General features: G+C 69.6%; 50 protein-coding genes and 3 tRNA genes. 29 read left to right on the plus strand and 24 right to left on the minus strand.

The features are described 5' to 3' along the window. The 10 genes from dnaA (at position 1) to ACXKZB_RS00050 (ending at position 11,485) form a co-directional block, all read left to right on the plus strand. Positions 1 to 1,455, plus strand: a complete 1,455-nt coding sequence (gene dnaA / locus ACXKZB_RS00005) for a chromosomal replication initiator protein DnaA (protein ID WP_123311288.1) — start codon at positions 1 to 3, stop codon at positions 1,453 to 1,455. A 407-nt stretch (positions 1,456 to 1,862) separates the two neighbouring features. Beyond that, positions 1,863 to 3,008, plus strand: coding sequence for a DNA polymerase III subunit beta (dnaN, locus tag ACXKZB_RS00010; RefSeq protein WP_111083683.1), 1,146 nt, complete (start codon positions 1,863 to 1,865; stop codon positions 3,006 to 3,008). A gap of 70 nt (positions 3,009 to 3,078) precedes the next feature. Then, a complete protein-coding gene (gnd, locus tag ACXKZB_RS00015) occupies positions 3,079 to 3,966 on the plus strand; it encodes a phosphogluconate dehydrogenase (NAD(+)-dependent, decarboxylating) (protein WP_111083684.1) in 888 nt (295 codons plus the stop codon). A 31-nt stretch (positions 3,967 to 3,997) separates the two neighbouring features. After that, on the plus strand, positions 3,998 to 5,377 hold the full coding sequence (gene recF / locus ACXKZB_RS00020) for a DNA replication/repair protein RecF (protein ID WP_488824204.1): 1,380 nt from the start codon (positions 3,998 to 4,000) through the stop codon (positions 5,375 to 5,377). Then, positions 5,377 to 5,877, plus strand: a complete 501-nt coding sequence (locus ACXKZB_RS00025; RefSeq protein WP_123311284.1) for a DciA family protein — start codon at positions 5,377 to 5,379, stop codon at positions 5,875 to 5,877. The genes recF and ACXKZB_RS00025 overlap by 1 nt, the downstream gene beginning before the upstream one ends. Positions 5,878 to 6,010: 133 nt before the next feature. Beyond that, positions 6,011 to 8,014 (plus strand): DNA topoisomerase (ATP-hydrolyzing) subunit B, encoded by a 2,004-nt coding sequence (gyrB, locus tag ACXKZB_RS00030; RefSeq protein ID WP_488824205.1) that lies wholly within the window; start codon positions 6,011 to 6,013, stop codon positions 8,012 to 8,014. Positions 8,015 to 8,147: 133 nt separating this feature from the next. Then, positions 8,148 to 10,805 (plus strand): DNA gyrase subunit A, encoded by a 2,658-nt coding sequence (gene gyrA, locus ACXKZB_RS00035; RefSeq protein ID WP_123311280.1) that lies wholly within the window; start codon positions 8,148 to 8,150, stop codon positions 10,803 to 10,805. After that, a complete protein-coding gene (locus ACXKZB_RS00040; protein WP_027466922.1) occupies positions 10,798 to 11,205 on the plus strand; it encodes a DUF3566 domain-containing protein in 408 nt (135 codons plus the stop codon). The genes gyrA and ACXKZB_RS00040 overlap by 8 nt, the downstream gene beginning before the upstream one ends. Positions 11,206 to 11,280: 75 nt before the next feature. After that, positions 11,281 to 11,357, plus strand: a tRNA-Ile gene (locus tag ACXKZB_RS00045). A 55-nt stretch (positions 11,358 to 11,412) separates the two neighbouring features. After that, a tRNA-Ala gene (locus ACXKZB_RS00050) sits at positions 11,413 to 11,485 on the plus strand. Positions 11,486 to 11,776: 291 nt separating this feature from the next. On the opposite strand, the gene ACXKZB_RS00055 is transcribed toward ACXKZB_RS00050, so the two are convergent. Then, positions 11,777 to 12,352 carry a hypothetical protein gene (locus tag ACXKZB_RS00055; protein ID WP_123311278.1) on the minus strand — a complete coding sequence of 192 codons (576 nt, stop codon included), beginning with the start codon at positions 12,350 to 12,352 and terminating at the stop codon, positions 11,777 to 11,779. 116 nt (positions 12,353 to 12,468) lie between these two features. On the opposite strand from ACXKZB_RS00055, the gene ACXKZB_RS00060 reads away from it, so the two are divergent. After that, a complete protein-coding gene (locus tag ACXKZB_RS00060; protein WP_027466924.1) occupies positions 12,469 to 13,008 on the plus strand; it encodes a peptidylprolyl isomerase in 540 nt (179 codons plus the stop codon). A gap of 7 nt (positions 13,009 to 13,015) precedes the next feature. Then, positions 13,016 to 13,870, plus strand: a complete 855-nt coding sequence (locus ACXKZB_RS00065) for a rhomboid family intramembrane serine protease (protein ID WP_488824206.1) — start codon at positions 13,016 to 13,018, stop codon at positions 13,868 to 13,870. Between the two features lie 422 nt (positions 13,871 to 14,292). Here ACXKZB_RS00065 and ACXKZB_RS00070 read toward each other — a convergent pair whose 3' ends face one another. Then, the gene (locus ACXKZB_RS00070; protein ID WP_123311274.1) at positions 14,293 to 14,547 is read right to left on the minus strand and encodes a cell division protein CrgA; all 255 of its coding nucleotides are present in this window, start codon (positions 14,545 to 14,547) and stop codon (positions 14,293 to 14,295) included. An 81-nt stretch (positions 14,548 to 14,628) separates the two neighbouring features. Here ACXKZB_RS00070 and ACXKZB_RS00075 point away from each other — a divergent pair, with 81 nt between their 5' ends. Beyond that, positions 14,629 to 15,273: an anthranilate synthase component II gene (locus ACXKZB_RS00075; protein ID WP_123311272.1), complete on the plus strand. Its 645-nt coding sequence runs from the start codon at positions 14,629 to 14,631 to the stop codon at positions 15,271 to 15,273. A gap of 214 nt (positions 15,274 to 15,487) precedes the next feature. Here ACXKZB_RS00075 and pknB read toward each other — a convergent pair whose 3' ends face one another. The 7 genes from pknB to ACXKZB_RS00110 form a co-directional block, all read right to left on the minus strand. Next, positions 15,488 to 17,320, minus strand: a complete 1,833-nt coding sequence (pknB, locus tag ACXKZB_RS00080; protein WP_488824207.1) for a Stk1 family PASTA domain-containing Ser/Thr kinase — start codon at positions 17,318 to 17,320, stop codon at positions 15,488 to 15,490. 121 nt (positions 17,321 to 17,441) lie between these two features. Continuing rightward, complete coding sequence (locus ACXKZB_RS00085) at positions 17,442 to 19,223, minus strand: protein kinase domain-containing protein (RefSeq protein ID WP_488824208.1); 1,782 nt, start codon at positions 19,221 to 19,223, stop codon at positions 17,442 to 17,444. Further along, positions 19,220 to 20,674: a peptidoglycan D,D-transpeptidase FtsI family protein gene (locus ACXKZB_RS00090; protein WP_123311266.1), complete on the minus strand. Its 1,455-nt coding sequence runs from the start codon at positions 20,672 to 20,674 to the stop codon at positions 19,220 to 19,222. The genes ACXKZB_RS00085 and ACXKZB_RS00090 overlap by 4 nt, the downstream gene beginning before the upstream one ends. Next, the gene (locus ACXKZB_RS00095; protein WP_488824209.1) at positions 20,671 to 22,113 is read right to left on the minus strand and encodes an FtsW/RodA/SpoVE family cell cycle protein; all 1,443 of its coding nucleotides are present in this window, start codon (positions 22,111 to 22,113) and stop codon (positions 20,671 to 20,673) included. The genes ACXKZB_RS00090 and ACXKZB_RS00095 overlap by 4 nt, the downstream gene beginning before the upstream one ends. After that, positions 22,110 to 23,468, minus strand: coding sequence for a Stp1/IreP family PP2C-type Ser/Thr phosphatase (locus ACXKZB_RS00100; protein ID WP_123311262.1), 1,359 nt, complete (start codon positions 23,466 to 23,468; stop codon positions 22,110 to 22,112). The genes ACXKZB_RS00095 and ACXKZB_RS00100 overlap by 4 nt, the downstream gene beginning before the upstream one ends. Positions 23,469 to 23,474: 6 nt before the next feature. Further along, positions 23,475 to 24,026 carry an FHA domain-containing protein FhaB/FipA gene (locus ACXKZB_RS00105; protein ID WP_123311260.1) on the minus strand — a complete coding sequence of 184 codons (552 nt, stop codon included), beginning with the start codon at positions 24,024 to 24,026 and terminating at the stop codon, positions 23,475 to 23,477. Next, positions 24,023 to 24,703 (minus strand): FHA domain-containing protein, encoded by a 681-nt coding sequence (locus ACXKZB_RS00110; RefSeq protein WP_123292929.1) that lies wholly within the window; start codon positions 24,701 to 24,703, stop codon positions 24,023 to 24,025. Before ACXKZB_RS00110 ends, ACXKZB_RS00105 begins: the two co-directional genes overlap by 4 nt. Positions 24,704 to 24,789: 86 nt before the next feature. Between ACXKZB_RS00110 and ACXKZB_RS00115 the strand changes: the two genes are divergently transcribed. Further along, positions 24,790 to 24,876, plus strand: a tRNA-Leu gene (locus ACXKZB_RS00115). A gap of 86 nt (positions 24,877 to 24,962) precedes the next feature. On the opposite strand, the gene ACXKZB_RS00120 is transcribed toward ACXKZB_RS00115, so the two are convergent. Beyond that, positions 24,963 to 25,442, minus strand: coding sequence for a hypothetical protein (locus ACXKZB_RS00120; RefSeq protein ID WP_488824210.1), 480 nt, complete (start codon positions 25,440 to 25,442; stop codon positions 24,963 to 24,965). A 58-nt stretch (positions 25,443 to 25,500) separates the two neighbouring features. Between ACXKZB_RS00120 and ACXKZB_RS00125 the strand changes: the two genes are divergently transcribed. Beyond that, positions 25,501 to 26,187, plus strand: coding sequence for an NUDIX domain-containing protein (locus tag ACXKZB_RS00125; RefSeq protein ID WP_488824211.1), 687 nt, complete (start codon positions 25,501 to 25,503; stop codon positions 26,185 to 26,187). Here ACXKZB_RS00125 and ACXKZB_RS00130 read toward each other — a convergent pair. Beyond that, a complete protein-coding gene (locus ACXKZB_RS00130; RefSeq protein ID WP_488824212.1) occupies positions 26,170 to 26,787 on the minus strand; it encodes a TetR/AcrR family transcriptional regulator in 618 nt (205 codons plus the stop codon). The two genes, ACXKZB_RS00125 and ACXKZB_RS00130, sit on opposite strands and share 18 nt — an antisense overlap. Positions 26,788 to 26,809: 22 nt before the next feature. Beyond that, positions 26,810 to 28,345, minus strand: coding sequence for a PucR family transcriptional regulator (locus ACXKZB_RS00135; protein WP_222658983.1), 1,536 nt, complete (start codon positions 28,343 to 28,345; stop codon positions 26,810 to 26,812). 92 nt (positions 28,346 to 28,437) lie between these two features. Between ACXKZB_RS00135 and gabT the strand changes: the two genes are divergently transcribed. From gabT to ACXKZB_RS00155, 4 genes are read left to right on the plus strand one after another with little or no spacing between them, the layout of a single operon-like run. Next, on the plus strand, positions 28,438 to 29,799 hold the full coding sequence (gene gabT / locus ACXKZB_RS00140) for a 4-aminobutyrate--2-oxoglutarate transaminase (protein WP_488824213.1): 1,362 nt from the start codon (positions 28,438 to 28,440) through the stop codon (positions 29,797 to 29,799). Continuing rightward, on the plus strand, positions 29,796 to 31,328 hold the full coding sequence (locus ACXKZB_RS00145; protein ID WP_488824214.1) for an NAD-dependent succinate-semialdehyde dehydrogenase: 1,533 nt from the start codon (positions 29,796 to 29,798) through the stop codon (positions 31,326 to 31,328). The genes gabT and ACXKZB_RS00145 overlap by 4 nt, the downstream gene beginning before the upstream one ends. Further along, complete coding sequence (locus tag ACXKZB_RS00150; protein ID WP_488824215.1) at positions 31,325 to 32,713, plus strand: flavin monoamine oxidase family protein; 1,389 nt, start codon at positions 31,325 to 31,327, stop codon at positions 32,711 to 32,713. The genes ACXKZB_RS00145 and ACXKZB_RS00150 overlap by 4 nt, the downstream gene beginning before the upstream one ends. Positions 32,714 to 32,749: 36 nt before the next feature. After that, positions 32,750 to 32,911, plus strand: a complete 162-nt coding sequence (locus tag ACXKZB_RS00155; RefSeq protein ID WP_185094120.1) for a hypothetical protein — start codon at positions 32,750 to 32,752, stop codon at positions 32,909 to 32,911. A 66-nt stretch (positions 32,912 to 32,977) separates the two neighbouring features. Here the strand turns inward: ACXKZB_RS00155 and ACXKZB_RS00160 are convergent, their stop codons facing one another. Beyond that, positions 32,978 to 33,559 carry a TetR/AcrR family transcriptional regulator gene (locus tag ACXKZB_RS00160; RefSeq protein WP_488824216.1) on the minus strand — a complete coding sequence of 194 codons (582 nt, stop codon included), beginning with the start codon at positions 33,557 to 33,559 and terminating at the stop codon, positions 32,978 to 32,980. 77 nt (positions 33,560 to 33,636) lie between these two features. On the opposite strand from ACXKZB_RS00160, the gene ACXKZB_RS00165 reads away from it, so the two are divergent. Continuing rightward, positions 33,637 to 34,371: an SDR family NAD(P)-dependent oxidoreductase gene (locus ACXKZB_RS00165; RefSeq protein ID WP_488824217.1), complete on the plus strand. Its 735-nt coding sequence runs from the start codon at positions 33,637 to 33,639 to the stop codon at positions 34,369 to 34,371. Positions 34,372 to 34,456: 85 nt separating this feature from the next. Here ACXKZB_RS00165 and ACXKZB_RS00170 read toward each other — a convergent pair whose 3' ends face one another. The 5 genes from ACXKZB_RS00170 to ACXKZB_RS00190 form a co-directional block, all read right to left on the minus strand. Continuing rightward, positions 34,457 to 35,815 (minus strand): NAD-dependent succinate-semialdehyde dehydrogenase, encoded by a 1,359-nt coding sequence (locus ACXKZB_RS00170; protein WP_488824218.1) that lies wholly within the window; start codon positions 35,813 to 35,815, stop codon positions 34,457 to 34,459. 19 nt (positions 35,816 to 35,834) lie between these two features. Beyond that, complete coding sequence (locus tag ACXKZB_RS00175) at positions 35,835 to 37,256, minus strand: APC family permease (protein ID WP_123311242.1); 1,422 nt, start codon at positions 37,254 to 37,256, stop codon at positions 35,835 to 35,837. Between the two features lie 133 nt (positions 37,257 to 37,389). Further along, positions 37,390 to 38,457, minus strand: a complete 1,068-nt coding sequence (locus ACXKZB_RS00180) for an agmatine deiminase family protein (protein WP_488824219.1) — start codon at positions 38,455 to 38,457, stop codon at positions 37,390 to 37,392. Then, entirely contained in the window at positions 38,454 to 39,488 is a 1,035-nt protein-coding gene (locus tag ACXKZB_RS00185; RefSeq protein ID WP_488824220.1) for a nitrilase-related carbon-nitrogen hydrolase, read from the minus strand. The genes ACXKZB_RS00180 and ACXKZB_RS00185 overlap by 4 nt, the downstream gene beginning before the upstream one ends. Positions 39,489 to 39,532: 44 nt before the next feature. Continuing rightward, positions 39,533 to 40,141 carry a hypothetical protein gene (locus ACXKZB_RS00190; protein ID WP_488824221.1) on the minus strand — a complete coding sequence of 203 codons (609 nt, stop codon included), beginning with the start codon at positions 40,139 to 40,141 and terminating at the stop codon, positions 39,533 to 39,535. Positions 40,142 to 40,342: 201 nt separating this feature from the next. Between ACXKZB_RS00190 and ACXKZB_RS00195 the strand changes: the two genes are divergently transcribed. Both ACXKZB_RS00195 and ACXKZB_RS00200 read left to right on the plus strand, forming a co-directional pair. Further along, on the plus strand, positions 40,343 to 40,783 hold the full coding sequence (locus ACXKZB_RS00195) for a VOC family protein (RefSeq protein WP_488824222.1): 441 nt from the start codon (positions 40,343 to 40,345) through the stop codon (positions 40,781 to 40,783). Positions 40,784 to 40,889: 106 nt separating this feature from the next. Continuing rightward, positions 40,890 to 41,708 (plus strand): SDR family oxidoreductase, encoded by an 819-nt coding sequence (locus tag ACXKZB_RS00200; protein WP_488824223.1) that lies wholly within the window; start codon positions 40,890 to 40,892, stop codon positions 41,706 to 41,708. Positions 41,709 to 41,720: 12 nt separating this feature from the next. Here the strand turns inward: ACXKZB_RS00200 and ACXKZB_RS00205 are convergent, their stop codons facing one another. Next, complete coding sequence (locus tag ACXKZB_RS00205; RefSeq protein ID WP_488824224.1) at positions 41,721 to 42,563, minus strand: helix-turn-helix transcriptional regulator; 843 nt, start codon at positions 42,561 to 42,563, stop codon at positions 41,721 to 41,723. A gap of 127 nt (positions 42,564 to 42,690) precedes the next feature. On the opposite strand from ACXKZB_RS00205, the gene ACXKZB_RS00210 reads away from it, so the two are divergent. Continuing rightward, positions 42,691 to 43,623 carry an SDR family oxidoreductase gene (locus ACXKZB_RS00210; protein WP_488824225.1) on the plus strand — a complete coding sequence of 311 codons (933 nt, stop codon included), beginning with the start codon at positions 42,691 to 42,693 and terminating at the stop codon, positions 43,621 to 43,623. Here the strand turns inward: ACXKZB_RS00210 and ACXKZB_RS00215 are convergent. After that, positions 43,616 to 44,269, minus strand: coding sequence for a hypothetical protein (locus ACXKZB_RS00215; protein WP_488824226.1), 654 nt, complete (start codon positions 44,267 to 44,269; stop codon positions 43,616 to 43,618). The genes ACXKZB_RS00210 and ACXKZB_RS00215 overlap by 8 nt on opposite strands. 621 nt (positions 44,270 to 44,890) lie before the next feature. Between ACXKZB_RS00215 and ACXKZB_RS00220 the strand changes: the two genes are divergently transcribed. Beyond that, positions 44,891 to 45,334 carry a hypothetical protein gene (locus tag ACXKZB_RS00220; protein WP_488824227.1) on the plus strand — a complete coding sequence of 148 codons (444 nt, stop codon included), beginning with the start codon at positions 44,891 to 44,893 and terminating at the stop codon, positions 45,332 to 45,334. Positions 45,335 to 45,337: 3 nt separating this feature from the next. Here the strand turns inward: ACXKZB_RS00220 and ACXKZB_RS00225 are convergent, their stop codons facing one another. From ACXKZB_RS00225 to ACXKZB_RS00240, 4 genes are all read right to left on the minus strand, one after another. After that, positions 45,338 to 46,666, minus strand: coding sequence for a flavin monoamine oxidase family protein (locus ACXKZB_RS00225; RefSeq protein WP_488824228.1), 1,329 nt, complete (start codon positions 46,664 to 46,666; stop codon positions 45,338 to 45,340). Then, on the minus strand, positions 46,666 to 48,030 hold the full coding sequence (locus ACXKZB_RS00230) for an NAD(P)/FAD-dependent oxidoreductase (protein ID WP_488824229.1): 1,365 nt from the start codon (positions 48,028 to 48,030) through the stop codon (positions 46,666 to 46,668). The genes ACXKZB_RS00225 and ACXKZB_RS00230 overlap by 1 nt, the downstream gene beginning before the upstream one ends. A 2-nt stretch (positions 48,031 to 48,032) precedes the next feature. Then, positions 48,033 to 49,364: an aspartate aminotransferase family protein gene (locus ACXKZB_RS00235; protein WP_488825935.1), complete on the minus strand. Its 1,332-nt coding sequence runs from the start codon at positions 49,362 to 49,364 to the stop codon at positions 48,033 to 48,035. A gap of 119 nt (positions 49,365 to 49,483) precedes the next feature. Then, positions 49,484 to 49,966 carry an Lrp/AsnC family transcriptional regulator gene (locus ACXKZB_RS00240; protein WP_035809531.1) on the minus strand — a complete coding sequence of 161 codons (483 nt, stop codon included), beginning with the start codon at positions 49,964 to 49,966 and terminating at the stop codon, positions 49,484 to 49,486. Between the two features lie 133 nt (positions 49,967 to 50,099). On the opposite strand from ACXKZB_RS00240, the gene ACXKZB_RS00245 reads away from it, so the two are divergent. Genes ACXKZB_RS00245 through ACXKZB_RS00265 form a run of 5 tightly spaced genes read left to right on the plus strand, consistent with a single transcriptional unit; the run spans position 50,100 to position 55,778 of the window. Then, complete coding sequence (locus ACXKZB_RS00245; protein WP_488824230.1) at positions 50,100 to 51,545, plus strand: gamma-aminobutyraldehyde dehydrogenase; 1,446 nt, start codon at positions 50,100 to 50,102, stop codon at positions 51,543 to 51,545. A 30-nt stretch (positions 51,546 to 51,575) separates the two neighbouring features. Next, positions 51,576 to 52,763 (plus strand): ABC transporter ATP-binding protein, encoded by a 1,188-nt coding sequence (locus ACXKZB_RS00250; RefSeq protein ID WP_222658996.1) that lies wholly within the window; start codon positions 51,576 to 51,578, stop codon positions 52,761 to 52,763. Further along, on the plus strand, positions 52,760 to 53,980 hold the full coding sequence (locus tag ACXKZB_RS00255) for an ABC transporter substrate-binding protein (protein WP_488824231.1): 1,221 nt from the start codon (positions 52,760 to 52,762) through the stop codon (positions 53,978 to 53,980). Before ACXKZB_RS00250 ends, ACXKZB_RS00255 begins: the two co-directional genes overlap by 4 nt. Next, complete coding sequence (locus ACXKZB_RS00260; protein WP_488824232.1) at positions 53,977 to 54,912, plus strand: ABC transporter permease; 936 nt, start codon at positions 53,977 to 53,979, stop codon at positions 54,910 to 54,912. The genes ACXKZB_RS00255 and ACXKZB_RS00260 overlap by 4 nt, the downstream gene beginning before the upstream one ends. Then, positions 54,909 to 55,778: an ABC transporter permease gene (locus ACXKZB_RS00265; RefSeq protein WP_111083719.1), complete on the plus strand. Its 870-nt coding sequence runs from the start codon at positions 54,909 to 54,911 to the stop codon at positions 55,776 to 55,778. The genes ACXKZB_RS00260 and ACXKZB_RS00265 overlap by 4 nt, the downstream gene beginning before the upstream one ends. Positions 55,779 to 55,793: the final 15 nt, after the last annotated feature.

Raw genomic sequence — 55,793 nt, forward strand, 5'->3', positions numbered from 1 at the left:
ATGACGATGCCGGCCGACCCCGTCGAGGACCTCTGGTCATCCGTACTCGGAATCCTCGCCGAGGACCCCCGCATCACGCCGCAGCTCCACGGGTTCCTCAACCTGGTCGAACCGAAGGGCGTCCTCGCCGGCACCCTGTACCTCGAGGTCCCCAACGACCTGACCCGCGGCATGCTCGAGCAGCGGATCCGCATCCCGATCACCGAGGCCGTCGCACGCATCGGGGACGACACGGTCGCGAACTTCGCCATCACCGTGAACCCGGACATGGCGTCCGAGCCGCGCGTCGACCCGAACGTGCCGGAGTACGCCGAGCCCGTGCAGGAAGCGGTGGAGCAGAGCGCCGCACCCCGCCAGTACATCGAGGCACCCTTCGTCCCGAGCCAGATCGACTCCCCGGGCACGAGCGGACGGCCCGAGTCGCGGCTGAACCCGAAGTACAACTTCGACAACTTCGTCATCGGCTCGTCGAACCGCTTCGCGCACGCCGCAGCGGTCGCGGTCGCCGAGGCACCGGCGAAGGCCTACAACCCCCTCTTCATCTACGGCGACTCCGGGCTGGGCAAGACCCACCTGCTCCACGCCATCGGGCACTACGCCGAGAGCCTCTACCCGGGGATCCGCGTCCGGTACGTGTCGAGCGAGGAGTTCACCAACGACTTCATCAACTCGATCGCGAACAACCGCTCGAACCAGTTCCAGCAGCGCTACCGCGACATCGACATCCTGCTCATCGACGACATCCAGTTCCTGCAGGGGAAGGACTCCACGCAGGAGGCCTTCTTCCACACGTTCAACACGCTGCACGACCACAACAAGCAGGTCGTCATCACGTCCGACGTGGCACCGAAGCACCTGACCGGGTTCGAGGACCGCATGCGCTCCCGCTTCGAGTGGGGCCTGATCACCGACGTGCAGGCGCCCGAGCTCGAGACGCGCATCGCGATCCTCCGCAAGAAGGCGCAGTCCGACCACCTGCAGGTGCCCGACGACATCCTCGAGTTCATGGCGTCGAAGGTGTCGAGCAACATCCGCGAGCTCGAGGGGACGCTCATCCGCGTCACGGCGTTCGCGAGCCTGAACCGGACGGCCGTCGACATGGCCCTGGTGCAGACCGTCCTCAAGGACCTGATCACCCTCGACGAGGACAACGTCGTCGCGCCGACGGACATCATCAACCACACCGCGGAGTACTTCAAGCTCTCCGTCGACGACCTGTACGGCTCGTCCCGGTCCCAGGCGATCGCCACCGCTCGGCAGATCGCGATGTACCTGTGCCGCGAGCTCACGAGCCTGTCCCTGCCGAAGATCGGGCAGCTGTTCGGCAACCGCGACCACACCACGGTCATGTACGCGAACAAGAAGATCACGGAGCTCATGAAGGAGCGCCGGTCGATCTACAACCAGGTCACCGAGCTCACGAGCCGCATCAAGCAGGACCGCCGCTACCGCTGAGATCGGCCCGTCTCCGGGCGCATCCACCATCTGAGACGGTTCCATGGGCCGGAGTTCTCACAGTGTGGATAGCCTGTGGATAACTGTGGAGGACACGCCGCCCGGTTGTTCACAGCGAGGGGGCCTCCTGTGGAAACTGGGGATGGAAGTGGATAGATGAGATTCATTCATCCCGACGTCGCCCACAGACCGCCCACAAGTCACAACCGTGTAGTTCCCTACGGCCGAGCGGCATGCACAGGGTTATCCACAGTGTGCACAGGCGTTAACACCATTACTCCTGGTTAACGATCCATCTCCGCGGGACAACCTTGTGGACGGCGGGATGACAAGAAATCCGGCCCACGTCCGCCTGTGCCAGAATGGGGCGGCCGGACAGTCCAAGCCGATCGACAGGGGTTCCAGCTGTGAAGTTCGAGGTCAACCGGGACGTCTTCTCCGAAGCCGTCTCCTTCGCGGTGAAACTCCTCCCACAGCGCACGACCCTCCCGATCCTGTCGGGCGTCCTGATCCACGCCGACGGGGATCGTCTGACGCTCTCGTCGTTCGACTACGAGGTCTCGGCGCAGACGTCCATCTCGGCGCAGATCGACGACCCGGGCACGGTCCTGGTCTCCGGCCGGCTCCTGAACGACATCGCGAGCCGACTGCCGAACGCCCCGGTCACCTTCACGACCGAGGACTCGAAGATCTCGGTCTCCTGCGGATCGGCACACTTCACGCTGCTGTCCATGCCGGTCGAGGAGTACCCGACGCTGCCCGAGATCGGTCCGCAGACCGGCGTCATCCCCGGCGACGCGTTCTCCGAAGCCGTGTCGCAGGTCGCGGTCGCCGCGAGCCGCGACGACGTCACCCCCGTCATCACCGGTGTCCAGCTCGAGGTCGGCGACAACGACCTGTCGCTCATCGCCACGGACCGCTACCGCGTGGCCGTCCGCACCATCGCATGGGACTCCGGCCGCGTCGGATCGGACCCGCTGCACGCCCTCGTCCCGGCCCGCACCCTGCAGGAGGTCGGCCGGACCTTCGGGTCGGCGTCCACCGTCTCGGTGTCGATCAGCGGCAACTCGGACCGTGAGCTCATCGCGTTCCACGCCGACGACAAGACCGTCACGTCCCTGCTCATCAAGGGCAACTACCCGCCGGTCCGCCGGCTCTTCCCCGAGAACGTCAACGACCACGCGGTCATCAACACCGCCGAGCTGGTCGAAGCCGTCCGACGGGTCTCACTCGTCCTGGAGCGCGAAGCAGCGCTCCGGTTCTCCTTCACGGTCGACGGGCTCACGCTCGAGGCGATCGGATCCGAACAAGCGCAGGCGTCAGAGTCGATCAGTGCGTTGCTGACCGGAGAGGAAACGGTGGTCTCGCTGAAGCCCGCCTTCCTCCTGGACGGACTGAACGCGGTGCACTCCGAGTTCGTCCGCATCTCCTTCACCAAGACGGAGAACCCCAACAAGCCGGGCCCGGTGCTGATCACCGGCCAGACTTCGCAAGAGGCTGCCGCGACCGATGGATACCGGTACCTGCTGCAGCCCAACCTGCTGCTGCGATAGGCGCAACAGGAACACTGCGCTGACCCACCACCTTCGGCCTCAGCGCGACGACGAAACAGAAGAGGAAATCATGCACATCGGTCTTGTCGGCCTTGGTCGCATGGGCAACAACATGCGTGCCCGTCTCCGCAACGCAGGGATCGAGGTCACCGGTTACGACGCCAACCCCGCCGTCTCCGACGTCGCGAGCCTCGCAGACCTGGCGGGCGCCCTGCCCGAGGGTCAGCGACTCGTCTGGGTGATGGTGCCGCACGGCAAGATCACCGACGACGTCATCACCGAACTCGCCGGCGTCCTGAACGAGGGCGACCTCGTCATCGACGGCGGCAACTCGAAGTGGCTCGACGACACCACGCACGCCGAGCAGCTCGGTGCGCGCGGCATCCGGTACATGGACGTCGGTGTCTCCGGCGGCGTGTGGGGCAAGGACAACGGCTACGGCCTCATGGTCGGCGGTGACGTCAAGGACGTCGAGTTCGCGATGCCGGTCTTCGACGCACTGCGCCCCGAGGGCCCGCGCGAAGAGGGCTTCTCGCACGCCGGCCCGATCGGCGCCGGTCACTACGCCAAGATGGTCCACAACGGCATCGAGTACGCGATCATGCAGGCGTACGGCGAGGGCTACGAGCTCCTCGAGGCCAAGGACCTGATCACGGACGTCCCCGCGGTGTTCGCCGGGTGGCAGCGCGGAACGGTCGTCCGTTCCTGGCTGCTCGACCTCATGGTCCTGGCCCTCAACGAAGACCCGAAGCTCGACGAGCTCGAGGGCTACGTCGAGGACTCGGGCGAGGGTCGCTGGACCCTGGAAGAGGGCATCGAGCTCGCCGTGCCGATGCCGGCGCTGTCGGCGTCGATCTTCGCGCGCTTCGTCTCGCGTCAGGGCAGCGCGTCCCCGACGATGAAGGCCGTCGCGGCGCTCCGCAACCAGTTCGGCGGTCACGCCGTCAAGAAGTCCTAGGACCACCCGGGGAAACCCGGACTCGGCCCGCGTGCACGTCGACCATCTCCAACTCACCGACTTCCGGAACTACCGGGAGGCGGACGTCGACCTCGCACGCGGGCCGAACCTGTTCGTCGGACGGAACGGGCAGGGCAAGACCAACCTGGTCGAGGCGATCGGCTACCTGTCCACGCTCGGGTCCCACCGCGTCCCGACCGATGCCGCACTCGTGCGGCAGGGCTGTGACGCCGCGATCGTCCGGGCCCGCCTGGCGCACGAGGACCGCAGCATCCTCGCCGAGGTGCAGATCAACCGCACGAGTGCGAACCGTGCGCAGGTGAACCGGTCGGCGATCAAGCCCCGTGAACTCCCGCGCTACTGCACCTCCGTGCTCTTCGCCCCCGAGGACCTCGCCCTCGTCCGCGGCGAGCCGGCCGGCCGCCGGCGCATGCTCGACGAGCTGCTCGGCCAGATCGCACCGCGGATGCAAGGGGTCCTGGCCGACTACGACCGGACGCTCCGACAGCGGAACACCCTGCTCAAGTCGGCCCGGGCGACGGGAGCGAAGGCGAACGCCCTGTCGACGCTGGACGTCTGGGACGACCGGCTCGTCGGTCTCGGTGCCGAGATCGTCGCCGCGCGCGACCACCTGACCCGGCGGCTCGCACCGTTCGTCGCCGAGGCCTACGCGACGGTCGCCGGCGAGCACCACGACGCCTCGATCGCCGGCGTCCTCTCCATCCGCGGCGGTGACCCGGAGGCCGCGGCGGCGACGGACCCCGTGCTCGGGACACCGGACGAGCCGGTGACGGTCGCGGCGGCGGCCGAGGCGTTCGCCGCGGCACTCGAGCGACGCCGCCGGGACGAACTCGACCGCGGACTCACCCTCGTCGGCCCGCACCGTGACGACGTGTTGTTCCAGCTGAACGGGTTACCTGCCCGCGGATACGCCAGTCATGGTGAGTCCTGGTCGTTCGCGCTCGCGATCCAGCTGGCGAGCGCGTCGATCCTGCGGGCTGAGTCGAACCTCGGTGACCCGATCATCATCCTCGACGACGTGTTCGCCGAACTCGACGAATCCCGACGCGAACGGCTGGGCAACGCGGTGGCGGACTACGAGCAGGTCCTCATCACGGCGGCGGTGTTCGGCGACGTCCCCGCGCAGCTGGCGGCGCACACGGTGCGGATCGAGGCGGGCACGATCGTGACCGCCGAGGCGGACGCGAGCCGCGCCTCCAGTCCGGAAACGGATGCGACCGACACGACGGATGCGACCGACACGACGGATGCGACCGACACGACGGATGCGACCGACACGACGGATGCGACCGACACGACGGATGCGACCGACACGACGGATGCGACCAACACGGCCGACACGACGGACGCGACCGGCGTGACGACGACGCCGCCGGAAGCCGGCTCCTGATGCCCCGCCCCTGGAAGCCGACGGAACCGTCCCGCGTCTACCGCCACCTCCGCGCCGTCTTCGGCGACCCGTCGAAGCGCGGGGTGGACGCGCGCCGCCGCCGCTCCCGCGAGTTCGACGCCGACACCGTCCCCTACGGCCGTGGCCGTGAACCCCGAGGACTCGGCGACGTCGTCGGATCCCTGGCGAACGAACTCGGGTGGACCGAACCCCTGGCCCGCTCGGAGCTCTTCGTCGACTGGCCCAGCGTGGTCGGCGAGGAACTCGCGAAGCACTCCACCCCGGTGACCATCGACGACGGTGCGCTGGTCATCCGGTGCGACTCGACGGCCTGGGCGACGCAGCTCCGGCTCATGCGTGCGAGCGTCACGACGACGATCGCCGAGCGGCACCCGGAAGCCGGGGTCGAGTCGATCCGGGTTTCGGGGCCGGACGTCCCCACCTGGAAACGCGGCCCCAGGACGGTCCAGGGGCGCGGTCCTCGCGACACCTACGGTTGAGCCGACGAAATCATCCTGCGGTGCCAAAAAAGCCCGTCTGTGGGCCGGATGAGCCCTCGAAAGAGGGGCCTCTGCGGTAGACTGGGAGGTGCAGTGCGCGGGCGTTCCGCGCGCAGGCAGGAGCACGCTCGACATGGCATCAGAATCTGAAGACGACCCGCAGAACCCGCTCGACGCGGAGACCCCGCAGAGCGAACCGTCCTACGGAGCAGACCAGATTCAGGTGCTCGAGGGGCTCGAGGCGGTCCGCAAGCGTCCCGGTATGTACATCGGTTCGACGGGGCCCCGCGGTCTGCACCACCTGGTCCAGGAGATCGTCGACAACTCCGTCGACGAGGCCCTCGCCGGGTACTGCGACACCATCGACGTCACCATCCGTGAAGACGGTGGTGTCCGCGTGGTCGACAACGGCCGTGGCATCCCGGTCGGCATCCACGCGGCCGAGGGCGTCTCGACCGTCCAGGTCGTCCTGACCGTCCTGCACGCCGGCGGCAAGTTCGGCGGCGGCGCGTACGCGGTCTCCGGTGGTCTGCACGGCGTCGGTTCGTCCGTCGTGAACGCGCTGAGCTCCGAGCTCGACGTCGAGGTCCGTCAGCAGGGCCACGTCTGGCGCCAGAGCTACACCGACGGCGTCCCGGTCGCACCGCTGACCAAGGACGAGCCGTCGGACGAGCACGGCACGACGATCACCTTCTGGCCGAACGCCGAGATCTTCGAGACCGTCGTCTTCGACTACGAGACCCTGCGCACGCGCTTCCAGCAGATGGCCTTCCTCAACAAGGGCCTGCGGATCAACCTGCGCGACGAGCGCACCCCGGAAGGAGGGGAAGAGGCGCGCAACGACTCCTTCATGTACGAGCGCGGTCTCGCCGACTACGTCGAGTACATCAACGCGCAGAAGAAGGCCGACCTCGTCCACCCGGACGTCATCGGCTTCGAGTCCGAGGACACCGAGCGCAAGATCGCGCTCGAGGTCGCGATGCAGTGGAACACCTCGTACCAGGAGAGCGTCCACACCTTCGCGAACACGATCAACACGCACGAGGGCGGCACGCACGAAGAAGGTTTCCGTGCTGCGCTCACGACGCTCGTCAACCGCTACGCGCGCGAGACGAAGATCATCAAGGAGAAGGACGACAACCTCACGGGTGACGACATCCGTGAGGGACTGACGGCCGTCATCTCCGTGAAGCTCGGCGAGCCGCAGTTCGAGGGCCAGACGAAGACGAAGCTCGGCAACACCGAGGCGAAGTCGTTCGTCCAGCGCGTCGTCGGCACCGAACTCACGCACTGGTTCGAGAGCAACCCGACGCAGGCCCGCGACGTCGTCCGCAAGGCGATCCAGGCGTCCCAGGCACGGCTCGCGGCCCGCAAGGCCCGTGAGACCACGCGTCGCAAGGGCCTGCTCGAGTCGGGCGGCATGCCCGGCAAGCTGAAGGACTGCCAGTCGAAGGACCCGACCCTGTCGGAGATCTTCATGGTCGAGGGTGACTCCGCCGGCGGTTCCGCCGTGCAGGGCCGCAACCCGATGACCCAGGCGATCCTGCCCCTGCGCGGCAAGATCCTGAACGTCGAGAAGGCGCGACTCGACCGCGCGCTCGCGAACCAGGAGATCCAGTCGATGATCACGGCGTTCGGCGCCGGCATCGGTGAGGACTTCGACCCGGACAAGGCCCGGTACCACAAGATCGTGCTGATGGCCGATGCCGACGTCGACGGCCAGCACATCACCACGCTGCTGCTCACCCTGCTGTTCCGCTACATGCGTCCGCTCATCGAGCGCGGCTACGTGTACCTCGCGCAGCCGCCGCTGTACCGCCTGAAGTGGTCGAACGCGGCGCACGAGTACGTGTTCAGCGACCGGGAGCGCGACGCCCTGATGCAGTCGGGCATCGCCGCCGGCAAGCGGATCCCGAAGGACAACGGCATCCAGCGCTACAAGGGCCTCGGCGAGATGGACTACAAGGAGCTCTGGGACACCACGATGAACCCGGACACCCGCACGCTCCTGCAGGTCACGCTCGAGGACGCCGCCGCGGTGGACAGCACGTTCTCGACGCTGATGGGTGAAGACGTCGACGCACGTCGCCAGTTCATCCAGCAGAACGCCAAGGACGTCCGGTTCTTGGACATCTGAACAGTCTCGACATCTCGACCCGGCCTGGAGGCGCGGTGCCAGCCGCGTGCTCTGGTCCGGACCACCTGTGGTCGCGTCCACCGCGACGAACGTCACCACGGCCTCCCGGCCGTCAGAAAGGTAACGCAAGCCAATGGCTGACGACAACGAGAACGCCCCCGACGAGCAGCCCGAGATCGTCCACGGCGACAGCGGGGACATCGTCGTCTCCGGTGACCGCATCTCACAGGTCGACCTGCAGCTCGAGATGCAGCGTTCCTACCTCGACTACGCCATGTCCGTCATCGTCGGACGTGCACTGCCCGAGGTCCGCGACGGCCTGAAGCCGGTGCACCGCCGCGTGATCTACGCGATGTTCGACGGCGGGTACCGCCCGGACCGCGCGTTCTCGAAGTGCTCCCGCGTCGTCGGTGACGTCATGGGCCAGTTCCACCCGCACGGCGACTCGGCGATCTACGACGCGCTCGTCCGCCTGGTGCAGCCGTGGTCGCTGCGGTACCCGCTCGCGCTCGGCCAGGGCAACTTCGGCTCGCCGGGCAACGACGGCGCCGCTGCTCCGCGGTACACCGAGACCAAGATGGCACCGCTCGCCATGGAGATGGTCCGGGACATCGACGAGGACACCGTCGACTTCCAGGACAACTACGACGGTCGGACACAGGAGCCCGCGATCCTGCCGGCTCGGTTCCCGAACCTGCTGGTCAACGGCTCCGTCGGCATCGCGGTCGGCATGGCGACGAACATCCCCCCGCACAACCTGCGCGAGGTCGCCGAGGGCGCGAAGTGGGCGCTCGACAACCCCGAGGCCACGCGTGAGGAACTCCTCGCCGCGCTCATGCAGCGGATCAAGGGGCCGGACTTCCCGACCGGTGCGCAGGTGCTCGGCACCAAGGGCATCCAGGACGCCTACCGCACCGGCCGCGGTTCGATCACGATGCGCGCCGTCGTCAACGTCGAGGAGATCCAGGGCCGCACCTGCCTCGTCGTCACCGAGCTGCCGTACCAGGTCAACCCGGACAACCTCGCGATCAAGATCGCCGACCTCGTCAAGGACGGCAAGCTCGCCGGCGTCGCGGACATCCGCGACGAGACCTCGGGTCGTACCGGTCAGCGCCTCGTCATCGTGCTCAAGCGCGACGCCGTGGCGAAGGTCGTGCTGAACAACCTGTACAAGCACACGCAGCTGCAGGAGAACTTCGGCGCGAACATGCTCGCGATCGTCGACGGGGTGCCCCGCACCCTGCCGCTCGACGGGTTCATCTCGGCGTGGGTCGCGCACCAGGTCGACGTCATCGTCCGCCGTACCCAGTTCCGCCTCCGCGAAGCCGAGAAGCGTGCGCACATCCTGCGTGGCTACCTCGCAGCACTCGACGCCCTCGACGAGGTCATCGCGCTCATCCGCCGGTCGCCCGACGTCGAAGAGGCCCGCACCGGCCTGATGGACCTGCTGTCCGTCGACGAGATCCAGGCGCGCGCGATCCTCGAACTCCAGCTCCGTCGCCTGGCCGCCCTCGAGCGCCAGAAGATCCACGACGAGGCCGAGGAACTCGAGCGCAAGATCGCCGACTTCCAGGACATCCTGGCGTCGGAGACCCGGCAGCGCACGATCATCCGCGACGAGCTCGAGGAGATCGTCGACCGCTTCGGCGACGACCGCCGCACCGAGATCATGCTCGGCTACGACGGCGACATGTCGATGGAAGACCTCATCCCCGAAGAGGAGATGGTCGTCACCATCACCCGCGGCGGGTACGTCAAGCGAACGCGCAGCGACCAGTACCGCTCGCAGCACCGGGGTGGCCGTGGTGTGCGGGGCGCCCAGCTCCGCGCCGACGACATCGTCGAGCACTTCTTCGTCACGACGACGCACCACTGGTTGCTGTTCCTGACCGACCAGGGCCGGGTCTACCGCGCCAAGGCGTACGAGCTGCAGGAAGCCGGCCGCGACGCCAAGGGCCAGCACGTCGCGAACCTGCTCGCCATGCAGCCGGACGAGCAGATCCAGCAGGTGCTCGACATCCGCGACTACGAGGTCGCCCAGTACCTCGTGCTCGCGACCGAGCACGGTCTGGTGAAGAAGACCGCGCTCACCGAGTACGACACGAACCGCACCGGCGGCATCATCGCGATCAACCTGCGTGACGGCGACAAGCTCCGGCAGGCGCTGCTCGTCGACGAGCACGACGACCTGCTGCTCGTCTCACGACAGGGCATGTCGCTCCGGTTCACGGCGACGAACGACACCCTGCGGCCGATGGGTCGATCAACCTCCGGCGTGAAGGGCATGTCCTTCCGCGAGGGCGACTCGCTGCTCGCAGCACGGGTGGTCTCGGACGACGGCTTCGTCTGGGTGATGACCGAGGGCGGGTACGCCAAGCGCACCTCCGTCGACCAGTACCGCATCCAGGGTCGTGGCGGACTCGGGATCAAGGTGGCCAAGTTGGCGATGGACCGGGGCGACCTTGTGGGTGCTCTCATCGTCGGTGAGGACGACGAGGTGCTCGTCGTGCTGCAATCGGGCAAGGTGGTAAGGTCTGCCGTGGCCGAGGTGCCCGCCAAGGGCCGTGACACGATGGGTGTCGTCTTCGCGAGGTTCGCGGAGAACGACAAGATCATCGCCGTGGCCCGGAACACAGAGCGGAACCTGGACGACCAGGACGACGCCGAGATCGAGCCCGCGGGCCCGGTGGAGACGGTCAGCCCTGCCGAAGCGGCCCCGGACTCCACTGATCCCATCGACACCGCGCCCGTCGAAGACGAGGCCGGAGAGGACCAGTCAAGCAATGAGTAGTGTCGCCGAGAAGCTCCAGAAGAAGGCGAAGCGACCCGTCGGCACCCGCCAGGTGCGGTTGCGGCTGGTCTACGTCGACTTCTGGTCGATGGTGAAGCTCAGCTTCCTCATCGCCCTGGCCGGCAGCATCGTGATCGTGGTCGCCACGGCACTGGTGTGGGTCATCCTCAACCAGACGGGCGTGTTCACGCAGGTGGACGCCCTGTTGAAGGACGTCACCGGGCAGAACAGTTACTCGATCATGGACCAGTTCTCACTGGGTCAGGTGCTCGGGTTCTCCATCGTCGTGGGCATCCTCAACGTGGTCGTCGGCACCGTGCTCGGCGCCATCGTGAGTGTCCTCTACAACCTCAGTGTCCGCATCACCGGCGGCCTGCTCGTCGGCTTCACGAACAACTGACACACCCGGGCCGGGTGGGCCGACCGCTCGATTTCGTTCTGCGAGATCCGTACGGTAGGCTTTCATCCGGTCTGAGGGGCTATAGCTCAGGCGGTTAGAGCGCTTCGCTGATAACGAAGAGGTCCAAGGTTCAAGTCCTTGTAGCCCCACCAGTTCTCCGGAACACACGACAATTCCATCCCGTCGCCGAGCACCTCGGTGGCACCCGGGGCCTTAGCTCAGTTGGTAGAGCGCCTGCTTTGCAAGCAGGATGTCGGGAGTTCGATTCTCCCAGGCTCCACTCCACTCCGGGATGACCCTGCTGCGGTTGTTCCTCCCTCCGCCCGGTCGCTCCGCCGTGGTGGTCTCGTGCCTTCGTGCGTGCTCGGGTCCGGCGTGTGCCGCTGCGTCGAGGTTCCGAGATCTCGGCATCTCGAGCGCGCCGCGGGCGGCCGGTGGAACCTCGGCGGGCAGCGGACGGCATGTCGTGGAACCGCGGCGCCGACGGACGGGCGTGTCCTCGCAGCACCGCGTCCGGGAACGACGAAGGGCCCCGGCGGAGTGCCGGGGCCCTTCGTACGAACCGTGGAGGTCAGGCGGCGGGCTTCTCCGCCGTGTCAGCGTCGTCGGCGACCCAGAGGTCGTCGTCGGCACGGAGCGTCTGGTACGCGGCGTACGCAGCACCAGCAACGGCGACGACGCCGACAATGATGAGTGCGACACCGCCGAAGCCGATGCCCTTCTTCTGCTGCGACGGAACGTACTTCACAGCAGCCTTCTTGGCCTTCTTGCCCTTCTTCTGGGCGTTCTTCACGATCTTCTTGACCCGGGGGTCCTTCGCGAGGTCGGTGACGCTCAGCACGGAGCCAGCGGTCGACACCAGTCCGGGGATGACCTCGGACTGGAACTTGTGCGAAGCACTCTGTGCTGCGGACGTCGCAGCGTGTACCCCGGTCGCGACCGCGGGACGGATCCCGTTGTCGATCGCGTTCTGCACACGAGGGGCGATGTCCTTGCGGGCTGCGTCGGCTGCGTTCGACCGGGCTTCCGCCAGGATCGCGTTCGCGTGCTCGAGGACCTTGCGCTGCTCTCCGAGGAGCGAGGCGGTCTGGCCCTTGAGCTTCTTGATCTGCTTCCGACGCTTGCGCGGGATCTCGATCGTCGTCATCTGGTACCTCCATCGGATCGGCGTGACCCCATCCTGCCACCAGAGTCCCTGACAGGTCACGGAGCCTCACCTGTGGGTCCGGTCCGTACGCAGCCGGTACATGCGAGAATCGGAACATGTCTCTGCACACCGCTGTCGCAACGATCCACACCAACAAGGGCGACATCCGCGTCAACCTGTTCGGCAACCACGCTCCGAAGACCGTCAAGAACTTCGTCGACCTCGCAACGGGCCAGCAGGAGTGGACCCACCCGGGCACGGGCAAGGTCTCCACCGACAAGCTCTACGACGGCGTCATCTTCCACCGCATCATCAAGGACTTCATGATCCAGGGCGGCGACCCGCTCGGCCAGGGCATCGGTGGCCCCGGGTACCGCTTCGACGACGAGATCTCCCCCGAGCTCACGTTCCAGAACCCCTACATCTTCGCCATGGCGAACGCCGGCATCCAGGGTGGCCGCGGCACCAACGGCTCGCAGTTCTTCATCACCACGGTGGCGACGCCGTGGCTGCAGGGCAAGCACACCATCTTCGGTGAGGTCGCCGACGACGAGTCCCGTGCCGTGGTCGACGCCATCGAGGGTGTCCCGACCGACGGTCGCGACAAGCCCGTCGAGGACGTGGTCATCCAGAGCATCGACGTCGAAGGCGTCTGATCCTCACGTGACCGACCAGGCGTACAACCCGAACAACACCTGCTACCGGCATCCGGACCGGCAGAGCTTCGTCCTCTGCCAGCGCTGTGGGCGGACGATCTGCCCGGAGTGCCAGACGCCGGCGGCAGTCGGGGTGCACTGCCCGGAGTGCGTGCGGGAACAGCGCGCACAGTTCGCAGCGAACCGTCGCGCGTCCGGAGCCCCGAGCGGGTTCACGGTCGCGCGACGGCGCTTCGCGATGCTCGACCAGAAGGCGACGGTCGTCATCGTGGCGGTCACCGTCGCGATCTGGCTGCTCGACCAGGTGAGCGGCCGGTTCTTCACCAGCCTGCTGGCCTACAACTCGTTCCTCTTGCCCACGCAGCCGTGGCGAGTCGTCACTGCCCTGTTCGTGCACTCGGGCATCTTCCACATCCTGTTCAACATGTGGGCGCTGTGGATCTTCGGCCGGATGCTCGAGAACATGCTCGGTACGTGGCGCTTCGTCGCGTTGTACTTCATCACCGGGATCTTCGGGTCGATGCTCGTGACGTTCCTCGCTCCTGGCACGACCGTCCTGGGGGCGTCCGGTGCGATCTTCGGTCTCTTCGCGGCGTTCTTCGTGCTGCAGCGGAGCCTCGGGCAGAACGCAGTGCAGCTCCTCGTGATCATGGGGCTCAACCTGGTCGTCGGGTTCCTCCCGGGGATCAACATCTCGTGGCAGGCGCACGTCGGTGGGATCATCGGCGGGTTCCTGGTGGGCTTCGTGTTCGCCAAGACCCGGAACGTCCGGCAGCGGCCGCTGCAGATAGGCCTGCTCGCGGCCACCGCGGTGGTCGGCATCGCGCTCACCGCAGTCGGGTACGCGGTCACCATCGGTTGACCCGATCCGGACACACGTCCGACCGAACGCCCCGTCGCTTCCGCGGCGGGGCGTTCGTCGTTCCCTGCCTGGACGGCGCTGCCAGCCGGACATTGGTCGCTTCCGCGACCGAACGGCGGACAGGAGGCGCGGTGCCAGGCCGCCACGGGCCTCCAGTCCGCCGTCCACAAGACGCCCGCAGAGTTATCCACAGGTGTGGAGAAACCGGTGAGTTACACGCGTGTGATTATCCCCACTGTGGACTCAGCTGTGGATAACTCCGGGGTCGGGGTGTGGATGACGATGTGGAGAGTGTGGAGAAGTGTGGACAACCGCCCAGATCCTCGACGATCCGGGCGCTGAAGCCCGGAACTCCTGTGGAGAACGACGACGCCCGCCGCACCTGGTGGTGCGACGGGCGTCGGGAGGTCTCGCGGCTGGTGTCAGCGCCAGCGGGTGGTCATGAGGAAGCCGATGAACATGATGCCGAAGCCGATCAGGATGTTCCACGAGCCGAGGCTCGGGACCGGCAGGGTCGCGTTCGAGATGTAGAAGACGATCACCCAGACCAGGCCGATGATCATGAAGCCGAACATGACCGGCTTGAACCACACCGGATTGGGGCTGTCCCCCGCGGTGTCGACCGAGTCGGCTCGGGTCCTCCGGGCGGGCTTGGTGCGGTCCTTGTCACTGGCCATGGCCGGTATCCTACCGTGACCACGTGTGTGGATCGGCCCGCAGACCGCTGCACACATCCCCCACGAGTACGGTGAACCGCCATGACCAGGATCCTCGTCGTCGACAACTACGACAGCTTCGTCTACACGCTGAACGGGTACGTCCAACAGCTCGGGGCCGAGACGGACGTGGTCCGCAACGACGCCTTCCCCGAGTCGGAGATCGCCGACCGCATCGCCGAGTACGACGGTGTCCTGCTGTCGCCCGGCCCGGGCACCCCGGCCGACGCCGGCGTCTCGATCCCGACGGTGCACGCAGCGATGGCCTCCGGAACCCCACTGCTCGGGGTCTGCCTCGGCCACCAGGCGATCGCGGAGGCCCTCGGGGCCACGGTCACGCACGCAGACGAACTCATGCACGGCAAGACGTCGCAGGTCGACCACGACGACAGTGCGCTCTTCGCCGGGGTCCCGCACCCGTTCACGGCGACGCGGTACCACTCCCTCGCCATCGTCGACGGGACGGTCCCCGACGAACTGACCGTCACGGCCCGGACCGGCGGCGGCGTCATCATGGGCGTCCAGCACCGTGACCACCCGCTCTACGGCGTGCAGTTCCACCCCGAGTCGGTCCTGACCGAAGGCGGCTACCGCATGGTCGGCAACTGGCTCGAGACCACCGGCCTGTCCGGTGCCGCCGAGCGTGCCGACGGCCTCGGCCCGCTCATCGCGACGCACCGCGCCTGAGCTGCCAGCGCACGCACGACGGCGTCGTGTCCTGACGGTGGCGGCCGCAGCAGTGGACGCGACGACCTGACGAGCTGCGGCCGCGTGGCGGGGTGCGCCGGGCCTCCTGGCCGTCAGCGCGCCGACGGGAGGCCCGTCACCGTCCCGTCACGCTGCACGCGCATGCGTGTGGTCGGCTCGAGAGCCGCGGAGACGCCGTCAGTGATCGGTACGGTCAGCGACCGTCGCCGTTGTCCCCACCGTTGTCGCCGTTGTCCCCGCCGTTGTCTCCACCGTTGTCGCCCTTGTCGTCCCCGTTGTCGGTCGACGGGGCGCGGGTCGGCTGGCTCGCGGCGCAGTACGTCAGCGTGACGGCACTGCCCTGGGCGATGTCTCCCTGGGGGGTGTCCTGCTGCGTGACGAGGCCGCCCGTGCACGAGTACGACGGTGACGGCGTCACGGTGAGGCCCAGCTGCTCGAGCGACGCCTTGGCCTCGGAGAACTGCTGGTTCGTGACGTTCGGCAGCTGGACCTTGCCGTTGGAGACCGTGAGGTTGATCACGATGCCCTTGGTGTGGAGCGAGCCGGACTCGGGGTCGGAACTCATCACGGTGCCCTCCGGCACGTCGGACGAGTAGTCGGAACTGATCGCGCCGACACGGAACCCGGCATCGTCCAGCGCCTGCTGCGCCGCTGCCTGGGACTGCCCGTTCAGTTCGGGTACCGGGACCCGCTCGGGGCCGAGGGACACGACGACGTTGACACTGGACTTGCGGCCCACGTTGATGCCAGAACCGGGGTCGGTGCGGATGACCATGCCCTTGTCGACCGAGTCGGAGTTCTCCTCGACCTTGACGGCCGTGAGGTCCTTCTTCTCGAGGGCGGTGGACGCGGCACTGAAGGTCGACCCGGTGACGTTCGGGACGCTCACGGACGACGACACCGGCGGCTTGCCCGGCTGCAGGTTCGCGACGAAGAACACCACACCGACGATGACCGCGACCGTCAGCAGGATCCCGACCCAGATCCAAGCCACCGGCGGACGGTTCTGCGTGCGCTGCGGGCGGTGCTCAGCCGTGTCGTCGTCGAGCTCGCGGAACGCCGCGGCCGGGTTCGACGTGGTGCGCGGGTCGACCCCGAACAGCACCGTCGAGGCGTCGTTCGCCGCGTTCTGCTGGATCTTCTTGGTGGACGCCGGAACCCGGCCCGCAGCGGCCTGCTGCAGGTCCGAGCGGAACTCTGCTGCGTTCTGGAAGCGGCGCGTGCGGTCCTTCACCAGGGCGTGCAGGGTCACGGCGTCGAGCGCCGGCGAGACCTCTGGCGTGATCGAGGACGGTGCGACGGGCTGCTCGCTGACGTGCTGGTAGGCCACCGCCACCGGGGTGTCCCCGAGGAAGGGCGCACGGCCGGTGAGGAGCTCGAACAGCACGACACCGGTGGAGTAGATGTCCGTGCGGGCGTCGACGGTCTCGCCGCGGGCCTGCTCCGGCGAGAAGTACGACGCGGTGCCGAGGATCGACGTGGTCTGCGCGACGGTGGCCGAGGTGTCGGTGATGGCGCGGGCGATGCCGAAGTCCATGACCTTGACCTGGCCGTTGTGCGTGACCATGACGTTGGCGGGCTTGATGTCCCGGTGCACGACGCCGGCGCGGTGGGAGTACTCGAGCGCGGTGAGGATGCCCTCGGTGATGCGGACGGCCTCGGCCGGAGCGACGGCGCCCTCGGCGATGATGTCGGAGAGCGGGCGGCCCTCGACGTACTCCATCACGATGAAGGGGACCTGCACCTCGGCGCCCGAGGTCTCGGTCACGGTCTCCTCGCCCGCGTCGTACACGCGGACGACCGTCGGGTGCGCCATGCGTGCGGCGGCCTGGGCTTCCTGCCGGAACCGGGTGCGGAACGCCGGGTCGTTGGCCAGGCTCGGCTTCAGGAGCTTCACCGCGACCTTGCGACCGAGACGGGTGTCGTTGCCGAGGTGCACGGTTGCCATGCCGCCTCGACCGATGACGTCACCGATCTCGTAACGGTTGGCGAGGAGGGTGATCCCCGCGGTCACACCTTCTGGCACGTACTCCTCCGTCTGTCCGTCCGGGCTAGTGTACGGCAGCCGAACCTGGTGAGACGCTGGTCCGGGAGGGGTCGACCGAACCGTTACCGAACGGTGTCGACAGTCCCCGTCCGGGGGTCGTTCAGTTGCCGTCCATCGGGGCGTCGGTGGGGTCGATGCCGTCGTTCGGGTCCGTCGTGGGCTCCTCGGTGGGCTCGGTCCAGGTGACCTGCGCCCCGGGCGACGAGTCGGAGACGACCGCCGTGCCGGACTGCGGCGACTTGCACGTCACCTTGTAGGACAGGGTCACCGTGCCGGACTGCGCGGCCGCGACGGTGACCGCCGTGCCGGAGGTCGAGCCCGAGCTGCTGCCGTTCGACGGGACCGTGCCGTTGTCGATCGTGTACGTGTAGCTCACGTCGGAGTACCCGGCGGGGCACTTGTCGTACGACGGCCAGCTGAACGTGACGCGGCCGGAGTCGCTCACGGAGCCACCGGTCGCACGCTCGGGGGCCTCGGCGGTCAGCACGTCGCCGAACGCCTTGATCGTCACTGTCGTGCCCTGCTCGAGGCTGCCCTCGGGGCTGAGCGACTCGACGGTGCCGACCTGGTCGGAGGACGTCGCGTTCGAGCCGGCGACGACCTCGGCCACGAGGCCCTGACCACGGAGCTGGTTCGCGACCTGCTCGGCGTTCTGGCCCGTGTAGTCGGCCGCCGACACGGTCACGCGGGTGTCGACCGGCGTCTGCGACGGCGTCTCGGACGGCGTCGTCGACGGACGCGGGGTCCTCGTCGCGGACTTCGACGGGGTCGGGTCCGGCTCGGCCGCACCGTTCAGGGCGAAGGCTCCGACGACACCGGCGATCGCGAGCACGACGACGATGCCGATGACCCACCAGATCCAGGCGCGCTTCTTCTTCGGTTCCTCTGGCTCGTCCGTTGCCGGGGACCGCGGTCCGACGGGTCCACCGGCGCCGCCGGCGGCCGCGCCGGACTGGGTACCGAGCAGTGCCGTGGCGGCGTCGTTGCCCTGCCCCTGCGGCGGGTTGAACGCCACGGTGCCGCCCTGCGCGATGGCGGGGACGGCCACGGTGGCCGCCGCGACGTCACCACGACGGAGCGCCTGTGCGGCACGCGCCAGGTTGGCGGCGGTCGCGGGACGATCGGCGGGCTTCTTCGCGATGCACGAGATCACGAGCGCGGCGACGGGCTCGGGGATGTCCCCGGGCAGTGCCGGCGGCTGCTCGTTGATGTGCGCCATCGCGATGGCGACCTGCGACTCACCCGTGAAGGGACGGCGACCCGCCAGGCACTCGTACGCGACGATGCCGAGCGAGTAGATGTCGGTCGACGGCGACGCCGGGTGTCCGCTCGCCTGTTCCGGCGAGAGGTACTGCACGGTGCCCATGACCTGGCCGGTCGCGGTGAGCGGGACCTGGTCCGCGATGCGTGCGATGCCGAAGTCGGTGATCTTGACGCGGCCGTCGGGCGTGATGAGCAGGTTGCCGGGCTTGATGTCGCGGTGCACGAGACCGACCGCGTGGGCGGCCTGCAGGGCGTTCGCGGTCTGCGCGACGATGTCCAGGACCTTGTCGACCGGCAGCGTGTGCTCGCGCTCGATCATGGTCGAGAGCGCTTCGCCGGGGACGAGCTCCATCACGAGGTAGGCGCTGCCGTCCTCTTCGCCGTAGTCGAAGACGTTGGCGATGCCCTCGTGGTTGACGAGCGCAGCGTGGCGGGCCTCGGCGCGGAAGCGCTCGAGGAACCCGGGGTCGCCGAGGTACTCGTCCTTGAGGATCTTGAGTGCGACGGTTCGGCCGATGACGAGGTCGGTGGCCTGCCACACCTCTCCCATGCCGCCGATGGCGACCCGGGACGAGAGCTGGTACCGCCCACCGAAGGTGAGTCCGCTGGTGGGTCTCATTTGTTCAGCACCGCCTCCATGACTTTCTTCGCGACCGGGGCCGCGACTGTGTTGCCGACTCCCGACTGACCGAGCCCGCCGCCGTCTCCGACGACGACCGCCACGGCGACCTCCGGGTCCTTCGCGGGCGCGAACCCGGTGAACCAGAGGGTGTAGGGATCGCCTGTTCCGCCCTCGGCCGTGCCCGTCTTCCCTGCGACGTCGACACCGTCGATCTTGGCATTCGTTCCGGTCCCGGCGTTCACGACGCTCTGCATGGCCTCGGTGAGGTCAGCGGACTCGGAGGAGGACAGCGGATCACTGTACTGCCTCGGGGAGAAGGACTCGACCGTCTTCAGGTCGCTCGTGGTGATCGAGTCGACGAGTGAGGGCTGCATGACCTTGCCGCCGTTCGCGATGCCGGCCGACACCATGGCCATCTGCAGCGGGGACACCCGGACGCTCGCCTGGCCGAACGCGCTCAGCATGAGCTGCGCCGTGGAGTCGACCTCGGGGTACTGGCTGGCGGTCGCGGACATCGGGACCTCGATGGCGTCACCGAAGCCGTACTTGTCGGCCATGCTCTTGATCGCGTCGTACCCGAGCTTCTGTCCGAGCTCGGCGAACGGGATGTTGCACGAGTACTGGATGGCCGTGCGGAGCTTGACCTTGTCGCCGCCGCCGCACGTGCCGCCCTCGGCGTTGTTGATGTACGAGCTCGTGCCGGGGAGCTGCAGGCGCGACGGGTTCGGGAACGTCGAGTCGAGGTTGTACTTCCCGCCCTCGAGGGCAGCCGACGCGACGACGAGCTTGAACACCGATCCCGGCGTGTACAGGTCGCCGCCGATCGCACGGTTCTGCAGCGGGGACGACGAGGCGCCGAGCAGGGCGTCGTACTGCTCCTTGACCTTCGCGGTGTCGTGTGAGGTCAGCGTGTTCGGGTCGTAGCTCGGCTTCGACACCATGGCGAGGATCTTGCCGGTCTTCGGCTGGATCGCGACCACGGCGCCGCTGTTCGAGCCGAGGGCGTCGTACGCGGCCTGCTGCACGGCGGGGTCGATCGTCAGGTTGACGTTGTCGCCCTGGACGTCCTGGCCGGTGAGGATCGAGTTGAGGTTCTGGAAGAACGACGCGTCCGAGTTGCCGGACAGCACGGTGTTCTCCGCGCTCTCGATGCCGGTGTTGCCCTGACCGATGGTGAAGTACCCGGTGACGGCCGAGTACAGGTCGCCGTTCGTGTACTTGCGCTGGTACTCGTACTGGTCGTCCACGGGGGTCGACTCGGCGATCGGGCTGCCGTCGACGAGGATCGCACCGCGCTTGGTCGAGTAACTGTCCAAGATGGTTCGTGAGTTGCGGGAGTCGGCGCGGAGCGTGTCCGCCGAGAAGAACTGGATCGAGGTCGTCGACACGAAGAGTGCGACGAACATGAGCACGATGACGGTCGAGACACCGCGGAGCTGTCGGTTCATCGACGACGCTCCTTCCTGGTCGCGCGCGCAGACCGCCCGCTCGCGGCGGGGATCGCACCCTGCTGGACGCGTTGTTCGGCTGGGATGGAATCGGTGAGTCGCAGCAGCATCGCGGCGATGATCCAGTTCGCGATGAGCGAGGAACCACCCGCTGCCATGAAGGGCGTGGTCAGGCCCGTCACCGGGATGATCCGGGTGATGCCGCCGACGACGACGAAGACCTGCAGCGCGATGATGAAGCCGAAGCCCACACCGAGCAGCTTGCCGAAGTCGTCCTGGGCCATGAACGCCACGCGCAGGCCCCGCGACGCCAGGACGATGAAGAGCGCGAGGATCGCGAAGACACCGATCAGCCCGAGCTCCTCGCCGAGCGAGGCGATGATGTAGTCGGCGTTGGCCACCGGCGTGATGTACGGGCGACCCTGCCCGAGGCCGGTGCCCGTGATCCCGCCGTTCGCGAAGCCGAACAGGCCCTGCACGAGCTGGTAGCTGCCCTGCGTCTGCCGGTCGAAGATCTCCTGGTTGAAGGGGTCGAGCCACTGCTCGAACCGGCCGTGCACGTACTCGAGCACGGACTGGGCGACGAGCGCGCCTCCAACGAAGAGGGTCAGACCGATGAGGACCCAGCTCAGTCGTGCCGTCGCGACGTAGATCATCACGAGGAACAGGCCGAAGTACAGCAGCGCCGTGCCGAGGTCGCGCTGGAAGACGAGGACGGCCATCGCGGCGCCCCACATCACCAGGATCGGGCCGAGGTCGCGGGCCCGCGGGAACGTCATGCCGAGGAACTTCTTGCCGACGATCGACAGCGAGTCGCGTGCGGTGACGAGGTAGCCGGCGAAGAACAACGCCATGGTGATCTTCGCGAGCTCGCCCGGTTGGAACGAGAACGGCCCGATCTGGATCCAGACCCGCGCGCCACCGATGTTCGTGCCGATGCCGGGCAGCATCGGCAGGAGCAGCAGGACGATCGTCAGCGCCATGAAGATGTACCGGTACCGCTGCAGGAACCGGTGGTTGCGGACGGCGACGAGCGTGATGATCGCCAGGACCATCGCGAGCATCGTCCAGACGATCTGCTTCACGCCGATGGCGTCCCACCCGGACAGGCCGTTGTGGACGTCGATGCGGTAGATCTCGGCGATGCCGATGCCGTTCAGGACGAGTGCGATCGGCAGGATGAACGGGTCGGCGTTCTTCGCGACGACCCGCAGCACCACGTGCATCACGAGCGCGAGGCCGAGGATGCCCCCGCCGATCCACAGCACCGAGGTGTCGAAGAGCTGCCCCTTCGTACCGAGCTGCACGAGGACCATCGCGCCGGCGCAGATGCCGCAGGCGATGACGAGGAGCACGAGCTCGAGGTTGCGAGCGCGTGCGGGTTCACGGAGCTTGATCGTGATCGCCTGGGTGAACGACTGGGCGGTGGCGTTGCTCATCGCGAGCCCCGGGTCGGGGACGGCGAGGGCGTCGACGACCGGGTCGGGGACGGCGAGGGCGAGGAGGTGGATCCGCCGTCGCCGCCGGTGCCGGCTTGGTCCTGCCCGGTCTCGGCGGCCTTGCGGAGTCGGTCGACGATGTCGCGCGCGTCGCCGAGCGACTGCGCGTTGATCGTCGAGCGGACGTTCTCGCGGGTGTAGTCCGGCAGCATCGACACCGTGATGTCGGTGTCCTCGTAGACGTCCGACAGTGCCAGTGGGCCGATCGACTGCTGGACGCCCTTGTAGATCGCGACCGTGCCGCGGTCGGTGCCGACGTAGTAGTGGTCCTGCGTGATCCGCCAGCCGACGAACACCGCGCCGACGAGCACGGCGACGGCGACCACGAGCGCGACGGTCCACGACACGCGGCGTCGGATGCGGCGTCGGCGGTCCTCGGCGATGAGCTCCGCGAAGAACTGGTCGGACTCGGGCTCGAAGTGCGAGTCCTCGGGTGCGGTGGTGACCTTGAGCGGGTGCAGCAGGATCGTGGGGAGGCGGATCGGCTTGCGGCCGGTCGACGCCTCGAAGGTCAGGGGAGCAGCCGCGGAGCCGACGGTGGTGGCCGCGTCGTCGTCGTCGTCGACCTCGTCCGCGGTGACGTCCATGACGACGACGGTGACGTTGTCGGGGGCACCGTGGTCGAGCGTCTCCTTGACGAGGCGCTGGGTGACCTGGTTGGCGTCCATGTTCGACGCCAGGGCGTGTCGGATGCGTTCCTCGGCCAGGTACGACGACAGCCCGTCGGAGCACAGCAGCCAGCGGTCGCCCGGCTGGATGTCCATGATCGCGGTGTCGACCTCCGGGGCGGCGTCGACGTCGCCGAGCACGCGCATGAGCACCGAACGGCGGGGGTGGACCGCTGCTTCTTCCGGGGTGATCCGGCCGCTGTCGACCAGGCGCTGCACGAAGGTGTGGTCCGACGTGATCTGCTGCAGCTCGCCGTCGCGGTGACGGTAGATGCGCGAGTCGCCGATGTGCGCGATCGCGATCTGCTCGCCGACCCGGATCATCGCGGACACCGTGGTGCCCATGCCGGTGAGCTCCTGGTGCTCGAACACCGTCTCGGTGATGAGCTGGTTCGCCGCGATCAACGCTGACTGCAACGCGAACTCGGCGTCGTGCGCCGACGGGAACTCGCGGTCGACCTCGCGGATGCGCCGGATCGCGATCGCCGAGGCGACGTCGCCGCCGGCGTGCCCGCCCATGCCGTCAGCGACCGCGAACAGGTGCGCCCCGGCGTAGCCGGAGTCCTGGTTGTTCGCGCGGATGCGGCCCACGTGGGACACAGCGGCGCTCAGCGTGCGAGCGGTCATGCCGGGTTACCGCCGCAGCTCGAACGTCGTCGTCCCGATCGTGATCGGCGTGCGCTCCGCGACGATCAGGGGAGCGCTCACCTTCTGACCGTTGACGAAGGTGCCGTTCGTGGACTCGAGGTCGGTGAGGAGCCAGCCGTCGGCGCGCAGGTCGAGCCGGGCGTGGTTGGTCGAGGTGTAGTCGTCGCGGATCACGACGTTGGACTCGCTGGAGCGACCGATCGTGATCGGTCCGCCGCCGAGGGGCATCTCCATGCCCTCGCGCGCGCCCTCGGTGATCACGAGGCGCACCGCGGCCGGCGAGGCGGACTGTGTCGCGGCGGTCGGTTGCCCGATCAGGTCGGTGAACGCGCCGCCCGAGGCCGCTGCCGGCGCCGCCGCTGCGGGGATCGTCGGGGTCGTCGGGCCGGAGGGTGCCGACTTGGAATCCGTGGGGATCGTGCGCACGCGCTGGCCGAAGAGATCACTGCGCAGGGCGAAGACGATCACGAAGACGAACAGCCAGAGCACCGCGAGGAACGCGAAGCGCAGGACGAGCAGGGTCAGGCCTGTGGTCATCGAGCACCTCCGTCGTTCTCCGGGATCACCCGGAACACCATACGGGTACGACCGATCTCGATGGTGGAGTCCGGCTCCACGATCGCCTGTTGGAAGTGCTGGCCGTTCAGCTTCGAGCCGTTCGTCGAGCCCAGATCGGTGGCCTGGGCGTGCTTGCCGTCCCACAGGACCTCGACGTGCTTCCGGCTCGTCCCGGTGTCCGCGATCGTGATGTCCGCGTCGCTGCCGCGGCCGATCACGGTGCGTCCGCGCTGCAGGCGGTGGCGCTGTGAACCGATGTCGAGCACGGCGATCCAGGCGACGTCGCGCTGCACCGTGGTGGAGTCGATCTGCAGGATGCCCGTGGACAACGTGCCGTCCTGTTGCAGTCGGATGGTGACCGGTCCGGAGAACGAGTAGTTCTGTGCGACGGCGTGCTGGTGGGCCATCTGCGTGAGTTCGTCGATCAGTGGACGACCGACGTCGTTCATGCGCGTGAAGTCCGGTGGCGCCAGACGCACGGTGAACTCGTTCGGCACCAGGATCCGCTCGCGGGACACCACGGCGGCCTTCGTGTCGAGCTCGCGGCGCAGGGCACTCGAGATCTCGACCGGCTGCACACCGGAGCGGAAGGTCTTCGCGAACGCGCCGTTCACGGCGCGCTCCAGCCCTCGCTCGAAGTTGTCCAGCAGGCCCATGTGTCTCCAGAGTCGTCGGTCGCCAACCACTGCATGGTAGTGGTTGGCGCAGGGGGCAGTCTGTGCGTGGTAGTGTTTTGGGGCTGGCGCGAGTGGCGGAATTGGTAGACGCGCACGGTTCAGGTCCGTGTGCTGGAAACGGCGTGGGGGTTCAAGTCCCCCCTCGCGCACCAGGCGAAACGAGGAAGGCCCCGGAGGAATCCGGGGCCTTTCCTCGTTCTCGGGGCTGTGCCGCCCGGATCGGTCGGCGGGGCGCGGATCAGGTCCGGTCGCTGTCCGTCGCATGGTCGGGATCCGGCCTGGAGGCACGGCTCGGCCCCGACACGCCGGGTCCGGAGAACCCGTGGTCGGTTCTTCCCGCATCGCTGCGGGCGAAGAACGGGCGCGCGCTGGGCAGGAAGAAGAGGACCGCGGCGACGACCGACAGCGCGATCGTCAGGAGTCCGAGTTCGCCGCTCGTGAGGCTGAGGGCAGCGCGGGCCGCTGCGACGACGACCAGCACGATGCGTGCCACCCGCGACCCGCCGGCCATGCGGACGACGGCCCAGCCGACGAGCCCCCAGACGACGACCGCGACGAGCACCGTCAGGACCGTGCCGATGCCGGTCGTCGCCGTCCCCGCGACGAACTGCAGGACGGTGGCCACCAGGCAGACGGCGACCCAGACGAGCCAGAGCACGAACGACACGGTGACCACCTGCGGTCGGTCCGGGCGGCGGGTGAACAGGGTGCTGGTCATGGCTGCACGGTACCGGGCGTCCAGGTCGTGTGGACGGCCCCGCCGTTAGCGTGACCGGGTGACCGATGATCGTGCAGCAGCCCCCCGCCCCGGTGTCGACGTCCCCGATGCCCGGGGGCGGACCGGACTCGACGCCGTCGGCCGTGACCTCGACCGCAACCCCGACGTCGTCGTGCGGGACGTCGAGGTCGTGTCGGACGGTTGGCACGTGCTCCGTCGCACGACGCTCGACGTCCGGCGCCGGGACGGCCGGTGGGACCGGCAGCAGCGTGAGACCTACGACCGCGGGAACGGTGCCACGGTGCTGCCGTACGACGCCGAGCGCCGTACGGTCCTGCTCACCCGGCAGTTCCGGTGGCCGGCGTACGTGAACGGTCACCCGGACGGGATGTTGATCGAGGCAGCGGCGGGGCTGCTCGACGAGGACGGCCCCGAGACCGCCGTCCGACGTGAGGCCGCCGAGGAGCTCGGCATCCGGCTCGGCGCGCTCGAGCACCTGGGGGACGTGTTCATGAGCCCCGGTTCGGTGACCGAGCGCGTCCACTTCTACGTCGGTGCCTACACGCCGGCGGACCGGGTCGAGGCCGGCGGTGGGGTCGAGGACGAGGGTGAGGACATCGAGGTGCTCGAGTTGCCGCTCGACGAGGCGCTCGCGATGGTCGAGGACGGCCGGATCGCCGACGGCAAGACGATCATGCTGCTGCAGTGGGTGGCACTGCGGCGGGTGTCACCCGGCCAGCGCTGACGCGTCCAGGCCGACGGCGCGGGCGATCGTCGTGCGGACCAGGCCCTCGCGGGTCGGGCGGTCGAGGTAGTCGACGAGCGCGTACCCGTTGGTGGCGTCGACGAGCGCGAAGAGCAGGCGTCCGACGCCGTCGGGGTCGTCGGTGCGCATCGCGCCGGCGTGCACCCCGTCGGCGACGACCGTGGTCGCGAGGAGCTGCCAGTCGTCCATGACGTCCCGTGCCGCGGTCGCCAGTGCCGCGTTCGTTCGGCCGATGCTCCAGGCGTCGGCCCAGAGGGTGGCGACGTCGTCGCGTGCGGGGTCGGCGATGCAGGCGAGCAGGGTGCGGAGGCCGGAGACGGGGTCGGGCGCGTCGGTGACGATCGCGCGGACCTCGGCGACTTCGGCGTCCGCGACGGTGCGGAAGGTCTCGCCGACCAGGTCCTCCATGCTCGGGCGGTAGTGGGCGACGAGCGAGGGCGCGACCCCGATCACCGCGGCGACCCCGCGGAGGGTGACCGCCGCGAGGCCCTCGGCGCGCGCCAGGTCGACCGCGGCGGCCGTGATCTGGGCCTCGCGTTCGGCCGGGCTGAGGCGCCGGCGGGCCGGTGTCGACGGCATCGCGTCCCACCGTATCCGGGCGTCACGCGCCCTCGACGACGAACGCCGCCCACAGGTCGGCCCGGGTCGCGAAGACGGAGAGGTCGCGGTCCAGGAGTCGGCCGGCGTGCTCGACCCGGGAACGTGCTGTGTGGCGGTGGATGCCGAGCACCTGGGCGGCCCGGTCGTACTCGCAGTTCTGCTCGAGCCAGGCGCGGACGGTGCGGGTGAGCTCGGTGCCCGCCGACCGGTCGTGTTCGAGCAGGGGAGCGAGGAACGCGCGGGCGACGGCTCCCGCGTCCACGTCGACGTGGGCCAGGTGTGCGAGGACGCCCTCCCTGGCGAGGTCGCCGAACTCGGTCGTGCCCGGGCGTCCTTCGCGGCGGCGGTCGAGGGCCTGCACGGCCTCGGTGCGGGCGCGGCCGAACGAGCGGTACGCGGCACCGTCCGACAGGCCGGCGCGCAGGTCGAAGCGCCCGACGAGCTCCTCGACGATCGCGGTGTCGTCGGCGCTCACGCACAGGAAGAGCGCGTCGTCGACGGCGAAGAAGAGCTGTCCGGGCCGGTCCTGCACCCACAGTTCGAGCAGGTCGACGACGGTGTCGAGGTCCTGGTCCGCGACGTCGACGGCCGCGATCCGGACCGGTTCGGCCGGCAGCGGCCCCCACACCTCGCGCGACGTCGACTGGACCACCTCCGGATCGCCGACCGAGAGCATGGTGAGGAGCCCGGTGCGCAGGAGCCCGCGTGCCCTGGCCAGCTCGCGGTTCTGCTGCAGTGCGAGGCCGGCGAGGGCGATGACGGAGGTCACCACCTCGCGTCCGGCGCGGTCGAGTGCTCCTCCGTTGGCGATCGCGAGCACGCCGCTCAGGTGGCCACCGCTGCCGAGGGTCTGCAGCGTGAACCCGGTGTGGTGCTCGGTCGTCACCGGCAGGCTCGCCCGCTGTCCCGCACGCAGCAGGCGCAGTGCCTCGGTCCGGAGCAGCTCGAGGTCCTGGTCGGGAACGCCGTCCGCCGGGTGCCCACGGTCCAGGCGCCCCGACACGTCGAAGAGTCCGACCCAGCCGTCGAGCTGCCCGGAGAGCTCGGCGATCGTGGCGCCGAGTCCGTCCGGGCGCATCGCCGCGAGCGAGATCGCCCGCTGCGCGGCGAGGGCCCAGGCGTTCCGGGCGTTCGCGTCACGGGCGACGGCTTCGGCGTTCGCCTGCGCCACCGCGATGAAGGAGGTCTCGTAGGGCACCTCGAACAAGGGGAGTCCGTCCTGTTCGCAGGCTGCGACGAGGGCGTCCGGGGTGCCGGCGCGGACGACCTCGGTGCCGAAGCCGAGCGCGACGACGCCACGCTCGACGAGCCGGCGGACGTAGGGGCCTGCGACGTCCTCCGGGACCTCGGCCTCGGTGCCGAACTGGGTGCCGGTCGTCAGCAGTCCCTGCCCGTCGGCCAGGAACCGCGTCGGGTCCTCGAGGTCGGAACTGTGCAGCCACGACAGCGGGGCGTCGAGTGCGCCCGAGTCGGCATCGGTGAGCAGGCGGAGGCGGAGGTCGGCTCGGTGCAACAGGGAACGCAGCGTCGCGGGCATGCGAGCACCTTATCCACCAGGGCGATCGAAGCGGGTGCCGGTGTACACGATGGACAGCCGCTCGGACCGCCGCAGGCTCCTACGATCGCCGCATGTCCTCCACCGCAGCACCCTCGATCAGTGCGCCCACCGGCGGCCCCTCGCTGCCCCAGGAGCGACGGCTCGTCACGGCCGTCCCCGGCCCGCGGTCACGCGAGCTCATGGCGCGGAAGGCCGGTGCCGTCGCGGCCGGGGTCGGCGTCGCCGTGCCCATCGCCGTCGTCGCTGCCGGTGGTGGGGTCGTGGTGGACGCCGACGACAACTCGTTCGTCGACCTGGGCTCGGGCATCGCCGTGACGAGCGTCGGCAACGCGCACCCCGGTGTCGTCGCCGCGGTCACCGAGCAGGTCGCTGCCTTCACCCACACGTGCTTCACGATCGCCGCCTACGACGGCTACGTCGCCGTCGCCGAGGCCCTCAACCGCCTGACCCCCGGTGACCACGAGAAGCGGACGGCCCTGTTCAACTCCGGCGCCGAAGCCGTCGAGAACGCCGTCAAGATCGCGCGCAAGCACACCGGTCGACAGGCCGTCGTGGTGTTCGACCACGCGTACCACGGTCGGACGAACCTGACGATGGCGCTCACCGCGAAGAACCAGCCGTACAAGGACGGCTTCGGACCGTTCGCGCCCGAGGTCTACCGGGTGCCGATGTCCTACCCCTTCCACGACGGACTCTCCGGGCCCGAGGCGGCGAAGCGCGCGATCAGCCAGATCGAGAAGCAGGTCGGCGCGGCGAACACCGCTGCGGTGCTCATCGAGCCGATCCAGGGTGAGGGCGGATTCGTCGTCCCCGCACCGGGCTTCCTCACCGCCCTGTCGGAGTGGACGACGGCCAACGGCGTCGTCCTCATCGCCGACGAGGTGCAGACCGGCTTCGCGCGTACCGGGGCGATGTTCGCCAGCGAGCACGAGGGGATCGTGCCGGACGTCGTCACGACCGCGAAGGGCATGGCCGGCGGTCTGCCCCTGTCCGCCGTGACCGGTCGTGCCGAGATCATGGACTCCGCCCACGTCGGCGGGCTCGGCGGCACCTACGGCGGCAACCCGATCGCGTGCGCCGCCGCGCTCGCCGCGATCGACGCGTTCGAGCACGACGGGCTGATCGACCGTGCCCGCGAGATCGGGGACGTGCTGCTCGGACGGCTCCGGACGGCGCAGACGACCGACCCGCGGATCGGTGACGTCCGCGGACGCGGCGCGATGGTCGCGATGGAACTCGTGGACCCCGCGACCGGCGAACCGGACGCCGCACTGACCGGGAAGGTGGTGCGGCACGCGTTCGAGCACGGTGTCATCGCGCTGACCGCCGGCACGTACGGCAACGTCGTCCGGTTCCTGCCCCCACTGTCGATCGACGACGCCCTGCTCCACGAGGGACTCGACGTCGTCCTGGAAGGACTCGCAACAGCATGACCACCGTCACCACCACCGCCCCCGCGGCCGACCGCACCGACGCCGAACGCGAGCTGCTCGCGCGCGTCCCCACGGGCCTCCTGGTCGACGGCGTCTGGCAGCCGGCGGCCGACGGCCGGACCTTCGCCGTCGTCGACCCCGCCACCGGCGAGACGCTGCTCGACATCGCCGACGCAACCCCCGAAGACGGTGTCCGGGCCCTCGACGCCGCGGAAGCAGCCAAGAGGGGCTGGGCGACCACGCCGCCGCGACAGCGCGCCGAGCTGTTGCGGCGTGCGTTCGACCTGCTCCAGGAACGACGGGAGGACTTCGCGCTGCTCATGACGCTCGAGATGGGCAAGCCGCTCGCCGAGGCCCGCGGCGAGGTCGCCTACGGCGGCGAGTTCCTGCGCTGGTTCTCGGAGGAGGCCGTCCGGATCGGCGGCTCGTACGGCGTCAACCCGGAGGGCACCGGCCGTGCCACCGTCTCGCACAAGCCCGTCGGCCCCGCGTTCCTGATCACGCCGTGGAACTTCCCGCTGGCGATGGCCACGCGGAAGATCGCACCGGCGCTCGCCGCCGGCTGCACGGTCGTCGTGAAGCCGGCCGAACTGACGCCGCTCACGACCCTGCTCTTCGTCGACCTGCTGCGCGAGGTCGGACTGCCCGCCGGTGTGGTCAACGTGGTGCCGACCACCCGCGCCGCCGACGTCTCCGGGCCGGTGATCGCCGACCCCAGGCTCCGGAAGCTGTCCTTCACGGGCTCGACGCCGGTCGGACGCACGCTGCTCGCGCAGGCGGCGCAGAACGTGCTCCGGACGAGCATGGAGCTCGGCGGCAACGCCCCGTTCCTGGTGTTCGCCGACGCCGACCTCGACCTGGCCGTGGAGGGCGCGCTCGCCGCGAAGTTCCGCAACACCGGGCAGGCCTGCACCGCCGCGAACCGGTTCCTGGTGCACGAGGACGTCGTCGACGAGTTCGCCCGCCGGGTCACCGCACGCGTCGAGGCCATGCGGGTCGGACGTGGCACCGAGGACGGCGTCGCCATCGGACCGCTCATCGACGACCGCGCCGTCGACAAGGCGCACCGCCTGGTCACCGACGCGCTCGACCGCGGGGCGACGCTCCGCACCGGCGGTCACCCGGTCGACGGCCCCGGCACCTTCTACGCGCCCACGGTCCTGACCGACGTGCAGCCCGGCAGCGACCTGCTCCGCGACGAGATCTTCGGTCCCGTCCTGGCGATCCGGACCTTCCGCACCGAGGACGAGGCCGTGGCCGCCGCCAACGACACCGAGTACGGTCTGGTCGGCTACGCGTTCACCGAGGACCCGGCTCGCGGCCAGCGCCTCATGGAGCGCCTCGAGACCGGGATGCTCGGACTCAACACCGGTGTCGTCTCGAACGCGTCGGCCCCGTTCGGCGGTGTGAAGCAGTCCGGGCTCGGTCGCGAGGGCGGCGGCGAGGGCATCGCCGAGTACCTCGAGACCATGTACACGCTGACCCCGGACCCGTTCCGGAGCACCACCACCGAAGGAGCAGCACGATGATCGAGAGCGACGTCGTCGTCATCGGAGCCGGCGTCACCGGCCTGACCGCCGCGAACCGCCTGCGCGCGGCGGGGATCACCGTCACGGTGCTCGAGGCACGCGACCGCGTGGGCGGGCGCACCTGGACGAACGACATCGACGGCGTCACGCTCGAGATCGGCGGCCAGTGGGTCTCGCCCGACCAGACCGCACTGCTCGAGACCCTCGACGAACTCGGGCTCGACACCTACGACCGGTACCGCGAGGGCTCCAGCGTCTACGTCGACGCCGCGGGCACCCGCACCGAGTACACCGGCGACATCTTCCCGCTGCCCGAGGCGACGGCGAACGAGATCGAGCGGCTCGTCGCCGTCGTCGACGAGTACGTCGCGGCGGTCGATCCCGCACGACCCTGGGAGGCCCCGGACGCCGCGGCACTGGACGAGACCTCGTTCCGGGCCTGGCTGCACACGCTCAGCCCGGACCGCGTCGCCACCGACAACGTCGAGCTGTTCATCGCGGGTGCCATGCTCACGAAGCCCGCGCACGCGTTCTCGGCACTGCAGGCCCTGCTGATGGCCGCCTCCGCCGGCAGCTTCGCGAACCTGGTCGACGCCGACTTCATCCTGGACAAGCGGGTCGTCGGCGGGATGCAGCAGGTTTCCGAGCGGCTCGCCGAGCGCCTCGGTGACGCCGTGCACCTGAACGCGCCGGTGCGCACCCTGCGCTGGACCGACGAGGGGGTCGTCGCGCTCGCCGACGGCGGCCTCGAGGTGCACGCCCGGCAGGCGCTCGTCGCCGTGCCGCCGCCCCTGTACTCGCGGATCTCGTACGAGCCGCCGTTGCCCCGTCGCCAGCACCAGCTGCACCAGCACCTGTCGATGGGCTTCGTCATCAAGGTGCACGCCGTCTACGACCGGCCGTTCTGGCGCGGCGCCGGGCTCTCCGGCACCGCGTTCAGCCCGTACGAGGTCGTGCACGAGGCGTACGACAACACCGAGCACGGCTCCGAGCAGGGCACGCTCGTCGGGTTCGTCTCCGACCAGCACGCCGACGACCTCTTCACGCTGTCGGCCGAGGAACGGAAGGCCCGGGTGCTCGGCTCGCTCGCGCACTACTACGGCGACGAGGCCCTGCGCCCGGTCGTGTACTACGAGAGCGACTGGGGCACCGAGGAGTGGACCCGTGGCGCCTACGCGGCGAGCTTCGACCTGGGCGGGCTCGTCCGCTACGGCGCCGACCAGCGTGCTGCCGTCGGTCCCATCCGGTTCGCGTCGAGCGACCTGGCCGGGCAGGGGTACCAGCACGTCGACGGTGCGGTGCGGATCGGGCGCGAGGTCGCCGACGAGATCCTCGCCGTCACCCCGGTCAGCGCCGGCGCGGGCGCTGCCGGCTCGTCCGTCTGAACGGGCGCAGCGACGGCCGCGCGTAGCGTCCGGGCCATGAGCGACACGACGGCGAACGGATCCAGCGACCCCAGCGAGGCCGAAGAGCAGTACACCGAGGACCTGCCGGACGGGTCGCCCACGGGCGACGCGACGAAGGACCCCGCGCAGGACAGCGACACGGACTCCGGCGGCGAGCCCGCCGACCCCCAGCAGTAGCGGCGACCAACGAGCAGACGGGAGGCGCGGTGCCAGCTGGCACCGTGCCTCCCGTCCGTCGTTCGCTCAGTCCGAGGCGATGAGCCGCTCGGCCGCGGAGCGTGCCGCGGTGGCCCACGGCCGCGACGGATCAGCCTGGGCGCTCGCCATCGCGCCGTCGTAGAGGACGCAGAGCTGGAGCGACGTGCTCGCCGTGTCATCGATCCCGGCCTCGGTGAGGAGCGTCCGGAAGAGCTCGCGGACCCAGTCTCGGTGTTCGAGGGTGATCTCGTGTGTCGGATGGCCTTCGCCGTACTCCGCCTCGACGTTGATGAACGGGCAGCCTCGGTAACCGGGCTCGGCGAACCACTCGCCGAGCAGATCGAACACTGCGAGGATCCGGCCGTGCGCATCGCCTGCTCGTCGCGGGAGTTCCGCGCGGACGTGCTCCTGCCACGAACGGCTGCGCCCCTGCAGGTACCCGACCACGAGGTCGTCCTTCGTGCGGAAGTGCGTGTAGAGGCTCGCCTTCGAGATCTCTGCTTCGGCGGCGACCTGGTCGACGCCGACCGCGTGGATGCCCTGCTCGTAGAAGAGCCGATCGGCCGTCGCGACTGCCCGTTCGAGCGCAGGTCGGCGACGGGTGCGTGGTGCGATCTGATCCGGCATGGCTTGACAATACCAAACAGGTCGGTACAGTTACCAGCGATTAACCGAACCGATCTGTTCAGACAGGATGTTCCACCATGCACAAGACCGCTCTCATCACCGGCGCCACCAGCGGCATCGGCCGTGCCACCGCCGAACTCCTCGCCGCCCGTGGGATGCACGTCATCGTGTCCGGCCGCAGCGCCGATCGCGGCGAAGCCGTCGTCCAGGCCATCCGCGCCGCCGGGGGGACCGCCGACTTCGTCGCAGCGGAGCTCCGCGACGAGTCGAGCGCGAAGGACCTGGCGGCCCGAGCGCGCGAACTCGGTGGCGGGCGCGTCGACGTCCTGGTCAACAGCGCCGGCGTCTTCCCCTTCGGACCCACCGCCGAGACCACCACGGACGGTTTCGACGAGGTCTTCGACATCAACGTCAAGGCCCCGTACTTCCTCGTCGCTGCGCTCGCACCCGCGATGACCGAGCGGGGCGACGGAGCGATCGTGAACGTCACCACGATGGTCGCCGAGTTCGGTGCCGCCGGCATGGGCCTCTACGGATCGAGCAAGGCCGCGCTCGTCCTGCTGACCAAGTCGTGGGCCGCCGAGTTCGGGCCGGCCGGGGTCCGCGTGAACGCCGTCAGCCCCGGCCCGACCCGCACCGAGGGAACCGCGGCGATGGGCGAGAGCCTCGACGCGCTCGCTGCCGGTGGTCCCGCCGGTCGTCCGGGGACCGCTGCCGAGGTCGCGGAGGCCATCGTGTTCCTGGCGACGGACGCCGCGTCGTTCGTGCACGGCGCTGTCCTGCCGGTGGACGGCGGGCGGATCGCGGTCTGAGACCGGACCACGGGACGGACGGGAGGCCCGTGGCGGATCCGCCACGGGCCTCCCGTCCGTCGTGGAGCTGGGTCGAGAGCGTCCGTCAGCCGATGCGGATCAGCTTCTTGTTGACGAACTCGTCGGCCCCCAGAGGGCCGAGCTCGCGGCCGAACCCGCTCGCCTTGACGCCGCCGAACGGCAGTTCCGGGCTGTCCGCGCCGACAATGTTGACGTAGACCATGCCGGCCTCGAGCCGGTCCGCGACGCGGAGTGCCTGTTCGGAGTCGGTCGTGAACAGGTACGAGCCGAGCCCGTACGGGGTGTCGTTGGCGAGTGCCACGGCGGCGTCCTCGTCGGCGACCCGGTACACGGCGGCGACGGGGCCGAAGAACTCCTCGCGGTAGGCGTCGTTGTCCGGCGTGACGTCGGTCAGGATCGTCGGCACGAAGGCGTTGCCCTGGCGGTCGCCACCCGTGACGACCGTGGCACCCTGCTCGACGGCCGCGGCGAGCTGCTCCTGCAGCCGGTCGGCAGCGGCCGGCGAGGACAGCGGGCCGAGCTCGGCACCGGGCGTGCTCGGATCCGTCGGTGCGACCGCCGACATCGCGGCGGTGAACTTCGCCAGGAAGTCGTCGTACAGGTCGTCCACCACCAGGAAGCGCTTCGGGGCGTTGCAGACCTGCCCGTTGCCCTCGAGGCGTGTGGTGACGGCCGACTCGACCACGGAGTCGAGGTCGTCGGTGGACAGCACGATGAAGGGGTCCGATCCACCGAGTTCGAGCACGACCTTCGTGAGGTTCCGGCCCGCGATCTCGGCGACGGCGGCGCCGGCGCGGGCGGAACCGGTCAGCGAGACGCCCTGCACGCGTGGGTCGGCGATGACGTCGGCGGCCTGGTCGTTCGTCGCGAAGACGTTCGTGTACGCGCCCTCGGGGAACCCGGCGTCGTGGAAGACGCGCTCGATCGCCAGCGCCGACTCGGGGCACTGGGGCGCGTGCTTGAGCAGCACCGTGTTGCCGATGAGCAGGTTCGGACCGGCGAACCGGGCGATCTGGTACGCCGGGAAGTTCCACGGCATGATGCCGAGCAGCACGCCGATCGAGGACTTCCGGATGAAGGCGCTGCCCTCGGAACCGTCCGCCAGGGTGATCGGCTGGTCGGCGAGGAACTCCTCGGCGTGGTCGGCGTAGTAGTCGTAGATGTCGGCGCAGAAGTCGACCTCGCCCTCGGCCTGGTCGATCGGCTTCGCCATCTCGCGCACGATCGTCGCCGCGAGGTCGGCGTGCCGCTCGCGGTACAGGTCGGCGACGCGGTGGAGCAGGGCGGCGCGGTCGGCGACGGTGCTGGTGCGCTCGCGGTGGGCGCGGTCCGCGACAGCGATCGCCGCCCGGAGCTCGTCGTCGGTGATGGTCGGGAACGTCTCGAGGGTCGTGCCCGTGGTGGGGTCGGTGACGGCGTACATGGCGTCCTCTCGTGGTGGGTCAGGCCTGGTCGGTCAGCTGCTTGTTCACGCCGGTGACCGGCTGGTTCTCGTCGAAGCCCTTCGGTGCGACCCGGAAGCCCTTCGTGATGACGAGCAGGTAGGCGAAGCCGATCGCCGCCCACACTCCTCCTGCGATCAGTGCATCGGCGTGGAGCTGCGACCAGAGCACGCCGGTCAGGACCATCGCGAGGCCGGGCAGCACGATGTACTTCCAGCGGTCGCCCGCCGTGTGACGACGGCCCTGCCGCACGGCGAAGTGCACGATCACCGTGGCGTTGACGAACGTGAACGCGACGAGGGCGCCGAAGTTGATGTAGGCGGCGACCGTGTCGAGCGAGAAGCTCATCGCGAGCAGGGTGACCGCGCCGACGAAGACGACGTTGAAGACAGGGGTGTGCGTGCGGGGGTGCACGTAGCCGAAGACCCGCTTCGGCAGGACGTTGTTCCGGCCCATCACCATGAGCATCCGGGCGACGCTCGCGTGCGACGCGAGCCCGGACGCCAGCGCGGCGACGAACCCGGCCGAGACGAGCACCGCCTGGAACACCGGACCGCCCACGAGCAGGCCGATCTGCGGCAGCGGGTCGTCGGTGAACTCGCCGAACGGGGCGTTCGTCGGGAACCGCAGCTGCGCGAAGTACGCGGACACCAGGAAGATCGCGCCGCCGAGCAGCACCGTCAGCATGATCGCCTTCGGCATGATCCGGATCGACTTGGCCTCTTCGGTGTACATCGTCACCGCGTCGAAGCCGATGAACGAGAAGCAGACCACCGTCGCGCCGGTGAGCAGCGCCGACATCGTCACACCGTCGTGCACGAACGGTTCGGCGCTGACGATCGTGCCGGCACCCGCGCCGTGCGTGAGCTCGATCACGGTGAAGACCACGAACGCGATCATCGCCAGGATCGCGCCGACGAGCAGCACCATGTTGAGGTTCGACGTCCCACGCATCGACAGGCAGATCACCGTCGTCACGAACACCGTGTAGACGACGACCGTCACCCACGGGGGCAGCGCCGGGAACACCTGCTCCAGGTAGAGCCGGATGATGAGGGCGTTCACCATCGGCAGCAGCAGGTAGTCGAGCAGGGACGCCCACCCGACCATGAAGCCGAGGTTCGGGTGCATCGACTCCCGCACGTACGTGTACGCGGAGCCGGCGGCCGGGTAGACGCGGACCATCTTGCCGTAGCTGATCGCCGTCAGCGCCATGATGACCAGCGCGATCAGGTACGCGCTCGGCACGGCGCCGTCGGTCTGCCCGGAGACGATGCCGAAGGTGTCGAACACCACCGTCGGGGTCATGTAGCCGAGGCCCAGGCCGACGATCGCCCACAGCCCGAGGCTCCGCTTCAGGGAGCCGCCGCGCGCAGGTGGTGCCGAGGCCGTCGGTGCGGGGACCGCGGTCGGTGATGCCATGTGACTTCCCTGCTCTTCGGGGCCGGGCAGCGTCGCCCGGGCCGGTTCGGAGCACCATACCGACGCTCCGGTGCCGTGCGGACCGGCCGCGGTGTACAGGCATCGGGGAGTCGCTGTACACCGCGGCGATGGCTCAGACCGCCGGCTGTTGCTGCGTGATGCAGTGCAGCCCGCCGCCGCGCGCGAAGACCTCGCGGGCGTCGATCGAACGCACCTGACGGCCCGGGTACACGTCGGCGAGGATGCCGCGGGCGCGGTCGTCGGCAACGGGGTCACCGAACGCGCAGGCGATCACGGCGCCGTTCACCACCACGTGGTTGACGTAGTTCCAGTCGACCGGGCCGTCGTCGTCGGTCAGGGTCAACGGTGCCGGTAGTTCGACGATCGTCGCGTCCGTGGCCTGCTCGAGTGCCCGACGGATCTGCGGCACCACCAGGTGGTCCGGGTGGCCGGCGTCGGGCTGCGCGTGCAGCAGGAGGGTGCGGGACGTCGTGGTGGCGTTGGTGCCGCTGGTGGCCCTGGTGGCCCTGGTGCCGCTCGGGGCGCCCGCGAACGTCGCGACCATGTCGACGTGGCCCCGGGTGCCGAACCCGTCGTAGTCACGTGTCAGGCCGCGGGGCAGCCAGACCACGTCCGTCGCGCCGATCGTCCGGGCCAGCTCGAGTTCGACGCGCTCGCGGTCGGCGTACGGGTTCCGTCGCGGATCGAGCTGCACGGTCTCCGTCACCAGGACGGTGCCCGTGCCGTCGACGTGGATCGCCCCGCCCTCGTTCACGAGCAGCGACGGGATCCGCTCGGCACCGGCGGCGGCCGCGACCGTGGCAGCGACCTCGGCGTCACGGGTCCACGTCGACCACGGGTTCGCGCCCCAGCCGTTGAAGACCCAGTCGACTGCGCCGAGCGCGCCGGTCACGTCGTCGACGACGAACGTCGGCCCGATGTCGCGCATCCAGAAGTCGTCCAGGGGCGCTTCGAGCACGTCGACCTGCTCCGACAGCAGCCGGCGGGCGTCGCTGCGCGCCACCGGATCCACGACGATCGTGACGGGCTGGTGCTCGCTGATCGTGTTGGCGGTGGTCGCCCACGTCCGCCGCGCCGCCTCGGCGCTCGCCGCGTCGTCACCGAGCGTCAGGCCGGGGCGCGGGAACGCCATCCAGGTGCGTTCCTGCGGAGCCGTCTCGGGAGGCATCACCCACGTCATGCGCGTGCCTCCGGTCCGGCGTCGGTCGCCGCCACCCCGATGGCCGCGTCGATCGCGTCGCGTGCGCCGAACGCGTGGCGGTCCTCGTCGACGGGGGCGACGAGCCCCGCGTAGAGGTCCGGTCGACGGGTCACGTAGAAGGGGAACAGCCGGAGCCACTCCGTCCGGGCCTCGAGGTCGAGGTCCGCCACGAGCACCGCGTCGGCGTCACGCGGTGCCTCGGCGAGCACGCGGCCGAACGGGTCCGAGATGAACGACGACCCGTAGAAGGTGATGTCGCCCTCGTCGCCCCACCGGTTCGGCACGACCATGAACTGGCCCGCGGTGATGCCGTTCGCGACGATGACCTGCCGCCAGATCGGGGCGGTGTCGAAGTCCGGGAACGTCGGCTCGGAGCCGATCGCCGTCGGGTACACCAGGACCTCGCTGCCGGCGAGACCGTACGACCGCGCGACCTCGGGGAACCACTCGTCCCAGCAGGTCGGCAGGCCGAGACGTACGCCGAGTCCGGCGGGCTCGTACACCGGGAAGGCATCGTCGTCCGTCCCCGGGCGGAAGTAGGTGTCCTCGTGGTAACCGGCGCTGATCGGGATGTGGGTCTTGCGGGTCCGGCCGACCAGGGTGCCGTCGGGGGCGACGAGGACGGCGGTGTTGTAGCCACGGGGGTCGTCGGGCTGGTCGTCGTCGGCAGGCCGCTCGTACAAGGAGGCGTGGACGAACACCTCGTGCTCGATCGCCTGTGCGCGGGCGAAGGCCACCGTCGGGCCGTCCTCGAGCGATTCGGCGAGGTCCTTCGGGGTGCCGGTCGCCGGGGTGTTGCCGGGGTAGCGGCGCAGGGTGAGCTCGGGGAGGAACACGGCGGTCGCGCCGGTGGCGGCAGCGGTGGCGATGCCGTCGGCGAGCTGTGCGCGGTGGGCAGCGGGGTCCTCGAGCCAGTGCGTCTGCACGAGGGCGACGCGGGTCGTGCGGCGTGGCCTGCCGGTGTCCTGGTGCAGCGGAGACGGGTGCGGGGGAGCGATGACGACGTCCATCCCGCCATTGTTGATCGCGTGGTCAACGAGCGCAAGGTCCACTTTCACCAGGCCCGTCGCAGGTCGTCCTTGGTCAGCTGCCGGAGCGAGCTCCTTGCCGCTGCAAGCGCCGGGAAGGTGGGATCGAGTTTGGCGAGCAGCGAGAGCATGCCGTTGAAGCGATGTCGGACATCGACCTGGAGGAGGTTGTCGTGGTGCGCGACGCGATCCGATCGGGAGACCGGGTGGACGAGCTTCACCCACGATCCGAACATCAGTTGCGCCACGACGTCGTCGTGGCTGGGTGGCGTACCGCATCTCGGGTGGCTCGATGGTCGTTCCGCCATCTCCTGAGCGGCTCGGTTGCGAGCGTCCACGAGCTGCCGCCGGAGCAGCGAGTACAGAGGGTCGACAGTGACGCCGGCCGAGGACCACTCCGGAACGCCTCCACTCTTGACGCTCCAGGCGGACAGTTCGATGTCGATCGCGTTCCGCACAGCTATCTCGACGAAGGCGATCTGTCCGTGCAGTGCACCGGCCAACTGCGCGGCCCAAAGGTACAGATCGACGGCACGGCACCGGTCGCCGTCCGCGGCGTGGATGTAGGTTGCGAGCCGCGCGGGGCTGACGAGACGCTCGAGGGCGTCCGGTTGACTGAGCTGCGCTGAGGTCATAGCGTTGTGTTCACGAGCGTCAGGCTTGGACTGACGTGCTTACCTCGAAAACCCCCCCCCGCTCAGCGGGGGGTTTTCTGTTCGTCCGGTGGCAGATCCGGGGCTCGTCATCAGCATGCATCTCGCAGCGCTAGGAGTCCGGCGGCGTTGTGGGAATCAACCTTGCGATGGCAATGATCGTTCACGAGTTGGGTGGGGGTGATGAGCGAACCCATCGTCACGCCGCTCGGCTTCGCGCACGTGCGCCTCACGGTCACCGACATCCACCGCAGCAAGGCCTTCTACGAGCAGCTGTTCGGCATGCCGCCCGGCAGTGACTTCAGCGACCAGATCGACGACCCGACGATCCACGACGACCCGTGGCGGACCTACGGCGGGTGCTCGTTCACGTTCGGCGGGCAGACGCTCGGCCTGCGACCGGTCGCCCCCGCCGAGGACCGGTTCGATCCCGACCGAGTCGGCCTCGACCACGTGTCGTTCCGCGTCGGGTCCGTCGAGGACCTGCACGCCGCCGTCGAGCGGCTGGACGCCGCCGGCATCGAACACGGCGACGTCACCGACCTGCCGCCGTTCGGGCTGGTGATCCTGTCCGTGCAGGACCCCGACGACGTCAACCTGGAGTTCGCGGCGCCGCGGCCCTGAGCCTCGGTGCGCCGGTGTCCGCTTGCCGCGTCCGTCACCCGGACCTCCAGGCGCCCCGGAAGCGGGGAGCGTTGCCTGATCGCGTCAGATCTCAGGAGGAGACAGCATGAGCAAGACCTGGTTCATCACCGGAGCGTCGAAGGGCTTCGGCCGCGAGTGGACGGAAGCGGCACTCGAGCGCGGGGACTCCGTCGCCGGGACCGCGCGCAACCCCGACGACGTGCACGACCTCGTCGACCAGTACCCGGACACGTTCCTCGCGCTGCAGCTCGACGTGACCGACCGTGCCGCGGACTTCGCGGCCGTGCAGCGTGCGGCGGAGCACTTCGGTTCGCTCGACGTCGTCGTCAACAACGCCGGCTACGGCCACTTCGGCATGGTCGAGGAGCTCACCGAGGACGAGGTGCGCGCGCAGCTCGAGACGAACCTGTTCGGTGCGCTCTGGGTCACCCAGGCGGCGCTGCCGATCATGCGCGAGCAGGGGTCCGGGCACGTCATCCAGGTGTCGAGCATCGGCGGGATCAGCGCGTTCCCGACGGTCGGGGCGTACCACGCGTCGAAGTGGGCGCTCGAGGGGATCTCGCAGTCGCTGTCCCAGGAGGTCGCGGGCTTCGGCATCCACGTCACCCTCGTCGAGCCCGGCGGGTTCTCGACGGACTGGTCCGGTCCGTCCTCGAAGCACAGCGAGGAGATCGCCGCCTACGCCGACGTGCGCGAGGCCGCGTCCAAGCGCCCGTCCGCCGCCGACCCGGGCAAGCCGGAGGCGACCCGGTCGGCGATCCTGAAGGTCGTCGACGCGGACGAGCCGCCGCTGCGGGTGTTCTTCGGCAAGGCGCCGCTCGGCATCGCGGAGCGTGACTACGAGTCGCGGTTGGCGACCTGGCGTGAGTGGCAGCCGGTGGCCGAGGAGGCACACGGCGCCTGACGAGCTCCGAGGTCAGGCGCGACCGACCGCCGGGCCGACCACGGCGAGCAGCCGGAGTCGCTCGGCGGTCTCGCTGCCGGGCTCGGCGGTGTACACGAGCAGGTTCTGCGAGCTGTCGGGGTCCTGCAGCACCTGGCACTGCAGGGTGAGCAGCCCGACCTCGGGGTGGCGGTAGGTCTTCACGTCACGCGGACGGATGCCGACCTCGTGGCGTGCCCAGACCTCGCGGAACTCCTCGCTCGTCGCGAGCAGCCGTTCGGCCAGGTGTGCGGCCCGGGAGTCGGGACCGCGGCGTGCGATGACGGTGCGGAGACCCGAGGCGTACATCCGGGACAGGAAGGGGTGGTCCTCGACCGGGTGGACGCCCCGGGATGCCGGGTCGGCGAACCACCGGTACCCGATGCTCCGGGCGTCGCCCCGTCTGCCGCTGGCGTCGCCGGTGAGTTCGGCGGCGAGGGACGTCTGCTGCAGCGTCTCGCCCAGCTCGGTGACGATCTCGGCAGGACTGTCCGCGAGCCGGTCGAAGATGCGCATCATGCCGGGACTGACGTGGTCGCCGCCGGACGCCGCGGTGGGGGGCTCGTGCCCGGCGAGGCGGAAGAGGTGGTCGCGCTCGGCGATCGTGAGACGCAGGCCCTGCGCGATCGATGCGAGCATCTGGTCGGACGGCTGCGGTCCACGCTCCCGTTCCAGCCGCGCGTAGTAGTCGGCGGACATGTTGCTCAGCAGCGCCGCCTCCTCGCGCCGCAGCCCGCTCGTGCGACGGCGCTGGCCCCGGGGCAGCCCGACGTCCTCCGGCTGCAGGGCCGTCCGACGGCTGCGGAGGAAGTCCGCGAGGGATGCTCGGTCGATCATGCGCCCATCCTCTCCCGGGGCGTCGACCGTAGCCACGGATCGTCAGGCCGTGGTTGCGTGTGCACGACGCGGCGACGATCGTCTCGGGTGCCGGATCGGGTGCTCACCACGACGGAAGAGGCGGACCATGGCACGGAACGAACGACTCACCCTCCCGGACCTCGGCGGACGTTGGGTCCTGGTGACCGGAGCGAGCGACGGCATCGGGCTCGAGATCGCTGCGCGCTTCGCCGGCGCCGGAGCGGAGGTGGTCGTGCCGGTGCGCAACCGCGACAAGGGAGCTGCTGCCGTTGCCCGGATCACCGCGCAGCACCCGGATGCCTCCGTCCTGCTCGAGGACCTGGACCTCTCCTCGCTGGAGTCCGTGTCGACGCTCGGGGAGCGGTTGCGGTCCGGGGGCACGCCGATCGACGTCTTCGTGGGGAACGCCGGCGTGATGAACCCGCCCGAGCGGCAGACGACCCGGGACGGCTTCGAGCTGCAGTTCGGCACCAACCACCTGGGGCACGTCGCACTCGTCGGCGCCCTGCTCCCCCTGCTCCGTGCCGCCGACGGTCGGGTCGTGATGCAGTCGAGCGTGGCGGCGCAGCGGGCCTCGATCCGGTGGGACGACCTGCAGTCCGAGCGGGACTACGACGTCGCGCGGGCGTACGGGCAGTCGAAGCTCGCGTGCGCGCTCTTCGCCCTCGAGCTCGGTCGGAGGAGCCGGGCCGGTGGGTGGGGGATCACGAGTGCGGTCAGCCACCCCGGGGTCGCACCCACGAGCCTGCTCGCCGCACGCCCGGAGATCGGACGCTCGGGCGACACCGTGGCCGTCCGGATGATCCGCTGGCTGTCGGCGCGCGGGCTCCTCGTCGGGACACCGGCCTCGGCGGCGGAGCCGGCCCTGCTCGCGGCGACCGACACGGACCTCGACGGAGGCTTCGTCGGTCCGACCGGACCCGGGCAGCTCGGCGGACCGGCCGGCCGTCGGAAGCCCTGGGCGCCGTTGCTCCGCGATGACGACGCCGCTCGCCTCTGGGACGTGTCGGAGTCGCTCGTCGGGAGTGCGGTCAGCTGATGATGTTCACCGCGCGGGAGATCACGAGCGCCAGCAGGATGAACCCGCCGAGTGCCTGGTAGGCCATGATCATCTTCGCCCGGACGGTCATCGGCATCGTGTCGGTCGGGCTGAACGCGACCATGTTCGTCATCGCGACGTAGAGGTAGTCGAGGTAGACCGGTCGCCACGCAGCGGTCCTCGGGTCGGTCTCCTGCGGGAACTGGAAGTCTGCCTCGTCACTCGTCCACAGCTCCGGACGCCGACGGGCCACCGGCCCGCCCCGGTCGAGCTCCCAGTAGACGAGTCCGAACGCGATGATCGTGCTCACCCACACCTGCAGGGCGGTGAGCAGGACGGCACCGCCGTCGGCGTGGCCACCGAGGAGCACCTCGATCGTCCGGACCACGGTCAGCTGGTTCGCGACGGTGAGCAGGATCGCCAACGAGAAGGACACCCACCGCGACCAGGTCGTCTCGCGGGTCAGTCGTCGCGGGTTGAAGACGACGAGCGGGATCAGCAGCAGGACGCCGAGCACCGGGACCACCCACGACGGGAAGAACAGCACCTCGCTCGGCAGGAACAGGCTGAGCCCGAGGTTCACCAGGACGGCGATCGCCACCGGCGCACGGTGCTCGTGCCGGGGTGTGGTCCGCGTCGTCGTCACGGCTCCGAGTGTGGCACTCGAACATCGTTCCGGGCCCTTGCGACCCGTGAGGGTCCGGTCAGTAGGACACCCGTGTCGCTCTCACCGGCACCTGGAACATCAGTAGGCTGGTGGCGGGCCGCGTCACCGCCGGAGCGTGGCCCGAGCAAGGATGAAGCCCACCGCTGGGACAACAGCGATGGGCTTCGATTTGCTCTCCGAGTGGAGAACGAGGGACAGAACGCGTCCCGAGCTTGAACTCGGAACCAGTGTAACTCGATCACCGTCGGGTCGCACATCCCTCGGCCCCTGCTCTTCGTGTCCGCCGGCGCTGACACGGAAGGTGGTTCGGATGTCCTCCGACGACGAACCGCGTCGACGCCGTCAGGTGCCGTGGTTGGGGATCGCGACGTTGCTCGTGACCCTGGCCCGGTTCCTGCACGACGTGTGGCGCAAGGGCACACCGCGATGACGAACGCGATCACGCCTGGCAGCACGCTTCCCATGCGGTCGACGGTATTGACCGCCAAGGCGGACGGAGCCGATGTCAACCGCTCGGAGGACCCGGGATCGATCCGTCGTCGCACGGGGTCACGTCGCCCGGGGGACGATCCGCGGGCGCTCGGTGCGCAGGCTGGTGACATGTCCGAACGCAACCGTCCCACCGTCCGTCTCCTCGCCGCCGTCGTGGTCGCCGGCTCCGTCGCGGTGCTCGCTGCCGGGTGCAGCTTCGTCCAGCAGCAGACGGGCGATGCCTGGTCCGTGACCTACGAGGTCAGCGTCGACCAGTCGAGCGGGGCCGCGCTCACCGACGTGCGCGTCGAGGGTGCCGAGAAGCGCGGCGACGCCCCGGAGGTGCACCGGCTCGGGGCGCAGAAGACGAGTACCGCGACGACGAGTGGCTCGGCATGGGAGCACGAGGCGATCGTCCTCGCGGAACAGCGCGCCTCGGTCCGGGCGACCCCGCCGCGGGGTGCGACGGCCACGTGCCGGATCCTGCTCGACGGCACGCGCGAGATCGCCACCGAGACCGCGGCCGCTGGGCAGCCCGTGACGTGCTCGGTCGACACCCCGGCGTTCGACTGAGGTTCAGCGGGGGACGGGCGTCGCGAGCGAGAGCGGCTCGACCTCGGTGCCGAGCAAGCGCCCGGCCGCCCGCAGTCCGGACAGCAGCGCGCCGTGCACGGTCGCCGGGTCGTCGCCCCACGTGGCCTCGCCGGCGAGCTGCACCCGGCCGGACGGCGCACCGAGCCGGTCGTGGTCGTCCGGCGACGCCCCGACGTGCAGGTACGAGTAGGAGCCGCGGGCGAACGGGTCGTCGGCCCACCGGGTGATCCGGAACGCCTCGGGATCGGGGACCGAGGGGCCGAACATCCGCCGCAGGCCGCCGATGCCCTCGTCCACGATCATCGCGTCGGGCAGGGTCTCGAGGCGCCGGGCCCCGGTCCCGCCGACCAGGGCGGCCAGCACGGGCGCTCCGGTCACGCGGGACATGTCGTACCAGGAGTGCCAGTCGACACCGGCAGGTCCCTGCTGGCGGACCACCCACGAATCGCCCCAGAACCGTTCCGGGAACCGCAGGAACACCTTGTCGTAGACCCCCATCCCGAGCCGGCCCATCGCACCGGTGACCATCTCGGACAGCGGCGGGTCGAAGGTCACGTCACCGGCCTGCAGCACTCCGAGCGGCACGGTCACGACGACGTCGTCCGCCGTGACCGTCGAACCGTCCGCCAGCCCGACCACGACGCCCGTCGTGGACTGCGTCACCGACCGCACCACCGCGGACAGCCGGACGTCGAGTCCGTCGGCCAGGGCTGCGGCGTACTGGGCGTAGCCACCGGGGAACACCACCTCGTCGCCGGGGACGTGTTCTTCTTCGAGGCCGCGGGCGTCGAGGGCGGTCACGGGTGCGCCGCAGAGGTCCTCGGAGCGGTGCGCCGTGTACTCGCGGACCCGCGCGGCCCGGTCGCCCTGCCACTGCAGGGACCGCAGCACGGTGTCGACGGCGGCCGCGTAGGTCGAGGGCGGCGGTGCGTGTGCGACGACGGCGTCCAGGGCGGCGTCGACGGTGTGCAGGTCCGCGACGAACGACGACGCCTCGGCGTCCGACAGCAGCGCGCCGGAAGGGCCGTGCCACGCGATCGGCCGGCCGTCGAACTGGAAGCTCCCGACGGTGAACTCGACGGTCTCGATGCCGAACCGGGGCGCCAGGGCCCAGAGCGGGTTGCCGTCGACGCCGTGGATCCACGAAGCGCCGAGGTCGACGGGTACGCCGAGCGCGGTGTCGGTCCAGGTGCGGCCGCCGATGCGGTCGCGGGCCTCGAGCACGACCACCCGCTGGCCGTCGAGCGCGAGTGCCCGGGCAGCGGCGAGCCCGGAGACGCCGGCCCCCACGACCACCACGTCGGCGTCCATCAGTGGCCCCCGGTCAGCGGCGCCATCAGGCGGGCGGCGAGGCTCGGCCGCCCGGTCAGGGCCTCTTCGCGGTCGGCCAGGTCGGTCGCCACGAGCCCGGCGTTCGCCCCGAGGAACCGCAGGGGCTCCGGCTCCCAGTCGGGCGACCGGTGGTTCACCCACGGCAGCGAGGTCAGCGGCGAGGACACACCCCGCACGAGGTCGGCGAGCGTCCGCCCGGCCAGGTTCGTCGTGGAGAGTCCGTCACCGACGTAGCCGCCGGCGGTCCCGACGTGCCCGTCCCAGGTGACAGACGCGCACCAGTCGCGCGGCACCCCGAGCGGGCCGCCCCACGTGTGGGTGATCGGTGCGTCGGCGACGGCGGGGAACAGCTCCACCAGGGACCGCCGCAGGTGCTCGAACACCCGCGGCACCCGGTCGTAGCCGGGGGTGATCGCCGACCCCCAGTGGTAGCGGGCTCCGCGCCCGCCGAACGCCAGTCGGTCGTCCGCCGTGCGCTGCCCGTACACGAGCAGGTGGCGGTAGTCGGAGAACGTCTGCCCGTGCTCGAGCCCGACGCGGTCCCACACCGCCGCGGGCAGCGGTGCCGTCGCGATCATGAGCGAGTACAGCGGCAGGATCCGCCGCTTCGTCTGCTCCAGCTGCGCGCCGTACCCCTCGACCGCGATCACCACGGCACCGGCCGTCACGGTGCCACGCGACGTGACCACACGCCCGCGATCCCAGGACGAGGCGGGCGTGTGCTCCGCGATCCGGACGCCCCGGGCCTCCAGGGCGGCCGCCAGGCCACGCACCAGCGCGGCCGGCTGCACCCGCGCGCAGTCCGGGGTCCACGCGACCCCCGCCGATCCGGCGGCGTCGCCGGGTCGGGCCGCGCGCCACGTCATGTCGTCGCCCCACTCGGCCGACGCGGCGACCTCGTCGTGCGCCGCGCGCTCCTGCACGGCGGAGCGTGCGTACAGGACGGTGCCGCCCTTCACGTAGTCGCAGTCGACCCCGGCTTCGGAGGCTGCACGTCCGACCTCGTCGACGGTGTCGCGCATCGCTGCGCGCAGCGCGAGTGCCGCGTCGCGGCCGTGCTCACGCGCGACGGACTCGGCGGACCGCGGGAACAGCGCCGAGCACCAGCCGCCGTTACGTCCGGAGGCGCCGAACCCGGCGATCTCGCGTTCCAGGACGACGATCTGGAGGCCCGGGTCGGCCTGGTGCAGGTACCAGGCGGTCCAGAGACCCGTCAGTCCACCGCCGACGATCGCGACGTCCGCGGTCGTGTCGCCGTCGAGCGGCGGCCGGGGCGCCAGGTCGTCGCGTCCGGTGGACGCGAGCTGGTCGAGCCAGAACGAGACGCCCCGGTAGCCGCTCACGGTCAGATCTTCGACGAGGCCTCGGACAGGACGCTCCGTAGGATCGAGGTGATCTCGCGGAACTGCGGCTGCCCGATGGTCAGCGGCGGTGCGAGCTGCACGACCGGGTCGCCACGGTCGTCGGCTCGGCAGTACAGCCCCGCGTCGAACAGCGCCTTCGACAGGAACCCGCGCAGCAGCCGCTCGGACTCGTCGTCGTCGAAGGTCGTCTTGGTGGCCTTGTCCTTGACGAGCTCGATGCCGTAGAAGTAGCCGTCGCCGCGGACGTCCCCGACGATCGGCAGGTCCTTCAGGGTGTCGAGTTCGGCCTTGAACAGCGGGGCGTTCTGTCGCACGTTCGCGAGCAGGCCCTCTTCCTCGAAGATGTCGAGGTTCTCCATGGCGACGGCGGCCGACACCGGGTGACCGCCGAACGTGTAGCCGTGGTAGAAGGTCGTGTCGCCCTTGGAGAACGGCTCGAAGAGCTTGTCGCTGATGATCGTCGCGCCGATGGGGGAGTACCCCGAGGTCATCGCCTTCGCGCACGTGATCATGTCCGGCACGAAGTCGTAGGTGTCGCAGGCGAACATGGTGCCGATCCGGCCGAAGGCGCAGATGACCTCGTCCGACACGAGCAGCACGTCGTACTCGTCACAGATCTCGCGCACCCGCTGGAAGTAGCCGGGCGGCGGGGTGAAGCAGCCGCCGGAGTTCTGCACCGGCTCGAGGAACACCGCCGCGACGGTGTCGGGGCCCTCGAACTCGATCATCTCGCGGATGCGCTCGGCCGCCCAGAAGCCGAACTGCTCCTCGGTGCCACCCGGGAAGCCCATCTCCTCGGCGCGGTAGTAGTTCGTGTTCGGCACCCGGAAGCCACCGGGCGTCAGGGGCTCGAACATCTCCTTCATCGCCGGGATGCCGGTGATCGCCAGGGCGCCCTGCGGGGTGCCGTGGTAGGCGACTGCTCGGGAGATCACCTTGTGCTTCATCGGCTTGCCCTGGAGTTTCCAGTAGTACTTCGCGAGCTTGAAGGCGGTCTCCACCGCCTCGCCGCCGCCCGTCGAGTAGAAGACCTTGTTGAGGTCGCCGGGGGCGTGCTCGGCCAGGCGGTCGGCGAGCTCGATGGCGGCCGGGTGCGCGTAGGACCAGATCGGGAAGAAGCTCAGCGTCTCCGCCTGCTTCGCAGCCATCTCGGCCAGGCGCTTCCGTCCGTGCCCGGCGGCGACGACGAACAGGCCGGAGAGTCCGTCGATGTAGCCCTTGCCGTGGCTGTCGTAGACGTGGTGGCCCTCGCCCCGGACCATGATCGGCACGTCGGCACCGGCCTGGTTCGCTCCGTGCCGGGCGAAGTGCATCCACAGGTGGTCCCGGGACTTCCGCTGCAGGTCGGCGTCGTCGACCGGGGCGAACGGGTCGTAGGACCCGAGGCGGGTGGACTGGCCGGTGGCCTGGCCGCTGGTCGTTTCGGAGATGGTCATCGCGTTCCCCAGTCGTAGAGCTGTTTGCGGAGTTGCAGGTAGACGAAGGTCTCGGTGCCGGCGACGCCCGGGATGGCCCGGATCGTGCCGTTGAGCAGTTCGATCAGGTCGTCGTCGTCCTCGCAGACGACCTCGACCATCAGGTCGAAGCTGCCGGCGGTCATGACGAGGTAGTCGACCGCCGGCAGCTGTTCGAGGGCATCGGCGACTGTTCGGGTGTCGCCGCTGACCCGGATGCCGATCATCGCCTGGCGGTGGAAGCCCAGTTGCATCGGGTCGGTGACCGCGACGATCTGCATGACGCCGGTCTCGGTGAGCTTCTGGACGCGCTGCCGGACCGCCGCCTCGCTGAGACCGACGGCCTTGCCGATCTCGCCGTACGGACGGCGGCCGTCCGCCTGGAGTTGTTCGATGATCCGCTTCGAGGTGTCGTCGATCGGTCCCGGACGTCGTGGTGCTGCCGCCATGCCGGACAGCATGGCAGCGAGGTCCGGACCGCGCAAGGGATTCCGTTGTGAACACCGTGTTTCGCGACGATTTCCGTTGTTACGGTTCCCCACAACCTCCGAATCCGTCTTCCGCACCGCCGGAATCCGTGTCAGGATCACCGCCATGTTGGACACGACGGAACCGGTGACCACGACGCACGAGCTGCGCAACTTCGTCGGTGGCGCTGCTGTCGAGTCGAGCGCGGACACCCGGTTCGACTTGGTCGACCCCACCACCGAGCAGGTCTACGGCACGTCGCCCGTGTCCACCGCTGCCGACGTCGACGCCGCGTTCGCGAGCGCGAGCACCGCGTTCGCGACCTGGCGGCGCACGACCCCCGGCGAACGGCAGCTCGCACTGTTCCGGATCGCGGACGCCGTGGAGCAGCGGGCGGAGGAGTTCGCGGACCTCGAGTCGCTCGACACCGGCAAGCCCCGAGCCTCCCTGGTCGAGGACGAGATCCTGCTGTCCGTCGACCAGATCCGCTTCTTCGCCGGAGCCGCCCGCAACCTCGAGGGGCGCAGCGCCGGCGAGTACATGACCGACCACACCTCGTTCGTCCGGCGCGAGCCCATCGGTGTCGCGGCCCAGGTCACCCCGTGGAACTACCCGCTCAACATGGCGGTGTGGAAGTTCGCCCCGGCGCTCGCCGCGGGGAACACCACCGTGCTCAAGCCGAGCGACACCACTCCGCTCTCCACCCTGCTGCTCGCCGAGGTGGCCGCCGAGTTCCTGCCGCCGGGCGTGCTCAACGTCGTCGTCGGGGACCGCACCACCGGCGCCGCGATGATCGACCACCCCACCCCGCAGCTCGTGTCCATCACCGGCTCCGTCCGTGCCGGCACGGAGGTCGCCCGTGCCGCCGCCGGCGACCTCAAGCGCACCCACCTCGAGCTCGGCGGCAAGGCCCCCGTGATCGTGTTCGACGACGCCGACATCCCCGCCGCCGTCGCCGGCATCGTCGCCGCCGGATTCTTCAACGCCGGACAGGACTGCACCGCGGCCACCCGGTTGCTCGTGCAGGACGGCATCCACGACGAGTTCGTGGCGGCGCTCGCCGAAGAAGCACGGCACAACGCGCGAACCGGGTCAGACGGTTACTACGGGCCCGTCAACAACGCGAACCAGCTCGCCCAGGTCCGGTCCTTCCTCGACACGCTCCCCGACCACGCCACGATCGAGCTCGGCGGCGGGCGGCAGGGCGACGTCGGCTACTTCCACCAGGCCACGATCGTGTCCGGCCTGCGCCAGGACGACCGCATCGTGCAGCAGGAGGTGTTCGGCCCGGTCCAGACCGTGCAGCGGTTCTCGACCGAACAGCAGGCGCTCACGTGGGCGAACGACGTCGAGTACGGGCTCGCGAGCTCGGTGTGGACGACCGACCACTCGCGGGCGATGCGCTTCGCCCGCGACCTGGACTCCGGGTGCGTGTGGATCAACACCCACATCCCGATCGTCGCCGAGATGCCGCACGGCGGCTTCAAGCACTCCGGCTACGGCAAGGACCTGTCCCAGTACGGGTTCGACGACTACACCCGCATCAAGCACGTCATGTCCTACATCGGCTGACCCGACCCGTCCGAAGCAGCAGGAGGCACCATGGCAATGACCGGCACGTTCGCCGAATCCGGAGCAGATCTCCGGCTCGAGCAGATCACCAAGTCGTTCCCCGGGCACACCGCCGTCGACGCGCTGGACCTGACGGTGCCGGCCGGGTCCTTCTTCGCCCTGCTCGGCCCCTCGGGATGCGGCAAGACCACGACGCTGCGGCTCGTCGCCGGGCTCGAGGAGCCCACGAGCGGCACCATCACGATCGGCGGCGAGGACGTCACCGACACGAAGCCGTACCAGCGGCCGGTCAACACGGTGTTCCAGAACTACGCGCTGTTCCCACACATGAGCGTGCTCGACAACGTCGCGTTCGGCCTGAAGCGGCGACGGATCCCGGACCCGATGACGAAGGCACGCGAGGCCCTGCACCTGGTCGAGCTCGACGCCTCGGCCGACAAGCGCCCCGCCTCCCTGTCCGGCGGCATGCAGCAACGCGTCGCCCTGGCCCGCGCGATCGTGAACCGGCCGGCGCTCCTGCTGCTCGACGAGCCGCTCGGCGCGCTGGACCTGAAGCTCCGGCACCAGATGCAGCTCGAACTCAAGACGATCCAGGCCGAGGTCGGGCTCACCTTCCTGCACGTCACCCACGACCAGGAAGAGGCGATGACGATGGCCGACACGGTCGCCGTCATGAACGGCGGCCGGATCGAGCAGATGGGCAGCCCGCAGGACCTGTACGAGCTGCCCCGCACCGCGTTCGTCGCGAACTTCCTCGGCCAGTCGAACCTGCTCGAGGGCGAGGTCCGCGGCACCGATGGCCCGCTGCTCGTGGTCGCGACCCCGGCCGGCACCATCGCCGTCCCCGCCGACCGCGCCGTCGCCACCTCGGGCAGCGTCGTCGTCGGCATCCGTCCGGAGAAGCTCAAGATCCGCACCTCGGAGCCCACGCCCGAAGCCGGCCGGAACATCCTCGGCCCCGGCCGCGTGGTCGACGTCTCGTTCTCCGGCGTCAGCACGCAGTACCTGGTGGACGTCCCCGGCGCCGGCCGCGTCTCCGTCTTCGCGCAGAACTCGAAGGGCGGGCCGCGGATCGCGACCGGCACCGAGGTCTGGCTCACGTGGGGCGTCGACCACGGGTTCGGCCTGGAGGCGCACCCCGCGTCCGACCAGGCCGTCACCACCCACGCCGCCACGGGCCTCCAGTCCGCACCCGCCACGGCAGGATCGCTCGCGTGACCGGCGGGGGAGCCGACCCGGACCTGTTCCGCGGACTGACGTCCGCGCGCGTCAGCCGGCGCGGTCTGCTGGCCGGCGGCGGGGCCGCCGCACTCGCGGCGCTGCTCACCGGGTGCAGCATCAAGGGCTCAGCCGCCTCCGGCGCCGAGAACGCCGTCGACTGGACCGCGTTCTGGAAGGACGCCGAGGCGACGAAGCAGCTGAACTTCGCGAACTGGCCGCTCTACATCGACTCCGACCACGGCAAGTCCGAGTCGCTCGCGCTGTTCCAGCAGGCCACCGGCATCAGCGTCGACTACCAGGCGGTGATCCAGGACAACGCGACGTTCTACGCGACCGTCTCGCCGATCCTGCGGGCGCAGGGTGCCACTGGCTACGACCTCATCGTGATGACCAACGGGTTCGAGCTGACCCAGATGATCAAGAACGGGTTCGTGTGCGAGCTCGACCACTCGCGCCTGCCGAACTTCGCGGCGAACGCGGGCGACTCGGTGAAGGACCCGACGTACGACCCCGGCAACAAGCACTCCGTCGTCTGGCAGACGGGGTTCACCGGGATCGCCTACAACCCGAAGTACATCGACCGTGAGATCACGTCGTTCCAGGACCTGCTCGACCCGGCGTTCGCGGGCCGTGTCGGACTGATGAGCGACAACACCGAGCTCGGTTCCCTCGGACTCCTCGCGAACGGCATCGCCCCGGAGACGTCGACCCCGGCGGACTGGCGGAAAGCGCAGGCCTGGTTGCGGAAACTGCGCCCGAGCGTGACCGGCTTCTACGACCAGAGCTACATCAACAAGCTCGAGAACGGCGACACCTGGATCACGCAGGCCTGGTCCGGTGACGTCTTCCAGGCGCAGCAGTCCGGGTTCGAGGACCTGCAGTTCATCACGCCGGAGGAGGGCCAGATGATGTGGCACGACAACCTCATGATCCCCCGGCAGGCGGCGAACCCGGTGGCCGCCCTCGAGTGGATGGACTTCTACTACACGCCGAAGATCGCGGGCATCGTCGAGGACTGGGTCAACTACGTCTGCCCCGTCCCCGGCGCCGAGGCCTACGTCCGCGACGAGCTCGACGACGCGACGGTGGCGGACAGCCCGCTGGTGTTCCCGGACTCCGACGTGCTGGACCGGTCGCACGAGTTCCGGGTGTTCGAGAACTACGACGAGTACTCGGAGTGGAACGGCATCTTCAACGCGGTGGTGCAGTCGTGACGGCGGTCGGGGTCGCCGGCCCGGGTGCCACGCCGACACCGGGCGCCGGTCCGGCGCCCGTCCGTCGGGGGCGGCGTCGCAGCACACCGTTCCTGCTCGCGCTCGTGGGCACCGCGTACCTCTGCGTGTTCTTCGTCATCCCGCTCGTCTCGGGGCTCATCGTCTCGCTCATGTCGGGCAACCCGGACGACGGCTACACCTTCACGTGGAACTGGGGGATCTACGGGTCCCTGTTCGTCGACCCGCAGGTGCCGTACCTGACGTTCCTGCTCCGATCCCTCTGGTACGGCGCCGCCGCCACGGTCGTGACCATCATCGTGGGGTACCCGGTGGCGTACTTCATCGCGTTCCGGGTGTCCCCGCGGTGGAAGAACCCGTTGCTCATGCTCGTCTTCGTGAGCTTCCTGGTGTCGTTCATCATCCGCACCGACATGTGGGCGTTCGTGCTCGCGTCGCAGGGGCCGGTCGTCACGTTCCTGCAGGCGATCGGTCTGGCCGGCAAGGACTTCCACATCCTCGGCACAGGCGGCGCGGTGATCTTCGGAGACGCCTACAACGACCTGGCCTTCATGGTGCTGCCGATCTACGCCGCCCTCGAGCGCATCGACCCACGACTCGGCGAGGCCGCGAACGACCTGTACGCGGGCAAGTTCCGGGCGTTCTGGCACACCACCTTGCCGCTGTCCCGGTCGGGCATCTTCGCCGGTGTCCTGCTCGTCTTCATCGACAGCGTCGGGGACCCGGTGAACTCGGCCCTGCTGGGCGGCACGAACACCTACACGATCGGCCAGGCGATCCAGGACGCCTACTCCGGCAACCAGCAGTACAACGTCGCCGCGGCACTGTCGACCGTGCTCATGGTCGTGCTCGGCATCATCCTGTTCATCTACGCCCGCGTCTCCGGCACCGACGACCTCGAGGACCTCGTATGACCGCCGTCGCACCGACCCGTCCGTCCGCCGCCCCGGCCACCGGTGGGATCGCCCGCGGTCCGAGCCGCCACGGCGTGAACCGCCGCGGTCCCTGGCTCGCGATCGTGTACTGGGTCACCATCGCGATCACCCTCGTGCCGATCGTCTACATGATCGTGTACTCGTTCAACGACGCCCCGACGAACCGGCTGTCGTTCGCGTGGAACGGCTTCACGACCTACTGGTACGCGAACCTGGTCAACGTGTCCGGGCTCGGCGCCGCGTTCGTCACCTCGGTCGTCGTCGCGTTCCTGGCCGCGATCATCTCGGTCGCGATCGGGCTGCCGCTGGCCCTGGCGCTCGAGCGGTACCGGTTCCCCGGCCGCGGTGCCGTGAACGCCGTCGTGTTCGCGGACATCGCGGCGCCGTCCATCGTGGTCGGCTCGGCGTCGCTGTCGTTCTTCTTGTCGGTGGGACTCGGCACCGGGTTCCTGACCGTGCTCATCACGCACGTGGCGTTCGACGTCGCCTACGTCGTGGTGGTGCTCCGGGCCCGGATCTCCGGCACGTCGCGGGTGCTCGAGGAGGCCGCGAGCGACCTCGGGGCGACCCCGTTCCAGGCCTTCCGGCTCGTGACGCTGCCGCTGCTGGCGCCGGGCATGCTCGCCGCCGGGTTGCTGGCGCTCGCGATGTCGATCGACGACTACGTGATCACCTCGTTCGTCGCCGGCCCCGCGGTCACGTTCCCCTTGTTCGTGTACGGCGCCGCGAAGGCCGGGATGCCGCCGCAGGTGCTGTGCTTCGGGACGCTCGTGTTCGCGGTGGGGCTGCTCGTCGCGCTGCTGAACGGGGCACTCAACCGGCGGTTGGCGCGCACGCGCGGGTAGGCGCCGGCCCGCACG

This window comes from Curtobacterium sp. ABR8 (genome assembly GCF_057812125.1).

What these genes read in the sequence shown, in the direction of transcription:
- dnaA (WP_123311288.1), top strand. Translation starts at nt 1, where the DNA reads ATGACGATGCCGGCCGACCCCGTCGAGGACCTCTGGTCATCCGTACTC.
- gnd (WP_111083684.1), top strand. Translation starts at nt 3,079, where the DNA reads ATGCACATCGGTCTTGTCGGCCTTGGTCGCATGGGCAACAACATGCGT.
- ACXKZB_RS00025 (WP_123311284.1), top strand. Translation starts at nt 5,377, where the DNA reads ATGCCCCGCCCCTGGAAGCCGACGGAACCGTCCCGCGTCTACCGCCAC.
- gyrB (WP_488824205.1), top strand. Translation starts at nt 6,011, where the DNA reads ATGGCATCAGAATCTGAAGACGACCCGCAGAACCCGCTCGACGCGGAG.
- gyrA (WP_123311280.1), top strand. Translation starts at nt 8,148, where the DNA reads ATGGCTGACGACAACGAGAACGCCCCCGACGAGCAGCCCGAGATCGTC.
- ACXKZB_RS00040 (WP_027466922.1), top strand. Translation starts at nt 10,798, where the DNA reads ATGAGTAGTGTCGCCGAGAAGCTCCAGAAGAAGGCGAAGCGACCCGTC.
- ACXKZB_RS00055 (WP_123311278.1), bottom strand. Translation starts at nt 12,352, where the DNA reads ATGACGACGATCGAGATCCCGCGCAAGCGTCGGAAGCAGATCAAGAAG.
- ACXKZB_RS00060 (WP_027466924.1), top strand. Translation starts at nt 12,469, where the DNA reads ATGTCTCTGCACACCGCTGTCGCAACGATCCACACCAACAAGGGCGAC.
- ACXKZB_RS00070 (WP_123311274.1), bottom strand. Translation starts at nt 14,547, where the DNA reads ATGGCCAGTGACAAGGACCGCACCAAGCCCGCCCGGAGGACCCGAGCC.
- ACXKZB_RS00075 (WP_123311272.1), top strand. Translation starts at nt 14,629, where the DNA reads ATGACCAGGATCCTCGTCGTCGACAACTACGACAGCTTCGTCTACACG.
- ACXKZB_RS00085 (WP_488824208.1), bottom strand. Translation starts at nt 19,223, where the DNA reads ATGAGACCCACCAGCGGACTCACCTTCGGTGGGCGGTACCAGCTCTCG.
- ACXKZB_RS00090 (WP_123311266.1), bottom strand. Translation starts at nt 20,674, where the DNA reads ATGAACCGACAGCTCCGCGGTGTCTCGACCGTCATCGTGCTCATGTTC.
- ACXKZB_RS00095 (WP_488824209.1), bottom strand. Translation starts at nt 22,113, where the DNA reads ATGAGCAACGCCACCGCCCAGTCGTTCACCCAGGCGATCACGATCAAG.
- ACXKZB_RS00100 (WP_123311262.1), bottom strand. Translation starts at nt 23,468, where the DNA reads ATGACCGCTCGCACGCTGAGCGCCGCTGTGTCCCACGTGGGCCGCATC.
- ACXKZB_RS00105 (WP_123311260.1), bottom strand. Translation starts at nt 24,026, where the DNA reads ATGACCACAGGCCTGACCCTGCTCGTCCTGCGCTTCGCGTTCCTCGCG.
- ACXKZB_RS00110 (WP_123292929.1), bottom strand. Translation starts at nt 24,703, where the DNA reads ATGGGCCTGCTGGACAACTTCGAGCGAGGGCTGGAGCGCGCCGTGAAC.
- ACXKZB_RS00120 (WP_488824210.1), bottom strand. Translation starts at nt 25,442, where the DNA reads ATGACCAGCACCCTGTTCACCCGCCGCCCGGACCGACCGCAGGTGGTC.
- ACXKZB_RS00130 (WP_488824212.1), bottom strand. Translation starts at nt 26,787, where the DNA reads ATGCCGTCGACACCGGCCCGCCGGCGCCTCAGCCCGGCCGAACGCGAG.
- ACXKZB_RS00135 (WP_222658983.1), bottom strand. Translation starts at nt 28,345, where the DNA reads ATGCCCGCGACGCTGCGTTCCCTGTTGCACCGAGCCGACCTCCGCCTC.
- gabT (WP_488824213.1), top strand. Translation starts at nt 28,438, where the DNA reads ATGTCCTCCACCGCAGCACCCTCGATCAGTGCGCCCACCGGCGGCCCC.
- ACXKZB_RS00145 (WP_488824214.1), top strand. Translation starts at nt 29,796, where the DNA reads ATGACCACCGTCACCACCACCGCCCCCGCGGCCGACCGCACCGACGCC.
- ACXKZB_RS00150 (WP_488824215.1), top strand. Translation starts at nt 31,325, where the DNA reads ATGATCGAGAGCGACGTCGTCGTCATCGGAGCCGGCGTCACCGGCCTG.
- ACXKZB_RS00155 (WP_185094120.1), top strand. Translation starts at nt 32,750, where the DNA reads ATGAGCGACACGACGGCGAACGGATCCAGCGACCCCAGCGAGGCCGAA.
- ACXKZB_RS00160 (WP_488824216.1), bottom strand. Translation starts at nt 33,559, where the DNA reads ATGCCGGATCAGATCGCACCACGCACCCGTCGCCGACCTGCGCTCGAA.
- ACXKZB_RS00165 (WP_488824217.1), top strand. Translation starts at nt 33,637, where the DNA reads ATGCACAAGACCGCTCTCATCACCGGCGCCACCAGCGGCATCGGCCGT.
- ACXKZB_RS00170 (WP_488824218.1), bottom strand. Translation starts at nt 35,815, where the DNA reads ATGTACGCCGTCACCGACCCCACCACGGGCACGACCCTCGAGACGTTC.
- ACXKZB_RS00175 (WP_123311242.1), bottom strand. Translation starts at nt 37,256, where the DNA reads ATGGCATCACCGACCGCGGTCCCCGCACCGACGGCCTCGGCACCACCT.
- ACXKZB_RS00180 (WP_488824219.1), bottom strand. Translation starts at nt 38,457, where the DNA reads ATGACGTGGGTGATGCCTCCCGAGACGGCTCCGCAGGAACGCACCTGG.
- ACXKZB_RS00185 (WP_488824220.1), bottom strand. Translation starts at nt 39,488, where the DNA reads ATGGACGTCGTCATCGCTCCCCCGCACCCGTCTCCGCTGCACCAGGAC.
- ACXKZB_RS00190 (WP_488824221.1), bottom strand. Translation starts at nt 40,141, where the DNA reads ATGACCTCAGCGCAGCTCAGTCAACCGGACGCCCTCGAGCGTCTCGTC.
- ACXKZB_RS00195 (WP_488824222.1), top strand. Translation starts at nt 40,343, where the DNA reads ATGAGCGAACCCATCGTCACGCCGCTCGGCTTCGCGCACGTGCGCCTC.
- ACXKZB_RS00200 (WP_488824223.1), top strand. Translation starts at nt 40,890, where the DNA reads ATGAGCAAGACCTGGTTCATCACCGGAGCGTCGAAGGGCTTCGGCCGC.
- ACXKZB_RS00205 (WP_488824224.1), bottom strand. Translation starts at nt 42,563, where the DNA reads ATGATCGACCGAGCATCCCTCGCGGACTTCCTCCGCAGCCGTCGGACG.
- ACXKZB_RS00210 (WP_488824225.1), top strand. Translation starts at nt 42,691, where the DNA reads ATGGCACGGAACGAACGACTCACCCTCCCGGACCTCGGCGGACGTTGG.
- ACXKZB_RS00220 (WP_488824227.1), top strand. Translation starts at nt 44,891, where the DNA reads ATGTCCGAACGCAACCGTCCCACCGTCCGTCTCCTCGCCGCCGTCGTG.
- ACXKZB_RS00225 (WP_488824228.1), bottom strand. Translation starts at nt 46,666, where the DNA reads ATGGACGCCGACGTGGTGGTCGTGGGGGCCGGCGTCTCCGGGCTCGCC.
- ACXKZB_RS00235 (WP_488825935.1), bottom strand. Translation starts at nt 49,364, where the DNA reads ATGCACTTCGCCCGGCACGGAGCGAACCAGGCCGGTGCCGACGTGCCG.
- ACXKZB_RS00240 (WP_035809531.1), bottom strand. Translation starts at nt 49,966, where the DNA reads ATGCTGTCCGGCATGGCGGCAGCACCACGACGTCCGGGACCGATCGAC.
- ACXKZB_RS00245 (WP_488824230.1), top strand. Translation starts at nt 50,100, where the DNA reads ATGTTGGACACGACGGAACCGGTGACCACGACGCACGAGCTGCGCAAC.
- ACXKZB_RS00250 (WP_222658996.1), top strand. Translation starts at nt 51,576, where the DNA reads ATGGCAATGACCGGCACGTTCGCCGAATCCGGAGCAGATCTCCGGCTC.
- ACXKZB_RS00265 (WP_111083719.1), top strand. Translation starts at nt 54,909, where the DNA reads ATGACCGCCGTCGCACCGACCCGTCCGTCCGCCGCCCCGGCCACCGGT.